The 57671-nt window shown below is 65.6% G+C and carries 51 protein-coding genes, 1 tRNA gene and 1 riboswitch (1 of these 53 running past the window's edge); of the genes, 41 read left to right on the forward strand and 11 right to left on the reverse strand.

The features are described from left to right. Positions 1-829: 829 nt before the first annotated feature. Positions 830-2743: a phosphomethylpyrimidine synthase ThiC gene (thiC, locus tag MHZ91_RS17310; RefSeq protein ID WP_175122088.1), complete on the reverse strand. Its 1914-nt coding sequence runs from the start codon at positions 2741-2743 to the stop codon at positions 830-832. Positions 2744-2806: 63 nt separating this feature from the next. Then, positions 2807-2913, reverse strand: a riboswitch (TPP riboswitch). A 222-nt stretch (positions 2914-3135) separates the two neighbouring features. Here thiC and MHZ91_RS17315 point away from each other — a divergent pair. After that, positions 3136-3699, forward strand: a complete 564-nt coding sequence (locus MHZ91_RS17315) for a preprotein translocase subunit SecD (RefSeq protein WP_175139481.1) — start codon at positions 3136-3138, stop codon at positions 3697-3699. A 146-nt stretch (positions 3700-3845) separates the two neighbouring features. Here MHZ91_RS17315 and MHZ91_RS17320 read toward each other — a convergent pair whose 3' ends face one another. Further along, entirely contained in the window at positions 3846-4295 is a 450-nt protein-coding gene (locus tag MHZ91_RS17320; protein ID WP_239214826.1) for a helix-turn-helix transcriptional regulator, read from the reverse strand. A 104-nt stretch (positions 4296-4399) separates the two neighbouring features. Between MHZ91_RS17320 and MHZ91_RS17325 the strand changes: the two genes are divergently transcribed. Further along, positions 4400-5068, forward strand: a complete 669-nt coding sequence (locus MHZ91_RS17325; protein WP_239214827.1) for a helix-turn-helix domain-containing protein — start codon at positions 4400-4402, stop codon at positions 5066-5068. 1 nt (position 5069) lies between these two features. On the opposite strand, the gene proB is transcribed toward MHZ91_RS17325, so the two are convergent. The 5 genes from proB to MHZ91_RS17350 form a co-directional block, all read right to left on the reverse strand. Next, complete coding sequence (proB, locus tag MHZ91_RS17330; protein ID WP_218342626.1) at positions 5070-6206, reverse strand: glutamate 5-kinase; 1137 nt, start codon at positions 6204-6206, stop codon at positions 5070-5072. Between the two features lie 55 nt (positions 6207-6261). After that, a complete protein-coding gene (gene obgE, locus MHZ91_RS17335) occupies positions 6262-7398 on the reverse strand; it encodes a GTPase ObgE (protein ID WP_175122093.1) in 1137 nt (378 codons plus the stop codon). A gap of 201 nt (positions 7399-7599) precedes the next feature. After that, entirely contained in the window at positions 7600-7860 is a 261-nt protein-coding gene (gene rpmA, locus MHZ91_RS17340; RefSeq protein ID WP_006389959.1) for a 50S ribosomal protein L27, read from the reverse strand. A gap of 34 nt (positions 7861-7894) precedes the next feature. Beyond that, entirely contained in the window at positions 7895-8206 is a 312-nt protein-coding gene (gene rplU / locus MHZ91_RS17345; RefSeq protein WP_006216228.1) for a 50S ribosomal protein L21, read from the reverse strand. Positions 8207-8448: 242 nt separating this feature from the next. After that, on the reverse strand, positions 8449-9207 hold the full coding sequence (locus MHZ91_RS17350; protein WP_218342627.1) for an IclR family transcriptional regulator: 759 nt from the start codon (positions 9205-9207) through the stop codon (positions 8449-8451). A gap of 242 nt (positions 9208-9449) precedes the next feature. Between MHZ91_RS17350 and MHZ91_RS17355 the strand changes: the two genes are divergently transcribed. The 14 genes from MHZ91_RS17355 to MHZ91_RS17420 all read left to right on the forward strand — a co-directional run bounded on the left by MHZ91_RS17355 (position 9450) and on the right by MHZ91_RS17420 (position 27136). Beyond that, positions 9450-10619, forward strand: a complete 1170-nt coding sequence (locus tag MHZ91_RS17355) for a fumarylacetoacetate hydrolase family protein (protein WP_175139485.1) — start codon at positions 9450-9452, stop codon at positions 10617-10619. 181 nt (positions 10620-10800) lie between these two features. After that, entirely contained in the window at positions 10801-11766 is a 966-nt protein-coding gene (gene ispB / locus MHZ91_RS17360; protein WP_063952160.1) for an octaprenyl diphosphate synthase, read from the forward strand. Positions 11767-11906: 140 nt separating this feature from the next. Beyond that, positions 11907-11983 (forward strand) — tRNA-Pro (locus tag MHZ91_RS17365). 26 nt (positions 11984-12009) lie between these two features. Further along, positions 12010-12315 (forward strand): hypothetical protein, encoded by a 306-nt coding sequence (locus MHZ91_RS17370; protein ID WP_239214829.1) that lies wholly within the window; start codon positions 12010-12012, stop codon positions 12313-12315. A 401-nt stretch (positions 12316-12716) separates the two neighbouring features. Next, positions 12717-13976, forward strand: a complete 1260-nt coding sequence (locus MHZ91_RS17375) for a nucleotide sugar dehydrogenase (protein WP_239214831.1) — start codon at positions 12717-12719, stop codon at positions 13974-13976. Positions 13977-14014: 38 nt separating this feature from the next. Further along, positions 14015-16492 carry a hypothetical protein gene (locus tag MHZ91_RS17380; protein ID WP_239214833.1) on the forward strand — a complete coding sequence of 826 codons (2478 nt, stop codon included), beginning with the start codon at positions 14015-14017 and terminating at the stop codon, positions 16490-16492. Then, entirely contained in the window at positions 16489-18546 is a 2058-nt protein-coding gene (locus tag MHZ91_RS17385) for a glycosyltransferase (protein WP_239214836.1), read from the forward strand. The genes MHZ91_RS17380 and MHZ91_RS17385 overlap by 4 nt, the downstream gene beginning before the upstream one ends. A gap of 43 nt (positions 18547-18589) precedes the next feature. Beyond that, positions 18590-19747, forward strand: coding sequence for a polysaccharide biosynthesis/export family protein (locus MHZ91_RS17390; protein WP_175186603.1), 1158 nt, complete (start codon positions 18590-18592; stop codon positions 19745-19747). Positions 19748-19754: 7 nt separating this feature from the next. Continuing rightward, complete coding sequence (locus MHZ91_RS17395; protein WP_175186602.1) at positions 19755-21092, forward strand: ABC transporter permease; 1338 nt, start codon at positions 19755-19757, stop codon at positions 21090-21092. A gap of 9 nt (positions 21093-21101) precedes the next feature. Further along, on the forward strand, positions 21102-21818 hold the full coding sequence (locus MHZ91_RS17400) for a hypothetical protein (protein WP_056559922.1): 717 nt from the start codon (positions 21102-21104) through the stop codon (positions 21816-21818). A 121-nt stretch (positions 21819-21939) separates the two neighbouring features. Continuing rightward, the gene (locus MHZ91_RS17405) at positions 21940-22971 is read left to right on the forward strand and encodes a sugar ABC transporter (RefSeq protein WP_175139529.1); all 1032 of its coding nucleotides are present in this window, start codon (positions 21940-21942) and stop codon (positions 22969-22971) included. Beyond that, complete coding sequence (locus MHZ91_RS17410) at positions 22964-24877, forward strand: tetratricopeptide repeat protein (RefSeq protein WP_239214839.1); 1914 nt, start codon at positions 22964-22966, stop codon at positions 24875-24877. Before MHZ91_RS17405 ends, MHZ91_RS17410 begins: the two co-directional genes overlap by 8 nt. A 20-nt stretch (positions 24878-24897) precedes the next feature. Further along, positions 24898-26106: a polysaccharide lyase family 1 protein gene (locus tag MHZ91_RS17415; RefSeq protein ID WP_239214842.1), complete on the forward strand. Its 1209-nt coding sequence runs from the start codon at positions 24898-24900 to the stop codon at positions 26104-26106. 97 nt (positions 26107-26203) lie between these two features. Further along, positions 26204-27136 (forward strand): glycosyltransferase family 9 protein, encoded by a 933-nt coding sequence (locus tag MHZ91_RS17420; RefSeq protein WP_239214845.1) that lies wholly within the window; start codon positions 26204-26206, stop codon positions 27134-27136. A 99-nt stretch (positions 27137-27235) separates the two neighbouring features. Here MHZ91_RS17420 and MHZ91_RS17425 read toward each other — a convergent pair whose 3' ends face one another. Both MHZ91_RS17425 and MHZ91_RS17430 read right to left on the reverse strand, forming a co-directional pair. Then, positions 27236-29332 carry a PhoX family phosphatase gene (locus MHZ91_RS17425; RefSeq protein WP_239214848.1) on the reverse strand — a complete coding sequence of 699 codons (2097 nt, stop codon included), beginning with the start codon at positions 29330-29332 and terminating at the stop codon, positions 27236-27238. 175 nt (positions 29333-29507) lie between these two features. Further along, positions 29508-29903, reverse strand: coding sequence for a hypothetical protein (locus tag MHZ91_RS17430; protein ID WP_175139495.1), 396 nt, complete (start codon positions 29901-29903; stop codon positions 29508-29510). A gap of 127 nt (positions 29904-30030) precedes the next feature. On the opposite strand from MHZ91_RS17430, the gene MHZ91_RS17435 reads away from it, so the two are divergent. The 13 genes from MHZ91_RS17435 (at position 30031) to otnK (ending at position 41705) form a co-directional block, all read left to right on the forward strand. Next, positions 30031-30477, forward strand: a complete 447-nt coding sequence (locus MHZ91_RS17435) for a hypothetical protein (RefSeq protein WP_239214850.1) — start codon at positions 30031-30033, stop codon at positions 30475-30477. A 147-nt stretch (positions 30478-30624) separates the two neighbouring features. Further along, on the forward strand, positions 30625-31062 hold the full coding sequence (locus tag MHZ91_RS17440) for a carboxymuconolactone decarboxylase family protein (protein ID WP_175139497.1): 438 nt from the start codon (positions 30625-30627) through the stop codon (positions 31060-31062). Positions 31063-31363: 301 nt separating this feature from the next. Then, a complete protein-coding gene (locus tag MHZ91_RS17445) occupies positions 31364-31987 on the forward strand; it encodes an HAD family hydrolase (RefSeq protein WP_239214853.1) in 624 nt (207 codons plus the stop codon). Further along, complete coding sequence (locus MHZ91_RS17450; RefSeq protein ID WP_239214855.1) at positions 31984-32865, forward strand: decaprenyl-phosphate phosphoribosyltransferase; 882 nt, start codon at positions 31984-31986, stop codon at positions 32863-32865. The genes MHZ91_RS17445 and MHZ91_RS17450 overlap by 4 nt, the downstream gene beginning before the upstream one ends. Positions 32866-32867: 2 nt before the next feature. Next, positions 32868-33206, forward strand: coding sequence for a multidrug efflux SMR transporter (locus MHZ91_RS17455; protein WP_175122112.1), 339 nt, complete (start codon positions 32868-32870; stop codon positions 33204-33206). Positions 33207-33214: 8 nt separating this feature from the next. Continuing rightward, on the forward strand, positions 33215-34354 hold the full coding sequence (locus MHZ91_RS17460) for a hypothetical protein (RefSeq protein WP_239214857.1): 1140 nt from the start codon (positions 33215-33217) through the stop codon (positions 34352-34354). Beyond that, the gene (locus MHZ91_RS17465) at positions 34351-35502 is read left to right on the forward strand and encodes a hypothetical protein (protein ID WP_239214860.1); all 1152 of its coding nucleotides are present in this window, start codon (positions 34351-34353) and stop codon (positions 35500-35502) included. The genes MHZ91_RS17460 and MHZ91_RS17465 overlap by 4 nt, the downstream gene beginning before the upstream one ends. A 146-nt stretch (positions 35503-35648) precedes the next feature. Continuing rightward, a complete protein-coding gene (locus tag MHZ91_RS17470; protein WP_239214864.1) occupies positions 35649-36287 on the forward strand; it encodes an aldolase in 639 nt (212 codons plus the stop codon). 83 nt (positions 36288-36370) lie between these two features. Then, positions 36371-37693 (forward strand): MFS transporter, encoded by a 1323-nt coding sequence (locus MHZ91_RS17475; protein ID WP_370633006.1) that lies wholly within the window; start codon positions 36371-36373, stop codon positions 37691-37693. A gap of 39 nt (positions 37694-37732) precedes the next feature. After that, positions 37733-38518 carry a 2-oxo-tetronate isomerase gene (otnI, locus tag MHZ91_RS17480; protein WP_239214891.1) on the forward strand — a complete coding sequence of 262 codons (786 nt, stop codon included), beginning with the start codon at positions 37733-37735 and terminating at the stop codon, positions 38516-38518. A 10-nt stretch (positions 38519-38528) separates the two neighbouring features. Then, positions 38529-39500 (forward strand): D-erythronate dehydrogenase, encoded by a 972-nt coding sequence (gene denD / locus MHZ91_RS17485; protein WP_239214917.1) that lies wholly within the window; start codon positions 38529-38531, stop codon positions 39498-39500. Between the two features lie 46 nt (positions 39501-39546). Beyond that, positions 39547-40455 (forward strand): L-threonate dehydrogenase, encoded by a 909-nt coding sequence (ltnD, locus tag MHZ91_RS17490; protein ID WP_239214919.1) that lies wholly within the window; start codon positions 39547-39549, stop codon positions 40453-40455. After that, positions 40452-41705 (forward strand): 3-oxo-tetronate kinase, encoded by a 1254-nt coding sequence (gene otnK / locus MHZ91_RS17495; RefSeq protein ID WP_239214921.1) that lies wholly within the window; start codon positions 40452-40454, stop codon positions 41703-41705. The genes ltnD and otnK overlap by 4 nt, the downstream gene beginning before the upstream one ends. 66 nt (positions 41706-41771) lie before the next feature. Here the strand turns inward: otnK and MHZ91_RS17500 are convergent, their stop codons facing one another. Continuing rightward, on the reverse strand, positions 41772-42479 hold the full coding sequence (locus MHZ91_RS17500) for a FadR/GntR family transcriptional regulator (protein WP_175122121.1): 708 nt from the start codon (positions 42477-42479) through the stop codon (positions 41772-41774). 92 nt (positions 42480-42571) lie between these two features. Beyond that, entirely contained in the window at positions 42572-43474 is a 903-nt protein-coding gene (locus MHZ91_RS17505; protein WP_175122122.1) for a LysR substrate-binding domain-containing protein, read from the reverse strand. 172 nt (positions 43475-43646) lie between these two features. Between MHZ91_RS17505 and MHZ91_RS17510 the strand changes: the two genes are divergently transcribed. The 12 genes from MHZ91_RS17510 to MHZ91_RS17565 all read left to right on the forward strand — a co-directional run. After that, complete coding sequence (locus MHZ91_RS17510) at positions 43647-44972, forward strand: MFS transporter (RefSeq protein ID WP_175139505.1); 1326 nt, start codon at positions 43647-43649, stop codon at positions 44970-44972. A gap of 1 nt (position 44973) precedes the next feature. Next, positions 44974-46068 (forward strand): M14 family metallopeptidase, encoded by a 1095-nt coding sequence (locus MHZ91_RS17515; RefSeq protein WP_239214923.1) that lies wholly within the window; start codon positions 44974-44976, stop codon positions 46066-46068. Positions 46069-46345: 277 nt separating this feature from the next. Beyond that, positions 46346-47155, forward strand: a complete 810-nt coding sequence (locus MHZ91_RS17520) for an ABC transporter permease (RefSeq protein WP_175122125.1) — start codon at positions 46346-46348, stop codon at positions 47153-47155. Between the two features lie 3 nt (positions 47156-47158). After that, the gene (locus MHZ91_RS17525) at positions 47159-48205 is read left to right on the forward strand and encodes an ABC transporter ATP-binding protein (RefSeq protein WP_218342647.1); all 1047 of its coding nucleotides are present in this window, start codon (positions 47159-47161) and stop codon (positions 48203-48205) included. A gap of 8 nt (positions 48206-48213) precedes the next feature. Next, positions 48214-49095: an ABC transporter permease gene (locus MHZ91_RS17530; protein WP_175139508.1), complete on the forward strand. Its 882-nt coding sequence runs from the start codon at positions 48214-48216 to the stop codon at positions 49093-49095. Between the two features lie 27 nt (positions 49096-49122). Further along, entirely contained in the window at positions 49123-50370 is a 1248-nt protein-coding gene (locus MHZ91_RS17535) for an amidohydrolase family protein (RefSeq protein ID WP_239214925.1), read from the forward strand. 5 nt (positions 50371-50375) lie between these two features. Beyond that, positions 50376-52034, forward strand: a complete 1659-nt coding sequence (locus tag MHZ91_RS17540; protein ID WP_239214927.1) for an amidohydrolase family protein — start codon at positions 50376-50378, stop codon at positions 52032-52034. Next, positions 52034-53017, forward strand: a complete 984-nt coding sequence (locus tag MHZ91_RS17545; RefSeq protein WP_239214929.1) for a GTP-binding protein — start codon at positions 52034-52036, stop codon at positions 53015-53017. Before MHZ91_RS17540 ends, MHZ91_RS17545 begins: the two co-directional genes overlap by 1 nt. A 90-nt stretch (positions 53018-53107) precedes the next feature. Continuing rightward, positions 53108-54157 (forward strand): ABC transporter substrate-binding protein, encoded by a 1050-nt coding sequence (locus tag MHZ91_RS17550; protein ID WP_239214932.1) that lies wholly within the window; start codon positions 53108-53110, stop codon positions 54155-54157. A gap of 190 nt (positions 54158-54347) precedes the next feature. Further along, entirely contained in the window at positions 54348-56450 is a 2103-nt protein-coding gene (locus MHZ91_RS17555; protein ID WP_370647833.1) for a TonB-dependent receptor domain-containing protein, read from the forward strand. Between the two features lie 81 nt (positions 56451-56531). After that, positions 56532-57317, forward strand: a complete 786-nt coding sequence (otnI, locus tag MHZ91_RS17560) for a 2-oxo-tetronate isomerase (protein WP_239214934.1) — start codon at positions 56532-56534, stop codon at positions 57315-57317. Positions 57318-57360: 43 nt separating this feature from the next. Further along, on the forward strand, positions 57361-57671 hold the 5' end (the start) of the coding sequence (locus MHZ91_RS17565; protein ID WP_239214936.1) for a tripartite tricarboxylate transporter substrate binding protein. The gene runs 661 nt beyond the window's last position; 311 of the gene's 972 nt are visible here — the first part of the coding sequence; the start codon lies at positions 57361-57363; its stop codon lies off the right edge, out of view.

Here is a 57671-nt window from a genome sequence, read left to right on the forward strand (position 1 = left end):
GTTCGCCGTGATTTATGCAGAACGCTTCACTGACCCGTATCGCTGAGATAGCATCAATAAGCCTGATAGAACCAACTATCACGCTTCTAACGCCTCAAACACAAAAATACTGACAGTCCCCGACGGTCAGCCACAACCTGCCGACCCGTACGCGCGCCGCCCCTCGGGCACTTGAGTTCAAGTGGCGATTAACGTCGGTACTGGTTGAGTTGGCGAGATCGTCCGCCGCTGCCTGTGTCTGACCTCGTCGCGATGGCGGTGTCTGACACCTCACTTGGTCTTACGAATTCGAGTCCGTGGGTGTCAGACACCTGACTTGGTCTTATGAATCTGGCGGTGTCAGACACCCGACTTGGTCTTCCAAATCCGACGATGTCAGACGGTATCTCAACCAGATGCCGCCACACGCGAAGCGTCATCGCCTCGACGCAAGACGACGCGTAAGCCCCCAAAGGCCGCCCGCGCGGCCGGCCGGGGGCGGGCACCGCAAGACGCTTCTCTTCCACCCCGCGGATGGCAAGAACCTAAAGAACCCGACTCGCCCCAACGCCCCGGAAGATTAAGCAACTCGAGCCCGGTGTGGCGTGGGCCTGGGGTGGGCGGGGCGTTTAGATGCGCCCGACGGAAACCGTAGGGAGCCGAAGGCGGACGAGGTTGAGGACGGGGCAGTCCGGAGCGAAGGCTCCGGACCGCAATCGGAGCCCCGCCCACCCCAGGCCCACGACGCGCCGGGCGTCTAAAGAACCCGATCCGCCGCAAGCCGCAAGCCGCAAGCCGCAAGCCGCAAGCCGCAAGCCGCAAGCCGCAAGCCGCAAGCCACACCCGCAACTCACTGCCGGTGATAAACCTCACTTCCTTTCTTCACAAACTCCACCGACTTCTCCTGCATCCCCTTCGCCAGCGCCTCTTTCTCGCTAACGCCCTGAGCCGCCGCATAATCCCGCACATCCTGCGTGATCTTCATGCTGCAGAAATGCGGCCCGCACATCGAGCAGAAGTGCGCCACCTTCATCGAATCCTTCGGCAGCGTTTCGTCGTGGAATTCCTTCGCCGTATCCGGATCCAGCCCCAGGTTGAACTGATCATCCCAACGGAACTCGAACCGCGCCTTCGATAGCGCGTTGTCGCGGATCGCAGCCCCCGGATGCCCCTTTGCAAGATCAGCCGCATGCGCCGCGATCTTGTACGTGATGATGCCGTCCTTCACGTCCTTCTTGTTCGGCAGTCCCAGGTGTTCCTTCGGCGTCACATAGCAAAGCATCGCCGTGCCGTACCACCCGATCAGTGCCGCACCGATACCCGACGTGATGTGGTCATAGCCAGGCGCGATGTCCGTCGTCAGCGGACCCAGCGTATAGAACGGCGCCTCGTGGCAGTGTTCCAGCTGCAGGTCCATGTTCTCCTTGATCATCTGCATCGGCACATGACCCGGCCCTTCGATCATCACCTGCACATCGTGCTTCCAGGCCACCTGCGTCAGCTCGCCCAGCGTCTTCAGTTCGGCGAACTGCGCCTCGTCATTTGCGTCATAGCCCGAGCCCGGCCGCAGGCCGTCGCCCAGCGAGAAGCTCACGTCGTACGCCTTCATGATCTCGCAGATCTCTTCAAAGCGTTCGTACAGGAAGCTCTCCTTGTGATGCGCCAGGCACCACTTCGCCATGATCGAGCCGCCGCGCGACACGATGCCCGTCATCCGGTCTGCCGTCATCGGAATGAACGGAAGTCGCACGCCCGCATGGATCGTGAAATAGTCCACGCCTTGCTCCGCCTGCTCGATCAGCGTGTCGCGGAAGATCTCCCAGGTCAGGTCCTCGGCCTTGCCGTCCACCTTCTCCAGCGCCTGGTAGATCGGCACCGTGCCGATCGGCACCGGCGAATTGCGGATGATCCACTCGCGGGTTTCGTGGATGTGCTTGCCCGTGGACAGATCCATCACCGTGTCGCCGCCCCAGCGGATCGCCCACGTCATCTTCTCCACTTCCTCGCCGATGCCCGAGCTCACCGCGGAATTGCCGATGTTCGCGTTGATCTTCACCAGGAAATTGCGACCGATGGCCATCGGTTCCACTTCCGGGTGATTGATGTTGGCCGGAATGATCGCCCGGCCGCGTGCCACTTCCGCGCGCACGAATTCCGGCGTGATCGCGGCCGGAATCGAGGCGCCGAATGATTGGCCCGGATGCTGGCGCAGCAGGCGCTTGACCATCTTCTCGCCGTCGGGACCGCTGTCGCGCAGCGTCTGCAGGTAGTGCTCGCGGCGCAGGCTTTCGCGGATCGCCACGTATTCCATTTCCGGCGTGATAATGCCGCGGCGCGCGTAGTGCATCTGCGACACGTTCGCGCCTGACTTTGCGCGGCGCGGCGGGCGCTGCAGGTCAAAGCGCATCGCGGTCAGCTTGGGATCGGTCAGACGCGACTTGCCGTAATCGCTGGTGGGACCGGACAGCAGCTCCGTATCGCCGCGCTCCTCGATCCAGGCGCGGCGTAGTTCCGGCAGGCCGCGGCGGATATCGATCTTGGCCTCGGGGTCCGTGTAGGGGCCGCTACAGTCGTACACCGTCAGCGGCGGGTTCTTCTCGCCGCCGAACATCGTCGGCGTGTCGTCCTGTTCGATTTCCCGGAAGGGTACGCGGATGTCGGGGCGCGAGCCCACTTCATACACGCGGCGGGATTTGGGCAGCGGTGCGACGGCCGCCGCGTCGACTTCGGCGGTAGCGGCCAGGAATTTGGGATTGGCGTTCATGGAAAGCTCCAAGCGAGTGGTTGGAGCCGATCGGGATGGACTCCCGTCCAGGCGTGCGAAGACGCGCGGCGGGAATACGCTCCCAGCATCGGCATTATCCGTACTGGTACGAAGGGACTCTCTCAACACGTCGCCGCCCTGAAGCGGGACGAGTACCCCTGCGTGAACGCGAAGTATAGAGCCAAGCGGACTCGGCGCCTTCATCAATCTGTTGGGAATGCCGCAAGCCGCGTAAATAGGGCTTTTCAAGCAGGCTGGTATTACTGCTTTACATTTGGATTCAGTCTAGGCAGACACCGTCATGCAGGTTCGGTACACTTTTTTCCACCCGCCGCGTGTACAGTCTTAGAGTCTTACCGTTCGGCATCAGCCCACTTAAGAAGGAATCGAGCATGCAACTGAACCTACGCACTTTGGCGCCCGCCCTCGTTGTCGTGACATTGGCGCTAGCGGGTTGCAAGACCGCCCCGACTAAGACGTCCGACGCCGCGACCACGCCTCAAGCGGGCCAGCAAGCCGCCACGCCCGCGACCGCCGCGCGCGTGGATTTCTATCTCGCCAAGCGCGAACCCGGCGCCGGCCTGCGTGAAGTCAGCCTCCCGGACGGCAAGCTCTATCTGCAGGAAACGCCCGTCCTCACGCGCGCCGACCTGACCGATGCCGCCGCACTGGTGGACCGCCAAGGCCAGAACTTTGTTGGCCTGCGTTTCTCTGAAGCCGGCACGCGCAAGCTCACCACCGTCAGCACCGCCAATGTCGGCAGCGTCCTGGCTCTGGTGATCGATCAGGAACTGGTTGCCGCGCCGCTGATCGGCGAACCGCTCAACCGCGGCGTGCTGGCATTCGGCGTGCCTTCGGCTCAAGCCGCTTCCGAGATCGCCGCCCGCATCCGTGGCGACGCCGCGCCTGCGGCAGGTGGCACGGCCCCCGCGCCGGCGCCCGCCGCCAAGCCCTGATTCAGGGCGCGCAAAAAAAACCGGCTCATGTAGCCGGTTTTTTTTGCGCCGCGCTTTTGTCCGGAAGGGGCGGCGCATGCATCGTGGGCGGCCAACAAGCGCGGGATGAATGGTTCCGGGTAAACGACCGCCCGCCTGTATCGCAATCAGCCGATCTTGCGGCCGCGCGGCTTGATGCCGCGGCGAAGCAATGTGGTTTCGATGAAGGTCTGGGTCAACGCTTCGAGCATTGCCCGTTCGTCAGCCGTCAGCGACTCGAATTGCGAGGGCGAAATGTTGGGATAGGGCCAAGGCGCCTGCGGGCGGGGCCGGCCGCCCGGGCGCGGCGCGGCGTCGGACACGCCTGATACTGGCAAGGTATTGCTCAGGTCGTAGGCTTCCAGGGGAAGTTCCATGGGACCCTTGCCGGTCTCCAGCCATTCGACTTCGATCTTCAACGCCTGCGCCAGCTTGCGCGCGGATCGGCTCGAATGCCGCAGACCACTTTCGTAGCTGCCGATAGCACTTTGGGAGATTCGCACCAAACGGGCGAGCGCCTTCTGCGTGTGGCCACGAAGAAGACGCGCATGCTTCAGTCGGTCTGAGAATGTTTTCACAGGGCGATTGAAGCTTGCAGGTCGGTCACGTTGGTGGATATAAGTAACACTAGGGTGATAACTTCTGAGGCGGTCGCATGTGGGAGCGGGGCAGCGTGTTCATCGTGCCATCTGAGAATGTGGCGGGGTGGCGTCTTGCCGCCGTGCTGCGCCAGTTTCAATGGGAGACCCGCGTCTTCGCATCGGTGGACGCGCTGCAGGAACACCTGCCTGACCAGGCGCCGGATCTGCTGGCGCTGCAGGGCCCGCGCGCCGGCATTGCCGATCTTGTCGGCCAATTGCGCCACGCCGCGCCCGGCGCCCGGGTGGTGTGGCAGGACGGCAGCGCCACCGCGGCCGAGCGCGCGGCGGCGCTGGACGCGGGCGTTGACGCCTGTGTGCCGGCCGGCATGGAGCCCCTGGAATGGGATGCGCTCTTGCGCAGCTTGTACCGGCGTTCGCGATGCGGACCGGGCGCGTGGCGGGTCGTGGCGCCGGGGCGGGTGCTGGTGGGCCCTGCGGGGCAACGCCTGCCGCTCACGCTGCGCGAGCGGGCCGTGTTGATGCGGTTGTTCAATGCGCCGGGCTACTGCCTGCATCGCGAGAACTTCTTTCCGGCGGAAACGCGCGACCCCCTGGACGGCGCGCGGCGCGTGGATGTCGTGGTGTCCCGGCTGCGCAGCAAGGCGCGCCGGTTCAATATCGAACTTCCGCTATTGGCGGTGCGGGGGTGGGGGTACATCCTGCTGCCCGAAGGCGCGGGCAGGGCGCCTTCGGTGGCGGACGGCGTCTGACTTACAGCACCACCAGGTTGTCCCGGTGCATGAGCTCGGGTTCGGTCATGCTGCCCAGAATGCGCGCGATCTGCGACGACGGCTGGCGCAGGATGCGGCGCGTGTCGGCAGACGAATAATTGATCAGGCCGCGGGCGCATTCCACGCCCTTGCTGTCCACGCAGGCCACGACGTCGCCGCGGCCGAACTCGCCGTCGACGTCGGTCACACCGATGGGCAAGAGGCTCTTGCCTTCGCGCAGCAACGCTTGCACGGCGCCGTCGTCCAGCACGACGCGGCCGCGCAGCCGCAGGTGATCGGCCAGCCATTGCTTGCGCGCCGACCACACCGGCAGGACGGCCTGCAGTTCGCTGCCGATGCACTCGCCCTGGGCCAGTCGCGTCAGCACGTTGCGTTCGCGGCCCGAGGCGATGACGGTGTGCGCGCCGCTGTGCGCCGCGCGCTTGGCGGCCAGCACCTTGGTCAGCATGCCGCCGGTGCCGATGCCGCTGCCCGCGCCACCCGCCATGGCTTCCAGCGCGGGTTCGCCGGCCTGGGCATGCGAAATGAATTTGGCTTGGGGATTCTTGCGCGGATCCGAGTCGTACAGGCCGCGTTGGTCGGTCAGGATGACCAGCGTATCGGCCTCGATCAGGTTGGTGACCAGCGCGCCCAGCGTGTCGTTATCGCCCAGGCGGATTTCATCGGTCACGACCGTGTCGTTTTCGTTCACGATGGGCACGACGCCCAGACGCAGCAGCGCAAACAGGGTGCTGCGCGCGTTCAGATAGCGGTGACGGTCGGCCAGGTCTTCGTGGGTCAGCAGAATCTGCGCGGTGCGCAGGCCGTGTTCCGCGAAGGCGGCCTCGTAGGCCTGGCACAGTCCCATCTGGCCCACGGCTGCCGCGGCCTGCAGCTCGTGCATGACGGACGGGCGCTTGCGCCAGCCCAGGCGCGCCATGCCTTCGGCGATGGCGCCGCTGGACACCAGCACGATCTGCTTGCCCTGCTTGTGCAGGGCGGCGATCTGCGCGGCCCAGTGCGCGACCGCGGCGCGGTCCAGGCCTCGGCCTTCGTTGGTGACCAGCGATGAGCCGACTTTGGCGACGATGCGCTGGGCGTGGGTGACGACGGAAACGGCGGGTGATTCAGCAGACATGATGGCGGCCGGCTGCGGCGAAAAAAAGCGTAATCGAAAGGACTGCGATTATGGCTTATTCGTTACCGCCGCGCGGCGCCGCCGGCTTGTCCGCGTCGGTGCGCGTGTCGTCAAAGCGCGGGTCCGGCGCCACGTAGGTGCCTTCGGCCTGATCCTGCGCAAGTTGTTCCTTTTCGCGTTCGGCGTCCAGGTAGTCCTGCAGCGCGTAGATCAGGTCTTGCGTGCCCTCGCCCGACAGGCCCGAGATGCCGAATACCGGACCCGTCCAGCCGTAGAGTTCCAGGAAGCGGCGCTTGGTGTCCTCCGGGTCCGGCACCATGTCCAGCTTGTTCAGGATCAGCCAGCGGGGCTTGGCGGCCAGTTCGGCGTCATAGCGGCGCAATTCTTCGACGATGGCGCGGGCGTCCGCGACGGCCTGCTCGACCGGATCGGCGTCCGGGTCCGGCGTGGACACGTCCACCAGGTGCAGCAGCACGCGGGTGCGCGCCAGATGGCGCAGGAACAGGTGGCCAAGGCCGGCTCCTTCGGAGGCGCCTTCGATCAGACCCGGAATGTCGGCCACGACGAAGCTGCGCGACGGCGACGTGCGCACCACGCCCAGATTGGGATGCAGCGTGGTGAACGGATAGTCGGCGATCTTCGGCTTGGCGTTGGAAATGCGGGTGATCAGCGTCGACTTGCCCGCGTTGGGCAGGCCCAGCAGACCCACGTCGGCCAGCACTTTCAGTTCCATGCGCAGGTAGCGGTGCTCGCCTTCCTTGCCCGGCGTCCACTGCTTGGGGGCGCGGTTCACGCTGGATTTGAAATGGATGTTGCCCATGCCGCCCTGGCCGCCGGCTGCCAGCACGACTTTCTGTTCGTGCTTGTTCAGGTCGAACAGGACTTCGCCGGTGTCGGCGTCATGGATGATCGTGCCCACCGGCACGCGCAGGGTGATGTCCGGGGCGGCAGCGCCGTATTGATCCGAGCCGCGGCCGTTTTCGCCGTTCTTGGCGCGGTGAAGGCGCGCGTAGCGGAAGTCGATCAGCGTGTTGATGTTGCGATCGGCCACCGCATAGATGGTGCCGCCGCGGCCACCGTCGCCGCCGTCGGGACCGCCACGGGGAATGAATTTTTCGCGGCGAAAGCTCGCCACGCCATTGCCGCCTTTACCGGCGACCACTTCAATGGTGGCTTCGTCTACGAATTTCATGGTGTCTGCGCGTGTAGTAGGTGAGGGCGGGCGTCCGTACAGGGAGCCGCCGGGAGGCAATCGAGAGCTTACTCGCCAATTGCCTTCAAACAAAAAAGCCCTGCCGCACGCGACAGGGCTTTTGCCGTTCGGGAAACGCGGCGGACCGCGTTCCAGATCGTATGCAACCGCGGACGTGAGGTCCGCGGGCTTGCCAACCGATTACTCGGCAGCGACGATCGAAACGGTCTGCTTGTTCAATGCGCCCTTGAAGCCGAATTGAACCTTGCCGTCGACCAGCGCGAACAGGGTGTGGTCCTTGCCCATGCCGACGTTCACGCCAGCGTGGAAGCGAGTACCGCGCTGACGCACGATGATCGAACCAGCGGGAATGAGTTCGCCGCCGAATGCCTTGACGCCCAGACGCTTCGATTCTGAGTCGCGTCCGTTCCGCGTAGAGCCGCCGCCCTTTTTCTGTGCCATGTTTAGCTCCTGCTAAGTGGTACCGAGTCGCTTCTTAAGCCGTGATGGCTTCGATGCGGATTTCGGTGTAGTTCTGACGGTGGCCCTGACGCTTCTGATAGTGCTTGCGACGGCGCATCTTGAAGATCTTGACCTTGTCGTGGCGGCCTTGCGCAAGAACCGTTGCCTTGACCACGGCGCCGGAGACGAGGGGCGTGCCAACTTTCAGTTGGTCGCCTTCGCCCACGGACAGCACTTGGTCCAGGGTGATTTCTTGCCCAATGTCAGCCGGTATCTGTTCTATCTTGAGTTTTTCGCCAGCGGCAACGCGATACTGCTTGCCACCGGTTTTTACGACCGCGTACATGGGGTGTTCCTTAAATAGGTAAATGGGTTCGTTCGTGTGGCCTGCCCTGCTGGGCTAGGGTGCCTTGCTGAACCGTCCTTGCCAAATGCCCGAAGATTCAGGGCTGACCAGGGCGTCAGGTGGCATACACGAACAACCGACGTAATTCGGCCATTGCTGACCGAATCCGAGATATTAGCCTGGGACTTTTGGAAAGTCAAAAAGCTGTTGCAGGCTAAGGGCTTAGGTGTGGCGTGAAGGCTTCAGACAGCGGGGATCACGCGCAGCGCGATGTCGCGCGCCACCCGGCGGATGCCGTCCATGGCCGCTTGCCGGTGGGCGTCGTCCAGCCGGTCGGTCGGGATGGACGTGCTGACCGCGACCCGCTTGCCCAGCGGCGTCACGCCGACAAAGGCCGCAAAGCATACGAGGCCGGTGGCGACTTCCTCCCGGTCCTGGGCCAGACCCTCCCGGCGCGCCTCTTCAAGCTCTCGGTGCAGGTGTGCGGCGTCCGAGATCGTGCGGTCGGTGACGCGGGGCAGGGTCTTGGGTAGCCGGACCGCCAGCTCCTCGGGCGGCAGGCTGGCAAGCAGCGCCTTGCCCAGCGCGCAGGCGTGTGCGGGCAGCCGCAAGCCCAGGTCCGACACCAGGCGCACGGGCCGGCGCGCATCTTCCCGCGCCAGGTACACCACGTCAAAGCCATCCAGCGCCGCCAATTGCACGACCTCGTTGCAGCGGTCCACGAAGGCGGCGGCCGAGTGGTGAAAGGCCGCTTGCAGACCATCGTGCCGCAGGTAGGCGGCGCCCAGCGCCATCAATTCCAGTCCGATGATGTAGCCGCCGTCCTGGCGTTCGACCCATCGGCGTTGCTCCAGGCAGTCGAGCAGCAGGTACAGCGTGCTCTTGGGCATCTCGCAGGCCCGCGCGAGTTCGGCGGCCTTGACCGGCGTGGGGCGGCCCGACAGCACGCGCAGGATGTCGTGGGTGCGGCGGATGGCGGGGACGTCGTAATCGGCAGCCATGATTCCAATAGGTTGGACGTAAAAGCAAGATGTTGGACATGATAAATGAAGTCTCCTAGACTGGTTCGCCATGCCGATGGGTGTGCCGCGTTGCGGGGATGCCCATGCCGCATGGATTGCGCGTGTCGGGCTGCCATGCCGGCCGGCCATTCATGCGACCGTGCCACCGACGCCCGGGCGGTAATCCGGCGCAAAACAATCACGCGCCCGCCACCCGGACGGGCATCACGCGAGGAGACACCATGAACGACAACACCCTGCTGCCCGCCGACCTGCCCGACGCCCTGTTGGTGGGCCGCGTCTGGCGCCCCGATCCTGCCGGCGGACCGAGCGTGGTCGTTGTCCGTGCGGGCGAGGTGATCGATATCACCGCCACGGCGCCGACCGTATCCGACCTGCTGGACCATCCCGACCGCGTGGCCGTGGCGCGCGAGGCCAAGGGCGAATCCCTGGGCGACGCGCGCGCCCTCATGGCGGCCACGCTGCAAGGCGCCGACGGCCCGCGCCTGCTGGCGCCGTGCGATCTGCAGCCCGTGAAGGCAGCGGGCGTCACCTTTGCCATCAGTCTGCTGGAACGCCTGATCGAGGAAGAGGCGGGCGGCGACGCCGGCCGCGCGGAAGAAATCCGCGTGCGGATGCAGGCGCTGATCGGCTCGGATCTGTCCCGACTGCGCCCGGGATCGCCCGAAGCCATCCGCCTGAAAGCCGAAATGATCGAGCGCGGCCAGTGGTCGCAATATCTGGAAGTGGGCATCGGCCCCGACGCTGAAGTCTTTTCCAAGACACCGCCCATGGCCTCGGTGGGATTCGGCGCGCGGATCGGCGTGCTGCCGGAATCGCAGTGGAACAACCCCGAGCCGGAGATCGTGCTGGCGGTCGACAGCCGTGGCGAAGTGGTGGGCGCCACCTTGGGCAACGACGTGAACCTGCGCGACATCGAAGGCCGCAGCGCGCTGCTCCTGACCAAGGCCAAGGACAACAACGGGTCCTGCGCCATCGGTCCGTTCATCCGGCTGTTCGATGGCGGCTTCACGCTGGACAGCGTGCGCGATGCCGACGTCTCGCTGCGCATCGAAGGCCCCGACGGGTTCGAGCTGGACGGCGTCAGCCACATGCGCGAAATCAGCCGCGACCCGCTGGACCTCGTGCGCCAGACTTTTGGTGCGCACCATCAGTATCCCGACGGCTTCATGTTGTTCCTGGGCACGATGTTTTCGCCGTCCAAGGACCGCAAGGGCCCTGGCACCGGCTTCACCCACGTGACCGGCGACCGGGTCGTCATCGCCTCGGAGCGCCTGGGCGCACTGGTCAATGAAGTGCAACTGGCCACCGAAATCCCGCCCTGGACGTTTGGCGTGCGTGCGCTTTACGCCAACCTGGCCGCGCGGGGGCTGCTGCCGTACGGGCGCTGAGCCCTCCGCTGGATCCGACCCGGGGCAGGGCCCGCGGCGCCGGGCCTTGCCGCTTGCGGCATGCGCGCCCGGAATTCCCGCGCACTCCCCGTATAATCCACGGTCGAATCCCCCGCCGACCGCTGGCGGGCCCAGCGGTAAGAGCCGTCACGCGGCTCGCTTCACACTTGTCGGATACGTCTTGAATCTCCCCGCGCTCATTGCCCCCATAGCTGACGATATGAAAGCCGTCGATGCGGTTATCCGCGAGCGGCTGAATTCCGATGTGGTTCTGATCCGCACGATCGGCGACTACATCATTGGAGCGGGCGGCAAGCGCATGCGCCCGGCCATGGTGCTGATGGTGGCGCGCGCCCTGGGCTACGAAGGCACCCATCACCAACTGCTGGCCGCCGTCGTGGAATTCATCCACACGGCCACGCTGCTGCACGACGATGTGGTGGACGAGTCCGACCTGCGCCGCGGGCGCGAAACCGCCAACGCCGTGTTCGGCAACGCGGCCAGCGTCCTGGTGGGCGACTACCTGTATTCGCGGTCGTTCGAGATGATGGTGGAGGCCGACTCGATGCGCATCATGAGCATCCTGTCCGAAGCCACCACCGTGATCGCCGAGGGCGAGGTGCTGCAGCTTCTGAACGTGCATGACCCGGACGTCTCGCAAGAGCGCTACCTGCAGGTGGTGCGCTACAAGACCGCCAAGCTGTTCGAAGCCGCCGCTCAGGTGGGCGCCGTGCTGGCGGGCGCCACGCCCGAGCAGGAAGCCGCCGCGGCCGCCTATGGCCGCCACGTGGGCACCGCGTTCCAGCTGGTCGACGACGTCCTGGACTACAGCGGCGACGCCGCCGCGCTGGGCAAGAACGTCGGCGACGACCTGCGCGAAGGCAAGCCCACGCTGCCGCTGATCCGTGTCATGGAAGTGGGTACGCCTGAACAACAGCAACTGATCCGCGACGCCATCAAGACGGGCGACGCCGACTTCGCTGCCGTGGCCGCCGCCATCCAGGCCACGGACGCGCTGGAACACGCCCGCCTGGCCGCCGTGGCCGAGGCAGATCGGGCCCGTGAAGCCCTTTCGATCTACCCCATTTCCCCTTTTCAAAATTCTCTGTTAGAATTCTGCGCTTTCGCGGTGAATAGAGATCGCTAGCAAAAAAGGCGGTTGGAAATTCACTGAGGTTGTACCAACCGGTGGTCTGAGTGATCAGGCAGCCTGAAGCGAAAAAGCAGTAAAGAAAGTGCAGTGAAACGTTTAGTGGGTCTGAGCACCGCTAAATGAGTAGTCAAGATCGGGGCGTAGCTCAGCCTGGTAGAGTACTGCGTTCGGGACGCAGGAGTCGGAGGTTCGAATCCTCTCGCCCCGACCACTTCATGTGGTCGAGAATTCAAGAAGGTGTTTCCCGACACCTTTTGGCTGAAAGCCGGTATCGCGCAAGCGCTGCCGGCTTTTTTGCATTTGCGCGGATTGTTTTTACAAGAAGTGCAATGCAAGAGGTGCGCTGCAAGAAGTGCATTGCAGGAAGCGCATTGGCAAGAAGCGCCGCGTATCGCACAACCACCTGTTGTCTGCCATGTTGTCCACCGCCCGGCCATTTATTACCGGCCGATGAAAACCCAGGCATGTCTCGTGCTGATAATGGTGCGTGCTGATCCAGTTTGGTGCATCTTTTTTATATTGCCTGACGCAATTACTAAATAAGCTACTGATCTGGATAATGATTTTTCAGTTTGGTTAAACCAGACCAAGAAAAACGTCTTTTCATATTTGATTACATGAAACGACCGTCTCATGTTGCGGTTTGTGTAATGAATGTAATTTTTCTAGGGATTTCCCGGGTTTATTACGGGTTGTCCTGATTTATTTCCGCAGCAATAAAAATATTTAGAAAAAAGTTTGCTGCGCGACCCCTCTACGATCCCCAGGCTCGCCAACCGGATAGTTAACCGGGTACCGAGCCAAATTCATTTTTAGCAATACGTCCGCCCCTATATGGCAAGGGTATTTCGATTTCATGTCGAAGTGCTCGCTTCGGGGCGTCGATTTCTAGTGTCTGCGACACGACGAAAACAGTGAGGTCCCCCGTGGTAAAGAGAATCGCAGTGTGTGGCCTTGGATATGTCGGCCTGCCCGTGGCAGTGGCATTTTCCAGGCGCTTTGATGTCATCGGCTTTGACGTGGACAAGCGGAGAATCGCACGGCTGAAAGAGGGTGATGACTGGACTGGCGAGATCGAACGCGACGTATTGCTTGCCTCCCCCATGCAGTTCACCGACCAGTTGTCCGAACTGGAAGGCTGCGACTTTTTCGTAGTGGCTGTCCCGACGCCCGTCGACGAAAAAAACAATCCCGACTTTTCCCTGCTGGTTCGGGCGTGCCAGGCCATCGGCCCCGTGCTGCGCCCCGGCTGCATCGTGGTCTTCGAGTCGACCGTCCACCCCGGCGCGACCGAGGAAATCTGCGGCCCGGAACTTGAGAAGGCATCCGGCCTGCGCGCCGGCGTCGACTTCAAGCTGGGCTACAGCCCCGAGCGCATCAACCCGGGCGACCGGGAGCATCCGCTGGAGAAGATCGTCAAGATCGTGTCCGGCCAGGACGAGCAATCGCTGGAAGTGATTGCCGGCGTGTACGAGCAGATCATCGACGCGGGCGTACATCGCGCCTCCTCGATCAAGGTGGCCGAAGCGGCCAAGGTGCTCGAGAACACGCAGCGCGACATCAACATCGCGCTCATGAACGAGATGTCCAAGATCTGCGATCTGGTCGGCATCCGCACCTCGGAGGTCCTGGCGGCCGCCGGCACCAAGTGGAACTTCCTGAAGTTCACGCCCGGACTGGTGGGCGGCCACTGCATTGGTGTCGACCCGTACTACCTCACGTCCAAGGCCCAGGAACTGGGCTATCACCCTGAAGTCATCCTGTCCGGCCGCCGCATCAACGACGGCATGGCCGCGCACGTCGCCTCGCGCCTGGTGCAGCAGCTTGCACGCAACGGCCGCCTGAATGCCAACACCCGCGTCGGCATCCTGGGCATGACCTTCAAGGAAAACGTGCCCGACATCCGCAACTCGAAGATCGTCGATCTGTACCACGCGCTTGGCCAGTACGGCATCACGCCGGTTGCGTGCGATCCGATGGTCGATCCGGAGCAGATGGAGCACGAGTACGGGATCAAGCTCGTCGACCGCGGCGCCTTCCGCGACATGGACGTCCTGATCCTGGCGGTGCCGCACCGCGAAACCATGGAAACCATCTGGGAAGACCTGCCGCAGCTCGTCAAGAACGGCGGCATGGTCTGCGACTTGAAGTCGGTGCTGGATGCCAAGCGCCTCCCGGCCGACCTTTTGTACTGGACTCTCTAGTTCAGGCTCGTAATCCATCAATACAGGAGAGACCCTGAATGACCGCATTTACCATCGCTCCCATCGGAACCTGCCGCATCCACACGCCCCTGCGTGATGCCGTGGGCCGCTACCCGATCAAACTTCAGCTCGGCCGCAACTACGGATTCGTGCACACGGCCGCCGAAGCCCTCCAGCAGGCGCGCTTCATGTTCAGCCAGAGCGACATCCCGGCTGACGTGCAGCGCCTGATCTTCCGTCCGTCCAATGGCGAGCAGGCTCGCCAAGGCACGCACAAGCCGGCTGATCTGTACATGGTCGAGCTGTCCTCGCGCAAGCTGCTGACGATCGACGGCCACCCCATCCAGTCCAACTACCTGGTCCGCTACTTCAGCGAGTTCTTTGCCGACCGCGCCCGCACCCGCGCGTTCTGGTCGATGGCCGTGGCCGACCGCCTGGCCGAGCGTCGCGCGCAGCTGGATCAGGATCCGGTCTTCAAGAGCCTGAACAATGAAGACCGGGACCTGCTCGCCCGCGTCGTCAAGCGCGACCAGACGGACGAGGAGATCGAGCAGGAGATGCGCCAGCTCGTCGAGCTGCTGGGCCGCGACAAGGTCGTGTTCGTCACCCACGTCAACGCCCATACCCCGGACAACGTGCCGATCGAACAGCGTCAGCAGCTGATCGCCGCCATTGCCGCGGCCGCGCAACGCATCGGCGTGCCGTGCTATGACCCGACCCCGCTGATGAACAAGCTGGGCCAGGCCGACGCCATGGAAGACGGCGGGCTGGACCTGACCCACTACACGCCGGCCTTCGCCGAGCGCCTGTACACCGACTGGTACAAGAACTTCATCCGTCCGCGCATGAGCTCCTCGACCCCGCAGGTCTCGGTGCCCAAGCTGGGCGCGGAAGAAAGCGTCGAACGCATCGAGAAGCTGTGGGACTCGGGCGAGCTGCGCGAAGCCTCGCGCCGCGTGCGCGATGTGCTGCGCCGCTACCCCAGCCTGCCGGATCACGTCGTGCTCTTCGCGCGCATTCAGGAAGAACTGGGCGACTACGAGGGGTCGTTGGCCCTTCTGGGCAGCGCCGATGCGCTGTCCTCGGGCAGCAAGGCCGAGCAGATCCTGATGCGCAACCAGTTCAAGCTGGGCCGCTACGACGTGGCGTACTCGCTGGCCGCAGGCCTGCTGGGTGACGAGATCGAAACGCCGGAAATCGTCCGCATCGCGGCGGTGTCCGCCGGCCACCTGGGCTATGTGGACGAAAGCCTGGGCAACTGGAAGCAGCTGTTCCGCATCTCCGAACCGACCGACACGATGGCGGTGGAAGCGGCCGACACGGTGCTGTCCCTGCTGCAGACGGGCGGCGACATGGAAGCGGCGATCCGCTGGGTGCACGAAGTGCGCGCGGCGATCCCGAACTACGGCCGCGGCTTTGCCGTGCTGTGGCGCGACCGCCTGCTGGCAGGCGACCGCGACGCGCTGCGCGACCTGGCGGGCGAACAGCCCAAGCTGGAAGAGGGCGACGCGCTGGAGCTGGTCAAGGAAGCCTCGTGGCGCGGTTGCATCATGGCCGCGGCAACGCTGGCAGCCTCTTGCGGCCTGGCCAAGAGCGAGAACGAAGAGATCAGCGCATGGCTGCAATCGCAGTCCGCGACGTGGGCCGAGGAAGGCAACCGCGCCCTGGAAGAAGGACGTCTGCGCGACGCCGCCGAACGCATCTGCGCGCACCGCCTGCTCAATCCCGACGCGCTGGCCGGCGCCCGTGCACAGCGCGCCTTCGAACGCGCCATGCGCCTGGGCGTGCGTGCCGCGCTGGTGGCCGGCAACCACAAGGAAGTGATCGACCTGACCAACCTGGCCATCGACACCAACGTGGACTTCCCCGAACTGCACGCCATGCGTGGCCGCGCGGCTGACGCGCTGGGCGACAAGAAGACGGCGATGCGTCACCTGGAAGTGGCCGCCTCCGGCGATGCCGCTCCGTTCAGCGCCAAGCTGCACTTTGCCCGCGTTGCCTTCAATGGCGGCTGGTTCGGTGAAGCGATCGACGCGTACAAGGATGTGCTGGGTCATTCGGGCGCCGATCAAAGCGCCAAGGACGAAGCCGAACGCCAACTCGGCCGGCTCGGCCCGCGCGCCATCCGTGGCGCTCGCGAGATCCTGTCGAACGGCGATCATCAGGCCGCTTGGAAGCTGCTGGACCGCGTCGCGCAATCGTGGCCCGGCATGCCGGAAGTGGACCACGAAAAGCGCCGCATCCTGGCCTATCTGTACGCCGAAGCGCGCGCGCTGGAACCGTCCAGCACGACCGAGCGCCTGGCGCTGGGCGAACGCATCGTGTCGCTGGTGCCGGATGATCCCATCGGCCTGCGCCTGGCCGCGGTCGGCGCCATGCGTCTGCACCGCTTCGAACAGGCCCTGCCGTACTGGAAGCAGTTGCAGGAACGTTCCGAGAACCCGGCGCAGTACGACCACTACATCGAGCGCTGCCTTGTCTGGATCGAGAAGATCAACCGGAGAAAGGCAGCATGAATCCCCCTCTGATAACCGAGCGAGTGGACGCCAAGTCCGATCTTCAGCAAGTTCAAGCGCAGTTGGAGGAAATCGTTGCGGCATCGGGGCGGGTTCAAGTCGCTCAGGACAACCTGGCGCGGGCCAAGCAGCTTGCCCGCGATTACATGGAAGACTCGAAGGTCCGCTTCCTCCTGCTCCGCCTGCAGGAGTCGGCGGGCCTGAACGAGGGCATGGCCGAGCAGTGGGCCACGCTGCTCGAGGAGTGCCCGGATGACCTGCAGATCGTGCGCTACTGCGCGACGCGGCTGGTGAAGGAACGGCACCTGGACGAAGCCATGGCGCTGGTCGACCGTCACCTGCCGGCCGAGACGACGAATCCGGACCGCCTGTTTGCGCGGGCGAAGCTGCTGAGCGACATCCGCGCGCACGAGCAGTCGGACGCGCTGTTCCGGCGTCTGATCTCGCAGCACACGGATCGCAACATGCGCGTGGAGTTCGCCAAGCGCCTGCGCAAGCGCGGCCTGCTGGCCGACGCGTGGGACGCGATCGCGCCCGTGGCCAAGCACCTGACGCCCGGCAGCAAGGCGGCCGAACTGGCCGAGGGGCTGGCCAGCGACTACGCGTTCTATCAGCGCTTCGAAACCGAAGAGGGGCTGGTGGGCAAGGATGTGCGCATCGTGTCGATGAAGCACGCGATCCTGCACTTTCGCAACCGCAAGATTGCGGAAAGTACGCCGGACAAGCTCGTGTCGGTGGCGCTGGTCACCGGCAGCCTGGGACCGGGCGGCGCCGAGCGCCAGCTGACCCGTCTGGCGGGCGAGCTGACCCGCCTGGCCGCGTCCCCGGAACTGCAGCCGCCCGACATCCTGATGCGGCCCAAGAAGGTCGAGGTGCTGGTCAAGCAGCACACCGAGCCGTCCGGGTCGCCCAAGAAACAGGACGACTTCTTCCTGCCGGTGCTCATCAAGGCGCAGATTCCGGTCACGGAGATCAACCGCCTGCCGGCCATCTCGGTGGCGCACCAGTCCGTGCCCGAAGGCAACCTGGGCCGCCTGCTGGAACAGCTGCCTCCGCCGGTGCACTACGGCGTGACGCGGCTGGCGCCGGTGCTGCGCGCCAACCGTTTCGACGTGGTCAGCCTGTGGCAGGACGGCACGTGCCTCTTTGGCGCCCTGGCGGCGCTGTTGGCCGGCACGCCGACGATCCACCTGGTGTTCCGCGGCCTGCCTCCGAACATCCGCAAAGACCGTTTCCGCGAAGAGTATCCCGAGCTGTTTCAGGCGCTGGCCCTGGTGCCGGGCGTGGTGTTCGTGAGCAACAGCCGCAAGGCCGCGGAAGCGTACGCCGAGTGGCTGGACCTGCCGCTGGAACGCTTCCACATCCTGTACAACGGCGTGCCGGATCTGGCGACCGACGCCTCGGACGCCGACAAAGCCAAGTGGGAAGCCTTCCACGAGCGCACCAAGGACGCCACCGAAACGATCGGCGGCGTGTTCCGCCTGGAGCCGGACAAGCGTCCGCAGCTCTTCATCAAGTTGGCGGCGCTTTACCTGAAGGAGCGGCCGCAAGCGCGCTTTTTCCTCGTGGGCGACGGACGCCTGCGCGAGAACATCGAGGCGCTGGCGCTGGAGCACGACGTGCTGGAGCGCCTGTTGCTGGTGGGGCTGTCGAATCACGTGGGCTTCTGGTATTCGAAGATGGACGCCAGCGTGCTGTTGTCGCGCTACGAAGGCCTGCCGAATGTGCTGATCGAGGCCCAGTTGCTGGGCGTGCCGGTGATTTCCACGCCGGCCGGCGGCGCGGAAGAGTGCTTTGTCGAGGACGAGACGGGCCACCTGCTCAGCTGCGTGGATCATCCCGACATGCACGAGGCCTGCGAGAAGGTCCTGAACATGGTGGACCAGGTGCGCAGCAATGCGGACATGCGGGCAAATAGCCGCCAGCGGGCGCAGAAGCTGTTCTCGCTGGACGCGATGCTCACGAAGTTCATGAGCATCTGCATGCCCGCCATGACCGAGTCCGAGAACGACGAGCGCATTGACGTTGCGCCCAAGCGCCTGATGCAGGCGTGACGGGTAGTTGCTCTTTTTAAAAGTGCTGAAGTTGAAGGAACCTATGCTAATGAACGTCCCGGCCCTGGGCGCGCGGCGCCATGCGACGCTTGCCATGCTGCTGCTTGCAGCGCTGACACTCACGGGTTGCCAGCTCCCACGGTCCGGCCCGATGCTTAGCGAAATGACAGGGGCTCACGATGACAAGGACGTCATCGTGATGCCCGTGTCGCGCGAACTCGCGCGAAAGAGCCGGGTGCCCGATGTGGCGGACTTTCCGGTGCGCTACCGCGATCTGACGCAGGCAGGTTTCGACAAGCTGGTGCCGGGTGACGGCATCAACGTGAAAGTGTGGGAACGCGGCGGTCTCGGCGTGTTCGCCGCGGACCCGTCCGGCGTCAGTGATCTGGGTAACCAGGACATCGACAGTGCCGGCAACGTTACGTTTCCCATCATCGGAAAGTTCCGCGCCGAGGGCCTGACGCTCGGCCAGTTGCATGACGCCATCGTGGCGCGCCTGAGCAAGCTCGTGGTCGGCGCCGACGTCAGCGTCACGCGCGCGGCCGACGCGCGCGGGCAGATGGTGACGGTGCAGGGCAACCTGACCAAGCCCGGCATGTATCCCATCACGCAGACCGCCCAGCGCCTGAGCAGCGCGCTGGCGCAGGCCGCGCCCGTGCAGACCAACCCCGAACAGCTCATCATCAGCCTGCGCCGCGACAGCCAGGTGGCCTCGGTGCGGCTGGCCGACATCTACCGCAACCAGAACAACGACATCCTGTTGCGCTCGGGCGATGTGATCACCGCCTACGACGCCAAGGAATTCCTGACCGTGCTCGGCGCGGCCGGCCAGCAGGGCCGCGTGGAAATCAGCAAGCGCAATTACAGCGTGCTGGACGCGCTGGCGGACTCGCGCGGCCTGGACGACAAGCTGGCCGATCCGCGTTCAGTGTTCCTGTTCACGCCCGCGCAAGCGGGGGCCGAAGGCAAGCCGGACTTGCTGCCCGTCGTGTACCAGTTCGACCTCACGCGGCCGGAGCAGGTGGCGCTGGCCCGCGAGTTCACGGTGCATGAAGGACAGGCCATCTACATCTCGGATGCGCCGTTCACGCAGGTGCAGAAGGTGCTGTCGGCCTTCCGCGTCACGATGAGCGCCGGCTTCAGCGCCACGCGAGCCATCGACAGCGATTCGGGCGGCGGTTCGACCGGCGTTGCCCAATAACGCGTCCATGAGCAACGAGGATCGGATAAAGGGCTGGCGCTCGCGCCGGAAGGACAACAGCTACACGGTGGGGTCTGGCGTCGCCAACTGGCGGCTGGATCCGGCCGCGCTGTTCGAAGCCAAAGCCCCGCCGGGCGTGCTGTTCAAGCCGCTGCTGGCCCGTCTGCAGGGCGAGCCGCACGACTCCGTCGCGGCGCGGCGGGCGGTGTACGAGGCCGTGCAGGCGGAGCTGGACGCCGAGATCGTGCGCAGCCAGGTCGACGAGACCCTGGCGGACTTCTCCCGGCGGCGCCTGCGCATCATCGTGCGCCTGCTGGAGCAGGACATCCGCGCGGGCGTCGAGGTGTTTGCGCCGGGCTACATGCCGGCCAAGCTGGTGGCCGAGGATGAGCGGCTGGCGGTCGCGCATGCCCGCCGCGTGGAACGTCGCAAGCAGGAAGAGGCGCGTGAAGCGCGCCGCCATGCGTCACGCAACGACATCGCGCTGGAGATCGAGGTTGCGCAGAGCGAAGCGGGTGATCTCGCGATCCTGCGCGACCGGCTGCGCTCCCTGCATAAGGGGCATTCGGAGGACACCGCCGGCCATCGGCCGATCGGCCGCACGCTGATGGCGATGTTCATCTACCAGCTGCGCGTGATGCACGGCGAAAGCCGCATCGCGCTGGTGTGGGCGCTGGTCGGCCCTGTCGTGCTGCTGACCCTGATTTCGTCGCTGTACATCCTGATGGGCACGCACTACATCCTGGGAATGGACGTGCAGACGTTCTCGCTGTTGGGCGCGACGACCTGGATCATGTTCCGTCAGATCGCGTTCCGCAGCAGTACGGCGTATGTCTCGGCACGCGGCCTGCTGAATTTCCAGGGCGTCACGCCGCTGATGTGCGCGCTGGTGCAGGCCATGATCTACGTATCGGTGTATGTGGTGGTGTTTGGGGTGCTGATCACCGCGGGCCATGCGATCGGGCTCATCACGCTGCCCAAGAGCTGGGCCGGCTTCATTCTTTTTGTGGTCCTGATGGGCGTGGCGGGTGCGGCGATGGGGGTGCTGTTCGGATCGATTGCGACCTACTGGCACTTCTTCCTGCGGCTGGCGCCGATCATCGAGCGCTTCCTGCAGATCTTCGCGGCGGTGTTCTTCGTGTCGGAGCAGTTTCCCGAGCAATTGCGGCCGTGGATGCTGTGGTCGCCTCTGGCGCACGGCATGCAGCTGCTGCGCTCGGCGTACTTCCATGCGTACGAGTCGCACGATGCCAGCCTGGGTTACTTCCTGACCTCGCTGGTGTTCATGATGGTGATCGCGCTGGTGGCAGAGCGCCTGGCCCGTCCCAACGTTCAGCCAATGTGAGGGTGAAAGATGATCCATCTCAATGGCGTAACCGACGAACCCTATTCCTTCGGCAGCAGGCAGCCGCTGCTGGCCAACGCTACGCTCGACATCCCGGCGGGGCGCTATGCGCTGCTGTCGCCGGCGCCGGAGATGCACCGCCAGCTGGTGGACGTGCTGTGCTGTCTGCGTCCGCCGCGGCAGGGCTTCGTCAAGCACGACGGCAATGTGTCGTGGGCGATCGGCCGGCAGGGTTTCATCCGCGGCAAGGCCAGCGGGCTGTCCATGATCGATTTCGTCAGCGAAATGTACGAGATCGACCCCGACGCCACGTACGAACTGGTCGCGGACCTGATCAGCGATCCGAAGATGCTGGCCAAGCCCATGGAGCATTGGCCGCTTTATGTGCGGCAGGAGTTTTCGTTCGCGCTGGCGCTGGCGCCCGCGTTCGATGTCTACGTGATCGAAGGGAGCATCCCCTTCGAGCCCTGCCGTTTCACCCGGCTCTGGCTGGCGCTTTTTGAAGAGCGCCTGGTCGGCCGGACACTCATTTTTTCCAGTTATCGCCAGAATCAGTTGGCGGATTATTGCTTCAAAGGCTTGATCTATGAACGAAGCGCGCTCAGCATCGACGACGACCTCGACCAGTGCCTCCGCAGGTATCCCCCGCGACGATCACGGAGCGACTCCGGCACAGGCGACGACGTCCTCGGAGGCGGCTTCGACGAAGGCCAACTCGGGTTCTGAAGGCGGATCCGAGATCGAACGCCGCCGCCGCGAACGGCAGTCGGCCCTGCGCGAGCGCCGCCGCCATCGCTGGATCAACGCGGTGATCGTGCTGGTGCCGGTAGTGCTGGCGGTGATCTACCTGTTGATCGTCGCCACGCCGCGCTATGAGGCGGAATCGCGGTTCTTCGTGCAGTCGGCATCCGGCCAGCAGGGCGGCGGCGGCGCGGCCGCCAGCCTGCTCACGACGGGCAACTCGGGCGGCATGCTGGGCGGATTCGTCGACGGCTGGGCAGTTGCGGACTTTCTGAAGTCGCGCGACAGCATGCAGCAGCTGGACAAGAAGGTCGGCCTGCGCCGCTATCTGATGAACGATGGGCTGGACCCGTTCAACCGCCTGGCCGAGGATTCCAGCGAAGACGATCTGTACCGCGCCTATCAGGCGTCGGTGCACGTGTCGTTCAACGCGCTGGAGCAGATCGACGTGCTGCGCGTCAGCGCGTTCTCGTCGGAAGACGCGGCCACGCTGTCCCGGGAGCTGATCGGCCTGGCCGAGCAGTTCGTCAGTTCGATGAACGAGAAGGGTGTTGCCGACAAGCTGAAGGTGAGCGAAGAGTCGGTCAAGTTTGCCGAGGAAAAGGCGCTGGCGGCGCGCGACGCGTTGACGACGTGGCGCACCAAGCACGGCAACATCGACCCCAGCGCGACGGTGTCGATGCTGCTGAACCTGTCCAGCCAGCTTGAAGGCGAGCTGAGCACCGCGCAGATCAATCTGGACAAGATCCGGGCGCTGGATAACAAGGACCATTTCATGCTGAAGCCTGCGCAGATGCAGGTGGCGGCCCTGAAAAAGCGGCTTGCATCCGTACGCCAGCGCCTGAGCGGCGACGGCAATACGGAAGCCAAGCAACTGAAGGAATACGAGGCGCTGCGCAATGCGCAGGTGTTTGCGGATTCCAACCTGACGCTGGCGCAGCAGTCGTACCAGCAGGCGATGACGGACGCGCTGCGCCTGCAGCGGTATCTGTCGATCATCGCGCAGCCGGTGCCGACGGATCGGCCCAGCAGCCCGCGCACCGGCATCCTGCTGTTGCAGGCGCTGGCACTGGGATTTGTGCTCATGTTCATCGCACGCGTCGCGATGGCTTTGTTGAGGGGGCTGCGTCATGGTTGATACGGTCATTGAAAGCCGTCGGCCGGACGCCGGCGCCGAACCGCAGGACGCCACGGCGCGCCTGCGCGAGGTCATCGGACAGATCCGCGCGTCGGCAGACCCGGCGAGCGGCATGGCCGCGCTGGAACCGGCGCTGCGCCCGGCCAAGGACGGCTGGCGCGAGGTCCGGCGGCTGCTGGTCTCGCCCGACGTGAAAGAGGGCAAGCTGGCCTCTGCCATCGCGGCGCTGGAAACGCTTGTCGCGGTGTATCCCGCGCGGGTGGACGACAGGCGCCTGCTCGCCAGTCTGCTTGGCCGCCTGGAGCAGTGGGACAGGGCGATCGCCGAAGCCGATGCCGCCGCCGGCATCGAGCCCGGCAATGCGTCGCTGCATGCCGCGCGCATCCAGATGCGTGTGCAGGCGGGACGCGTGCCCGAGGCGGCGGAAGTCGCCCGCACGACCCTGCCGCTGGCGCAGAGCGCGCCCGAAGACGCTTATGCGTGGATGATGGCCTTCGTGCGTAATGGGGACATCGCCGAAGCCTCTGGCATCGCGGCGTCGCTGGATCCAGACAAGCTGCCCAATGAACGCGTGGCGACAATGGCGGTGCGCGCATTGCTGGCCGACGGCCGCACTGCGGCTGCAATCCGTCTGGGCGACGGCGCGCTGCGCGCGGGCCAGGATTGCGCGGCGCTGCGATCGTCGCTGGGGCTGGCGCATCTGCGGCGCGGCACCGAAGACGATCGCAAGACCCATGCGCTGACGCACTTCGAGGCCGGCCTGCAGGCCGCGCCCGACGATGTGCGGCTGCTGACGCTGCACGGCGAAACCCTGCTGCGCGCCGGACGCTACAAGGATTCCGTGGCGCCCTTGGCGCGCGCCATCGAACTGGCGCCGGATCTTGAGCAGACGCGGGGCCTGTACGCCCGCGCACTGCGCTACACCTTGCAGTACGACGCGGCGGCCGAGCAGATGATGTTCCTGCTGAAGAAGTCGCCGGACAACTTGCTGTGGCAGCGGTCCGCCATTGGCGCGCTGTCGCAGGCCGGGCGCAAGGAAGAGGCCGAGGCGCTGTTCGAGCAATACGTCGCCAAGCGTGGCGCGCGGCTGCCGGAGACCTTCCAGGAAGCGTTGGCGCGCATGGAAGACCAGCTCGACACCGCGCCGATTCCGCAGGCGCGGCTGGACTGGGCCTGGTCGATGCGCGGCGACACCAGCATCGATCGCGCCACGTGGGAACGCCGCGCGCGTTGGGGCCACATGATCGACCATCTGTTGTTCGACTGGCTCGAATGCCGCGAGGAGCGCGTCGAAGAAGCGATGGCCATGCTGGGTGAGCTCGATACCGGCGAGCGCTTCTTCGCGCCGCTGCTTGCCGCCGGCCGCGGCGTCGTGGTCGCCACCGCCCACGTCGGGCCGATGTATGCGGGCCTGATGGCGCTGGAACTGGTCGGCATTCCGTCGCGCTGGCTGGCGTCGGCGCCCAGCATCGCCCGCAGCAGTTACGCCGAGGCGCTGATCTCGACGGCCGACCAGACCGAGGCGCAGGTCGCCAAGGCCTGCATGCGCGCGATCAACTCGGGCTTTGTGCTGTGCCTGGCCATCGACGGCGCGGCGAATCCCGCCGCGCCGCGCACGACCTTCGAAGGCCAGGACGTCACGTATTCCGGATTCGCGGCGCATCTGGCGCACCGGATGGGTGTGCCGTCGGTGTTCTACGCGCCCCGCTGGGAGAACGGGCAGGTGGCCTACACGCTGGAAATGCTGCCGGCCGCCAATCCCGGCGAGGACGCGGACGCGTACGCGCTGCGCTGGCAAAAGGCGTACTTTGAACGGCTGCGCGAGCATCTTGCCGGCCCGCCGGAGAACCTGCGGTTAAGCGGCGGCATCTGGCGCCATGTGACGGCGGCGGATCCGTCCGCGTGAAATTTGAGGGAGCGGTTGCGATGCGACTTCGAAAGACAGTGATGGTGTGGCTGCTGACGCTGACCGGCTTGTATGGCGGGGCAGCGGCAGCAAGCGGGCAATGCGCGGCGCCCGATGAACACTGCCCGTTCGTAGCCAGCTTGCTGGCGCAGCGCGAAGGATATGGCGCCAAAGCCACGGGCGGTCTGGGCGGCAAGTTCATCGAGGTGACTTCGGACCAGGACGCCGGACCCGGTACGCTGCGCGCCGCGCTGGCGCAGGCCCGCAAGGGACCGGCATGGATACGCTTCGCGTCCGACATGACGATCGTGCTGAAGTCGCAGTTGCGCGTGCCGTCCAACACGACCATTGACGGCCGCGGCAAGCGTGTCGCCCTGATCGACGACGGCCTGGGCGTGTATGGCGCGAAGAACGTCATCCTGACGCATCTGACGATCGACGGGCGGCTCACGCGGCTTACGCAGGCCGTGAATGTGGCCAACGACAGCCGCGATGTGTGGGTCGACCACATGGACCTGTCGCGGATGTCGGACCGCCTGCTGAACGTGAAGAACGGCTCGACCGACGTGACGATCTCTTGGACGAAGTTCCACAACTCGAACAAGGTCATGCTGCTGAACAACATCACGTCCAAGAATCTGTTCCAGAACTACGAGCGCGATTCGATTGCGCGCGTGACGCTGCATCACAACTATTTCTTCAACACCGTGCAGCGCAATCCGCGCGCGCAGTTCGGCACCTTCCACCTGTTCAACAACCTGCTCGAAAACTGGGACTTCTACGGCATGAGTTTCAGCCTGGAGGCCAAGGCGCTGGTCGAAGGCAACATCTTCAACAACGACGCGCAGCGCAAGTGCGTCGAGCCCGAGTTCTACCCCACGGTGGAAGGCATCAACGTCAACTACTGCCGCTACATCCCGATTGCGCCGGCACGCAGCGCACTGGACAACGGCGACTCCGATCGCGGCGCCTATGAAAAGCGCAAGGCGGATCACGGCTACACCCGCGATTTCAAGGCCTTTCTGCGGTTGAAGGACAACCTGTATCTGGGCGATGCCAAGCCGGTGCTCAAGGACTATCGCCCCGAGTCGGCGCCGACGCCGTCTTACTGCTACGGCTACGAGAAAGCGACGCCCGAGCTGGCCGAGAAGATTCGCAAATTTGCCGGTAATACGTCGGGCGATACACCCTTGCCGGCAACGCGCACCGGCGCGGGTTGCCCGGGCTGAGGTATGCTCGTCCCCGCGCTGATTTTGTAGTTTTCTGATTGTGCGCATTTCCACAAGAAATCAGGATTTCTTGCGTGATTTCATCAGGTGAGGAACCATGTCCGACATCGTCGTATTCGTTCGTAACAAAGCACGCTTTGGCGACCAGATTGTGGCGTTTCCTGCGCTGTACCAGGTCAAGAATCTGTGGCCGGACAAGCGTGTCCGCGTTGTCTCGCGGTTTGACGTGGAGGCCTTCTATACGCAGCTGCCATGGGTGGATCAGTTCGTCCGCGCAGAAGCATTCGGCGATCAGGTCAAGGCGCTGCCCCCACGCGCCAGCGCGTCGTTGACGCTGCATCATTCCAGCGAGCGCTTTGCGCTCATCAACCTGCTGCGCCGGCCCAAGTTGCGGCTGGGCTTCAGCAACCGCCGGCTCGGCGACTGCGTCTGGACGCACTCCCACACCAAGGACATCCGCGAATACATCGGCCTGGCAAACCTGCGGTTGCTGTCCACGCTGCAGGAACACGATCCCGAAGCGATTGCGCGCCAGTGCTTCGTCGAAATCGGCCGACCCTGTGCGGGCAAGGTGCAGCCGGCCGACATCGTCCTGATTCCGGGCGGCGGCGCCGGGCAGTTCAAGCGGTGGTCGCTGGATCATTATGTTGCGCTGGCCGACCTGCTGCAGGCGCGGCTGGGCGGTACCGCCAATTTCACGTTTGTCCTGGGTCCGGCCGAAGCGGCCGAGCGCCAGCGCCTGAAAGACATGAATCGGCCGGACTTCCGCCTGGAATGCTCCCGCTCCGTGGCCGAGCTGGTCGCACTGATGCAGGACGCGCGGCTGATCGTCTCCAACGACTGCGGCCCTTCGCATATCGCGCAGGGGCTTTGCGTGCCCTACGTGGGCGTGTTCAACGAATCGAATCCCGAATGGTTCTGGGCGCGCGATTACACCCGCGACGTCGTGCCGGAAGCAGGATCGAAAGCGATCAATTCGATTCATCCGGGGCGCGTGTTCGAGGCGTGCATGGCGGTGCTGGCCCGGTAGCGGTCTGACGCGGCCCGCCAATGAAAAGCAGCCACCCGATCCGGGTGGCTGTTGTCTTTCGGCGTTCAGGGTGAGCGGGTCACCCCGGACGTCATGTCATCACACCCCGATCGGACCGCCGTCGGCACGACGGATCACCACCGTCGACGAACGCGGGCGGACGACGCCCGTGGTGGCGGTGGTTGCATCTTCCGTGTCGTAGGCCGGCCAGTTCACCGGGTGCTGGATGTTCAGGAAGATGCTGGTGTAGTCCGGCGTGAAGGCAAAGCCCGTGACTTCGGCTTCGTTCGGGCCGACAAAGAAGCGGCGCAGGTCGGCCTGGTTGGTCGCGTTGATGGCGGGGCCCGTGCCGGTGCTGTCGGCCAGCGCGCCGGGGATCACGGCCAGCATCTGGTCGTTGGTCGCCTTGGCCACGTTGTTGTTGCGGCCGCCGTCGATGCCGTTGTCGGTCTGGATCCACAGGATGCCGCGCGGGTCGATGCCGATGCCGTCCGGGCTGGCCAGCTGGTTCAGCGTGGTCAGGCCGGAACGGTTGGTGTCGGCGTCGGCGCCGGCGTCGGAGCCAAACACGAAGATGTCCCACTTGAACTTGGTCGAGCCCGGCTCGTCGTGCCAGCGCACGATGTGACCGTTGACGTTGTTCAGGCGCGGGTTGGCCGGGTTGGTGCCGCGGCTGGCGTTGCGGCTGGAGTTGTTCGTCAGCGTCAGGTAGATGTCGCCGTTGGTCGGGTGCGTGGCCGTCCATTCCGGGCGGTCCATCGGCGTGGCGCCGACGAAGTCCGCGGCGCCGCGGGTGTTGATGATGATGTTTTCGAGGCTGCCGAACTCATCGGCCAGCGTGCGGCCGCCGGCGCCCACGGTCGTGCCGGTGAGCGCGATCCATTGGCCCGTGCCATCGGCGTCAAAGCGCGCGACGTACAGCGTGCCCTTGTCCAGGTACTTCGCGCCCACCGCGAGACGGTCGGTGCGCTCGGCGTCCTTCGGATCCCACACGGCTTCCGACACGAAGCGATAGATGTATTCAAAGCGCGAATCGTCGCCGCTGTAGAAGGCGAGCGGCTTGCCGGCTTCGGGCAGGCTGTAGGCGCAGCCTTCGTGCGCGAAGCGGCCCAGCGCGGTGCGCTTGGTGGCAATGCTGTTCTCGTTGTAGGGATCGATTTCGACCAGGTAGCCGAAGCCGTTGACCTCGTTGCGATAGTCCTGCGTGAAGTCGGCGCCGGTCTCGGTGATGTTGAAGCGCGCGAATTCGCCCTGGACTTCCAGCGGGTCGTTGGCGCCCGTTTCCCATTCGTAGCGGCCCTTGTCGTCAGGCACGCCGACGCGCTGCTGGTGCGCGGGACGCGTGCCGGTGTTCACGAAGCAGGCGGCCCAGTTTTCTTCGGCCGTGATGTACGTGCCCCACGGGGTGTAGCCGTTGCCGCAGTTGTTGTTGGTGCCGCGCACCATCGTGCCGTTGGGCGAGTACGGGGTCTTGACCCAGTCCGTGCCGCCGACGGGGCCGGCCAGTTTCATCGGCGTGGCCGACGTGAAGCGGCGGTTGTAGCGCGAGTTGTGAACGATGGTCCAGCGGCCGTTCTCAAGGCGCACGTGCAGGATTGCGACGCCGTGCGCGTTGATTTCCTTGCGGATTTCCTCGATGGGGCGCTTGCCGGCGACGGTGGTCGCGCCGTTCGGGTGCAGCGCCTTCTGGTCGATGTATTCGTGGTTGACCGCCAGCAGGCCCTCGGTGGAGCTGCCGTTGATCGGGAAGAAGTGCATGCCGTCGTGGTGCATGCCGGTGGAGTTCAGCAAGTCAGTCGAGCTGTTGTTGCCGTTGCGGTCCCACGGATTCGCGTTGTCGTTGAACGGCGTGCCCCACGGTGCGAACACATGGGCGATGTAGCCGGCCGGCACGACACAGGCGTCGGTCATGGAGGTGGGCAGCGACTCGAAGCCCAGCTTGACCGGGGCCGGCGCCGGAGGCGTCTCCGTGCCGGGCTGTTCCGGCGCGGGGTTCTGGCCACCGTTGCCGGCATCGTCGTCATCGTCGTCGCTGCCATTACAGCCGGCAAGACCGAGGCTGGTCATCGTCGCGAACGCAGCGGCGATACCGCCGCGCATCACCATGCGGCGGGACATGTTCTTTTCGAGAATCTCGCTGAACGGGGTGCTCTTGCTGGGATTGCGGACGGTCTTGTCGGAGATGGACTTGCTCATTTGAACTCCTGGCTTTGGGTCTGATGCCCGATGGGGACGAGCAATACTAGAAGTCCGAAATGAAAGGTTAATGACAGATGACTGAAACCTGTTGCGCCTGCGCCATCTTGTCCAAAACAAAAGGCTGACGCCGCGTGCGCGGGCGTCAGCCTGTGGATGCAAGGGGCGGGCGTGCTTACCGGTTTTCGTCGTCCATCGTCAGCGCGCCGTCCTTCATGATGCCTTGCGCGATTTCCTCGGCGGACTTGCCCGCAAAGCCATGCTCGCCTGCGGTGATGCGCAGGCTATCGCCGTCCAGCGGGCTCATCAGCGTGGCCGAGGACAGCAGAATGCCGTTTGCGCGAAACTGCACGCGTTGGCCCACGCGCTCGCGCGTGAAATTCGCCAGCGTCTTGACGCTGTCAGGCTTGAGCTTGATGTCGACGACGCGCGCGTTCGTGTGCGGATCGGCGCCGGGCGTGACCTGCTCGACCTGCAGCGTGACGGACTCGGCGTGGGCGGCGAAGGGCAGGGCGGCGGCGAGCGCCGCGGCCAGTGCGCTGGCCAGAACAGGATGTCGCATTGATGGCATGGGGACGCTCCTTCTGATGGACGACGCTCCATCCTATACGGATCGCGGCAGACGGGGATGACCGTCTGATATATTCCTGACGAAATTTTGCCGGCGTGCGCCACGCTGGCGCCGGTGAGGAGTGACCATGATTGCACGCGCCACCTGTCTGTTGTCCATCGCCCTGCTGGCCGGTACTGCGCAGGCCGGCTCCGCGCCCGCATCGCTGTCGTGCATATCAGAGAGCGGCAAGGTGGCGTTGAAGGGCGACATTCCTTCGCCGTCTTCCGATGAACTGGCGCTGACGCTGACCTATGCGACGGCCACGCTGTCGTTCACGTCGGATGAGGCGCCCGGTTATGTCGTCGCCAATTTCCCGCAGTCGGTGTTCACGCTGGTCGCGCCGGCGGATGGACAGGCGCTGACGCTGTATGCGCTGCCGTCCACCGTGGCTGTGAAAAAGACGGCTGATGGCGACATGGCCGGCACGTTCCAGGCCCGGCTGCTGGGTCCGCGTCCCGGCGGCAAGGCGGCCAGCGGTTATCCGGCGCCCCTGCAAGCCACGTTGAACTGCGACTACCGGTATTCGCTGTAAACCGCGCGCCGGCGTCATCAACCCTTCCTCGTTTTGCGTGAAGCTGCCGGATTTGACGGGCGGGATGCCGCACGCCCACAATCGGCCGAACGACCACCCGCTGGCGGATCTTCGATTTCCGCCGCCACCATCTCGGAGGAACATCCCATGGCAGACGCTGACCCCAAAACCCAGACACCAACCCAGGCGGAAACCCAGGCGCTGTTTGACCAAGGTCTGGAACTGCGCCGTGAAGTGCTCGGCGCCGATTACGTCGATGGCTCGATCGCGCGCGCCAACGATTTCATGATGGCGTTCCAGCACATCACGACCGAATGGTGCTGGGGCTACACCTGGGGCCGCCCCGGGCTCGAGAAGAAGACGCGCAGCATGCTCAACCTGGCCATGCTGACGGCCCTGAACCGGCCCGCCGAGATCAAGCTGCACGTCAAGGGTGCGCTGAACAACGGTGTGACGGTCGAGGAAATCAAGGAGATCCTGCTGCAGGCCACGGTCTATTGCGGCATTCCCGCGGGCCTGGACGCTTTCAAGGTGGCCAACCAGGTGCTGGAAGAGGAAGGCGCGTTCAAGGCGCAGCAGGGATGACTCGCCCCGGCACTGGGTCGGCGCGCCCTTGAAGCCGGGGGAAAACTGAAAGCGGCGGGAAGAGCGGCGGATTTCGTGCGGTTCTTTCCTGCTTGCCCGCATCGGGAGCGGGCTATGATGACTTGTAATCCGATGTGTTACAACTACAAAAATTTTGAAATAAACGGCACATGTTTCGCTGCGGGCTTGCGCGCACGGCGAGACTGCGTCTGACATCACGCGTTTGCGCCTTGGGCGCTGACGCATTTTCCGGCATAGTTTGTGACGGCAAGGCCCGGCCGGGTTCCGTCGCGATAGCAGTATGGCTACACAAACGCAGTTTCCCGCTCCCACGCGCGTGATCGCTGCCTTCGACTTCGACGGCACGCTCACTCAGCGCGACACATTCATTCCCTTCCTGGCCCATCTGTCGTGGGTCGGCTTGCTGGCGGCGTTCGTGCGGACCGCGCCGGCGCTGACGGCGTTCGCGCTGCGTCTGCGCAGCAACGAAGAGGCCAAGCAGTCGCTCTGCCGCGCCGCGCTGCGCGGGCGCTCGCGCACCGAGCTGGCCCGCATCGCCCGCGCGTGGGTGCACACCATTCCGCTGCGGCCCGCGCTCATCGAGCGGCTGCGCTGGCACCAGCAGCGCGGCGACCGCTGCGTGCTGGTCAGCGCCTCGCCCGACATCTACCTCGACGACGTGGCCCGCTACCTCGGGTTCGACGACCTCATCTGCACGCGCATGGCGGTCGATGCGCAGGGCCGTCTGACCGGCGACTTTGACGGACACAACTGCTGGGGCCCTGAAAAGTTGCGGCGCCTGACCGAGCGCTACGGCGGTCCGGACCAATATGAACTGCACGCCTACGGCGACAGCCGTGGCGACCAGTGGCTCATCGACGCGGCCCAACATGCCTGGTACCGCGGGCAGGCGGTCAAGCCATGAGGGCGCTGATTTCCCTGCTGCGTCCGCAGCAATGGCTGAAAAACGGCTTCGTGCTGATCGGCCTGATCTTCAGCCACGGATGGACGAACCCCGCGCTGGTGTTTGCCGTGGGCGTGGGCTTTGTCGCGTTCTGCCTCGCGTCCAGTGCGGTCTATGTCCTGAACGACTATCACGACCGCGCCGCCGATGCGGCGCATCCCAAGAAGCGGCTGCGCGGCATTGCCAGCGGACGGGTCGGCCTGCCCGCGGCCCGCGCGCTGATCGTCGTGCTGTTTGGCTCGGCGCTCGGCCTGCCGCTCGTGTGCGGGCTCTGGCCCGTGGCGCTGGCCGTGGCCAGCTATCTGACCCTGAACATTGCCTACACCCTGAGCCTGAAGCACAAGGTGCTGGTCGATGTGTTCTGTATTGCTGCGGGCTTCATGATCCGCCTGGCTTGCGGCACCTTTGCGGTGGGCATCATCCCGTCGCGCTGGATGCTGCTGTGCAGTTTCATGCTGACCCTGTTCCTGGGTTTTGCCAAACGCCGTGCCGAGATCGCGTCGGCGCCTCTCGATGCCCCGGCATCGCAAGGCAGCACACGCACCGTGCTGCGCCACTATTCGCCGCAGCTGCTGGACATCCTGGTGGGCATTACCGCCAGCACGACGCTGCTGGCGTATGGCCTCTATACGGTGGACGACATCACCGCCGCGTTGCACGGCACGCAGCATCTGATCGTCACGCTGCCCATCGTCACCTTCGGCGTCTTCCGGTATATCTACTTGCTGTACAAGGGCGGATCGGGCGAAGAGCCGGGCCGCGATCTGCTCGCCGACAACCAGATCCGCCTTGCGGTGCTGGCCTGGGTGGCGGTGGTGGTTTTGCTGGTAAGGACGTAGACATGGCATATCTTTGGCTGATCCTCAGCGGGGCCTGCAGCGTGGTGGCCAGCGTGGCGCTCAAGGCGGCGGGGTCCGCCGCAGCCCACGGGCCCACACCGTCCTTGCTGACGCAGGCGCTGCCCTATGCGGGCGCCATCGGCGCGTACGGCCTGGGCTTTGGTTTCTACGCGCTGGCGCTGCGCCAGCTCGATCTGACGCTGGCGTATCCGCTGATGGTGGCCTGCGCGATTGCGGGCGTGTTCGTCTACGGCCTGCTGTCCGGCACGGAGACCATCACGGCCATGCGGATGGCCGGCGCGGCGTTCATCGCCGTCGGCGTCTTCCTGGTCTCGAAGTAGGCGCAGCCATGCAACGCCTGTTTCAAAGCGCGTGGTATCGCGGGTTCCTGCTGTGCTGCGCCTACGTCGTCGTGGCGGCCGCCGTGATGAACGGGTTCTACACCAAGTGGCGGCTCAACGACGGCCATGCGGCGCTCGGGCTGTCGCAGATGGTCGAGGGCACGGCCCACCGTCCGTATGTGTATCGGCAGTTCGTGCCCGCGCTGGCCAACGGCATCCAGGCGTTGCTGCCGCCGGCCACCGTGGCGCGCCTGTCCGAGCGTCTGGCCGAACCTCGGCGCGTGAACAGCCGTTCGGGTCTGGCGATGCGCTATCCGGCGTCCGAGGCCCTGCTGCCGGCGGTCACCTTGCGCTACCACCTCGTCTACTACCTGACGTTTGCCGCGCTGTTGGCTTCGCTGTTCGTCATGCGCCGCGTGGCGCAGCAGGCGGGGGCGGGTGCGGTGGCCGCGACGGCAGCGCCTGCGGTCCTGGCGATGATGGTGCCGTTCTTTTTGACCGAGGGCGGCTACTTCTACGATTTCGTCGAACTGCTGTTCATCATGAGCGCCGTGCTGCTGGCGCTGGGCGCGTCGCGCCAGACGCCGGTCCGGCTTTGCGCGCTGGCGGCGCTGGCGGGGCTGGCGACGTGGAACAAGGAAGCCTTCTTCTTTTTCACGCCCGCCCTGTACCCGCTCTTGCGGCGCAACCTGCCGCGCCTGCCGGCGGCGGGCGTCGTGACGGTGCTGCTGCTGGTGAGCGGCTGCGTCTATCTGGCGCTGCGCATGCGTTACGCGGGCAATCCCGGCTCCACCGTGGATTTCCAGCTGTGGGACAACCTGCGCTACTACGTTGACCCCCGTAACTGGCTGCTTACCGAGAACACCTATGGCGTTCTGCTGCCGCGCGGCTTCAGTCTCTTCAGCATCCTGGCGTTCGCGGGCATCGCCATCAATGGCTGGCCGCGGCTGCCAGATGCCCTGCGCGGGCACGCGAAGCTGGCGCTGGCCATCAACGTGCCGCTGTTCCTGTTGTTTTGTTCGCCCGGCGAAATGCGCAATCTGAGCATGCTGTATCCGGCGCTGCTGTGCCTGCTGGCGCTGGCGCTGGCAAAGTGGCTGGGGCCGCAGACCGCGCCCCAACCGGCCGTCTCCCTGGAAGTCCGATGATCCGTTTTTTCAATAGCGTGGGCTACCGCCGATTCCTGTTGGCGATGCTCTATGTCATGGTCGCTGCGGCGGCCTTCAATGGTTTCTATACCAAGTGGCGCCTGAACGACGGGCACGGCCCGCATTCGCTGGCGTCCATGGTCGACGGCACCGCGTACCGGCCTTACGTGTACCGCCAGTTCGCGCCGGCCATCGCCAATGGCATTCAAGACCTGATGCCGGCCGCGACCGTCGAGCGCCTGTCCGAGCGGCTGACCGACCCGCGCCGCGTGAACAGCCGGTCAGGACTGGCCATGCGTTTTCCCGCGTCGGAAGCGATGCAGGCGCCTGTGACGCTGCGCTATCACATCGTCTATTACCTGACCTTCCTGGCGCTGCTCGGCTCGCTGTTCGCCATGCGGTCGGTGTGCCTGCGGGCGGGCGCCAGCGCAACCGCCGCCACCGCGGCGCCGCTCGTCATTGCGTTGCTGCTGCCGTTCTTTCTGACCGAAGGCGGCTTCTTCTACGACTTCTTCGAAGTGCTGTTCATGGCATGCGCGATTCTGCTTGCCTGGCGCATCCCGGTCGAACGCCCCGTGCGCGCGGCAGGGCGGCTGGGCCTGCTGGCCGTTGTTGCCGCAATGGCCACCTGGAACAAGGAGGCGTTCTTCTTCTATGTCGTCACGCTGTATCCCATTCTTCGGCTCAGCCTGCCGCGCCTCAAGGCTGCAACCGTCGTTGCGGGGCTGGTGTTCGTCTGCGGCTGCGTGTATCTGGCGCTGCGCGTGCGCTACGCGGGCAACCCGGGCGGTGCGGTGAGTTTCCAGCCGGGCGCGAATTTCTTCTACTTCCTGGACCCCGGCAACTGGTTCCGCACCGAAAGCACCTACGGCGTCGCGCTGCCCAAAGGGCTGAGCGCCGTGATGGTGTTGATGATCGCGGGCGTGGCCGTCACCGGCTGGCGCCTGCTGCCCGCGCCGTTCCGGTTGCACGTGCTGATGGCGCTGGCGGTCAATGTGCCGCTCTTTCTGCTGTTCGCCGCCGAGGGCGAGGCGCGCAACTTGAGCATGCTGTATCCATCGTTGCTGGCGCTGATGGCGATGGCCTTGACGGCCTGGATGAACACTGCCGCGCCGACCGCGGCGGGCGTTGATCGCGCGCAAGCGTAATCGGCGGTGCGCGGGTTTACCCCATACCCGCTCATCGCCAAAATTTGTATGATGACCCGATAACTTCTATTCAAGAGACATCGTCGTCATGCCTGCTTCGCCGCGTCTGCTGTTCGTTGCCCGTCCCTGCCGCCCGGGGACATTCCATGACTGAAGAAGCCCGCATCCGCGAAGAAATCTGTACCATCGGCGCAAGCCTCTATGCGCGTGGCTATACCGTCGGCGCGGCCGGAAACATCAGCGCCCGGCTGGACGACGGATGGCTCATTACCCCCACCGACGCCTGCCTGGGCCGGCTGGATCCTGCCGAGCTTTCCAAGGTCGATCTGGACGGCAACTGGGTCGCCGGCGGCAAGCCGTCCAAGACCTTGCTGCTGCATCAGGGCATCTACCGCGCCAGCCCGGATTCCCGCGGCATCGTGCATACGCACTCCACCCATCTGGTCGCGCTGACGCTCGCGGGCGTGTGGCGTCCGGACGAGGTATTGCCGCCGATCACGCCCTATCAAGTCATGAAGGTGGGTCGCATCCCGTTGATCGGCTATCGCCGTCCGGGCGACCCGCAGGCGGCAGCCGAAGTCGCCGCCGTGGCGGGGCAGGTGCGCGGCGCCTTGTTCGAGCGGCTGGGCCCGGTGGTCTGGGAAAAGTCGGTGCCCCACGCGTCATTTGCGCTCGAGGAACTGGAAGAAACCGCCCGCCTGTGGCTGATGACTCAGCCGCGTCCCGAGCCGCTGACGGACGAGGCCATCGAGACCCTGCGCGCCACGTTCGGCGCCCGCTACTGATCCGCTTTTTCGTACAAAGCCTGCCGGCCGCGACAGCGCGGATCAAGGCGGCGCATTCTTGATGGAGACTGGTAATGCCCCCGATGGAACTGGCGTCCCACGCCGCGCCTGCGGCTTCGTCGCCGCCCGAGTCCCGCGAAACCGCTCGCGCGTATGCCAAGGTGTTCTGGCGGCTGGTGCCGTTCCTGATGCTTTGCTATGTCATCGCCTACCTGGACCGCGTCAACGTCGGCTTCGCCAAGCTGCAGATGTCGCAGGACCTGGGCTTCAGTGAAACCGTCTTTGGCCTGGGCGCCGGTGTCTTCTTCATTGGCTACTTCCTGTTCGAAGTGCCCAGCAATCTGCTGATGCACCGGCTGGGGGCGCGCATCTGGATCGCGCGCATCATGATCACCTGGGGCATTCTGTCGGGCATGTTCATGTTCGTCGAAACCCCGACGGGTTTCTACATCCTGCGCTTCCTGTTGGGGCTGGCCGAAGCCGGGTTCTATCCCGGCGTGATCCTGTACCTGACCTACTGGTACCCGGCCCACCGCCGCGCAAAGATCATCGCGCTGTTCATGTCGGCCATTCCCGTGGCGGGCATCTTCGGCAATCCGCTGTCCGGCTGGATCATGGAGGCCTTCCATGGCATGCACGGCTTGCAGGGCTGGCAATGGATGTTCCTGATCGAGGCCGTGCCGGCGCTGGTGATCGGCGTGGTCACGGTGATGTATCTGGACAATGGCATCGCCAGCGCCAAATGGCTGAGCGACGACGAAAAGAAGCTGCTGACGCGCGAGATCGAACAGGACCAGAAGGAGACAGGCACGCAGAAGCATTCGCTGCGCGCGGTGTTCGCCGACAAGCGCGTGTGGTGGATGTGCCTGATCTACTTTGCCTTCGTCGCCGGCCAGTATGGCTTGACGTTCTGGATGCCCACGCTGATCAAGTCCACGGGCGTGACTGGGGCGTTCAACATCGGCCTGCTCAGCGCCATCCCCTTCCTGTGCGCCATCGTCGTGATGAATCTGCTGGGCCATTCCGCGGACCGCCGGCGCGAGCGCCGCTGGCACCTGATCGTGCCGGCGCTGGCGGGCGCCGTAGGCTTCTCGGCGGCGGCTTCTTTCGCCGACAACACCGTGGTGTCGCTGGTGTTCCTGTCCATGGCGGCCGCGGGCGTGCTGACCTGCGCACCGCTGTTCTGGTCGCTGCCGACCGCGTTCCTGTCCGGCACGGCCGCCGCCGCCGGCATCGCCATCGTCAACTCCGTGGGCAACCTGGCCGGCTTTGCCAGCCCCTACATGATCGGCTACCTGAAGGACCTGACCAGTTCCACTGCGTCCGGCATGTACGTGCTGGCGGGCGTGCTGGTCATTGGCGCCATCGCGGTCTGGTTCACGCCGGCCAAGCTGGTCAACCGCTAGCGCGGCGTCCGCAATCACCTCAGCATCAAAGGAACCGACATGCCGCGCCTGGCCGCAAACCTCAGCATGATGTACACGGAACATCCCTTCCTGGAGCGCTTCGCCGCCGCGGCGCATGACGGGTTCACGGGGGTGGAATTCCTGTTTCCCTACGATTTCACGGCGGCCGAGATCCGATCGCGCCTGGATGCGCACGGCCTGACGCAGGCCCTGTTCAATGCGCCGCCGGGTGACTGGGCGGCGGGGGAGCGCGGCATCGCATCGCTGCCTGGACGCGAAGACGAGTTCAAGCGCGGACTGGACCAGGCGCTGGAATACGCCGCGGTGCTGGGCAACCGCCATCTGCACGTGATGGCAGGCCTGATCCGTCCCGGCCAGGACCGCGCGGCGCACCGGGATGTCTTCGTCAGGAACCTGGCGCTTGCCGCGCGCACGGCCGCCACTGCTGGCGTGACCGTGGTGATCGAACCCATCAACACGCGCGATATTCCCGGCTTTTTCCTGAACCGGCAGGACGACGCGCAGGCCATTCGTCATGACGTGGGCGCGGACAACCTGAAGGTGCAGTTCGACATCTACCACTGCCAGATCGTCGAAGGCGACATCGCCGTGAAGCTCGAACGCGATATGGCCGGCGTTGGCCACATCCAGATTGCGGGCGTGCCAGACCGTCACGAACCCGATCTGGGCGAACTGAACTACCCCTACCTGTTCCAGCGTATCGACGCGTTGGGCTATCAAGGCTGGATCGGCTGCGAATATCGCCCGCGCGCCGGAACGTCCGAAGGCCTGGGCTGGGCCCAACCCTATCTCACCCATCGTTGAGCATCCCATCATGAAGATACTGATCACCGGCGGCGCCGGATTCCTGGGTCAGCGGCTGGCGCACAAACTGCTCGAGCGCGGCACGCTGTCGCTGGAAGGCGGCAAGTCCCAGACCATTACGCAAATCGATCTGCTGGACGTCGTGAAGGCGGATCTGCAGGACCCGCGCGTACGGTCGCTGGAAGGCGACATTGCCGACCCGGCGGTGCTGCGGCAAGCCATCGATACCGAGACGCGCGCCATTTTTCATCTGGCCGCCATTGTCAGCGGACAGGCGGAGGCGGACTTCGATCTGGGCATGCGCATCAATCTGGACGCCTCGCGCGCGTTGCTGGAAACCTGCCGCGCGCTGGGCCACAAGCCGCGCGTCATTTTCACCAGCTCCGTGGCGGTGTATGGCGGCAATCTGCCCGACACGGTGCGAGACGACACCGCGCTCAATCCTCAGTCGTCCTACGGCACGCAGAAGGCCATCGCCGAACTGCTGCTGGCCGACTACACGCGGCGCGGGTTCGTCGATGGCCGTGTGCTGCGCCTGCCGACCATCAGCGTGCGTCCCGGCCGCCCGAACGCCGCGGCGTCGTCGTTCGCCAGCGGCATCATCCGCGAACCCCTGAACGGCGAACCAGCCGTGTGCCCGGTTGGCGCGGACACGCGGCTGTGGCTGCTGTCGCCGCGTGGCGCGATCGCTGCCTTGATCGCGGGCTGCGAGCTGGATGCCGACGCGATGGCGGACCGGACGCCGATCAACCTGCCTGGCGTGTCAGTCACGGCGGCCGAGATGGCGCAGGCCTTGCGCGAGGTCGCGGGCGACGAGGTTGCCGACCGCATCAGCTGGCAGGCGGACGCGCGTGTCGAGCGCATCGTCGGCAGTTGGCCGGGGCGTTGGGACACGTCGCGCGCCACCCGTCTGGGCCTGACGGGCGATGGCAGTTTTGCCGACATCGTCCGCGCCTACATGGCCGACGACCTGAAGCGTTGAGTCGCCGCCTTTCCCTTTTGCATCCCGCTCCCGGACAACGAACGATATGAGCAATTCCACAGAAACACCGCGCCGCGTTGGCGTCATCGGCCTGGGCGCGATGGGCGCGGGCATTGCCCAGAGCCTGCGCCGCGCCGGGCACGCGGTCCACGTTTACGACATCCGCGCCGACGCCGCGGCGGCCTTCGCGGCGCAGGGCGGCGTGGCCTGCGCCAGCCTGGCGGACGTGGCGCAGGCCTGCGAGATCGTGGTCAGCGTGGTCGTCAACGCGCAGCAGACCGAGTCGGTGCTGTTTGGCGACGACGGCCTTGCCGCCGCGCTGCGGCCCGGATCGGTATTCGTCATGTGCTCTACCGTGGACCCCAACTGGTCCGTGGCATTGGAAGGGCGCCTGGCCGAGCAGAGCATCCTGTATCTGGACGCGCCCATCTCCGGCGGCGCGGCCAAGGCGGCTGCCGGCCAGATGACCATGATGACCGCCGGCAGCGCGGCCGCCTACGAGGCTTGCGGGTCAGTGCTGGAGTCGATGGCGGGAAAGGTCTATCGGCTGGGCGACCGCGCGGGCGCGGGAAGCAAGGTCAAGATCATCAACCAGTTGCTGGCCGGCGTGCACATCGCGGCCGCCGCCGAGGCCATGGCCCTGGGCCTGCGCGAAGGCGTGGACGCCGATGCGTTGTATGAGGTCATCACGCACAGCGCGGGCAACAGCTGGATGTTCGAGAACCGCATGCCCCACGTGCTGGCGGGCGACTACACGCCGTTGTCCGCAGTGGACATCTTCGTGAAGGACCTGGGGCTGGTGCTGGATACCGCAAGACATACCCGGTTCCCGCTGCCGCTGGCATCCACCGCGCACCAGATGTTCATGCAGGCGTCGTCGGCCGGCCATGGCCGGGAAGACGACAGCGCGGTGATCAAGATTTTCCCGGGCATTTCCCTACCGGAGGCCAAATGACGATCAAGCTGGGCTGCATCGCCGACGATTTCACGGGCGCCACCGATCTGGCGAACAATCTGGTCCGCGCGGGCATGCGCACGGTGCAGACCATCGGTACGCCGGGCGAGCCGCTGCGGGACGACGCGGACGCTGTGGTGGTCGCGTTGAAGACCCGCACGCTGCCGCCCGACGAGGCCATCGCGCAATCGCTCGCAGCGCTGCAGTGGCTGCGTGCGCAAGGGGCCGAACAGATCTACTTCAAGTACTGCTCCACGTTCGACAGCACACCGCAGGGCAATATCGGGCCGGTCACAGATGCGCTGATGACGAACCTGGATACCGCTTTCACCATCGCGACGCCGGCGTTTCCCGACAACAAGCGCACCGTGTTCAAGGGCTATCTGTTCGCGGGCGACGTGCTGCTCAACGAATCCGGCATGCAGCATCACCCGCTCACGCCGATGACCGACCCCAACCTCGTGCGGGTGCTGGCGGCGCAAACGTCGCGCAAGGTGGGCTTGATCGATTACAGCGTGGTCGCGCGCGGCACCGCCGCCATTCGTGAACGCATCCAGGAATTGATGTCGCAGGGCATCGAGATCGCCATCGTCGACGCCGTATCCAACGACGACCTGCTGGCACTGGGCCCGGCGCTGCACGGCATGCCGCTGGTGACGGCCGGTTCCGGTGTGGCCATCGGATTGCCCGGCAACTGGGGGCTGTCGGCCACGGGTTCCGCCGGCGTGGTGCGCGCACAAGGCTTGCAGGCCGTCGTGGCGGGCAGTTGCTCCGCCGCGACGAACGCGCAGGTGGCGGCCTTCATTGAAAGCGGCCGGCCCGCGCTGGCGCTGGATCCCATGAAGCTGGCCGCCGGCGAGGACGTGGCGGGGCAGGCGCTGGCCTGGGCCGAGCCGCGCATGCAGGACGGCCCGGTGCTCATCTATTCCACGGCGCAGCCTGACGCCGTCAGGCAAACCCAGGGCGCGCTCGGCGCGAGCCAGGCGGGCGCCATGATCGAAGCGGCAATCGCGCGCATCGCAGCCGGATTGGTGGAGCGCGGTGTGCGGCAATTGATCGTGGCCGGCGGCGAGACCTCGGGCGCGGTGGTGCAGGCGCTGGGCCTGGAGCAGATCACGATCGGCGACCAGATCGATCCGGGCGTGCCGTGGTGCGCCGGTTATGCGCCGGTGGCGCAGGCCGACATCAGCATCGCGCTGAAGTCCGGCAACTTCGGCAGCCGGGATTTTTTCACGAAGGCGTTTCGCTAGCGGCCTGTGCAGGCCGGGGCGGTGCAGTCCGGGGCGGTGCAGTCCGATATAGCGCTTCAGTCCGGCTCAGCGGTGCGCCTGGCTCAACCGCTTGGCGGCATTGACCATGTGAATGCGGGCGGCTTCCCGGGCGCCGTCCACATCCTTGCGCCGGATGGCTTCGACGATGGCGATGTGTTCCTGCAATACGTCGCGCATCAGATTTGCATGGCGCGCCTCGTTGCCGCGGGTGACGCGTGTGGCGGCTTCCAGGAACTGGCTGACGAACGCAAGGGTGGTCAGAAAGTACGGGTTGCCGGTGGCGCGCGCAATGCTGCGGTGAAAGGCCACATCTTCCTTCACGCCATCTCCGCCGTTGTCCACGGCCTGCGAGATCGCAGCCAGCGCCGCGTCGATCTCCACCATGTCCTGCTTCTTGCGGCTGGCGGCGGCTTGCGCCGCCACTTCGGTTTCCAGGGCGCGGCGCAGATCCACGATATGCAGCACGGCCTCCAGCGACGAGAGCTCGGCCGCGTCGATCCGCAGCGCCCGGTTGCCAGAGTGCCCGGTGACGAAGACGCCGCTGCCTTGCCGCGCTTCAACCACGCCATCCTGGCGCAGCCGCGACACGGCTTCGCGGATCACCGTGCGGCTGACGCCAAACTGTTCGGCCAGCGCGGATTCCGTGGGCAGCTTTTCACCGGGCAGCACGCGTCCTTCGTCGATCTCGGCGAGCAGACGTTTGGCGACCGTGTCGGTCAGGGTGGGAACAGCGGGAAGTCGGGGAAACGCCATGGACGGGGAGTGGGGGGAGAAACAAAAAGGCCCGTCTCGACGTCATCGGCGGGGCCATCGGCAATAGTAACCCGGTCTATCGGCGGGTTCGCTTAGGTGCCGTCGGCATGGGCTGCCTGCGCGTCCAGGAGGCAATGCATGAAGCATTGCGCGGCCGGTGTTGGGGGCGAGTCGGCACGCGTCAGGACCGACACGCGCGCCGCGGGCAGCGGATGATCCAGACGGACCATGCGTAACCCGCGCGGCAGCAACTGATGATCGAAAAGATTGCGCACGAAGATGCCCAGCGCGTCGCTCTCCGCAATGATAGCCAGCGCCACCGCGATGGACTGGCAGGGAATCACGTCGCGCGGGGGCGGCAACCCATGGGCGTCGAACGCCAGCCGCAGCAGGTTCGCGGGGGCTTGAATATTGCCCGGCAGCAGCCATAGCGCATCGTGCAGCTCGGCCAGCGTGCGCGCACCGCGCAGCGGATGGCCCGCGCGCGCGCCCACCGCCAGCGGCAGCGTGAACAGCGTGGTCCGCGCAAACCCGTCGTCGATGTCGCCGTCGTATTCGGTCTGCACCAGGAAGTCGTAGCGGCCGGATTCCAGCTGCTCGTGGCTGTAGGGCGGCGCGACCTCGTTGAAGGCCACCGAGACGCGCGGCATGCGTGCGCGAAACGCGGCCAGCGCGGCGGGCAGGACCGTCAGCGCCGCGGAACTGATGGCCAGGTTCAGCGTTCCGCCTTCGCCGTCGCGCATCTGGCCGATCTCCTCTTGCGCCTTGCGGGCTTCCTGCAGGATCAGCACGGCGCGCTTGTATAACGCTTCCCCGTAAGTGGTCAGTTCCACGCCCTTGACGCTGCGGCGCACCAGCTCCGCGCCCACGCTCTGCTCCAGCTCCCGCAGGCTGCGGGTGGCGGCGGGCTGGGTGACAAAGAGCGCCCGCGCCGCGGCACGGATGCTGCGATGCTCGGCAATCAGCACAAAGGCGCGGAGTTGGCGCAGGTTCATGGGCAAGTCGTTCCGGATTGGGCGGGCAGGGCTATAAGCAAAAGTGCTCATCGCGACAAAAATACTGTCTTTTGCTTATCGTGCGCCATCCGTATATTCACGGCGGTGGGGCGCGCAAAGCGATCCGGACGCACGGACCGGCGGCCCCGCACCGGACATCAAGGGGAAAACAATGTCTATTGCCATCGCCGCAGGCGGCCCGGGGTTGTACACGCCGTCGATGCGCCGCCGCGTCATTGCCGGCACCACCATCGGCAACGCGCTCGAGTTCTTCGACTTCACCGTCTTCACGTTCCTGATGCTGGTCATCGGGCCGCTCTTCTTTCCCGCGGCATCCGGCTACGGCCAGTTGCTGCTGACCACCGCCACCTTCGGCGTGGGCTTTCTGATGCGGCCCGTGGGCGGCATGCTGATCGGCTCGTACGCGGACCGGCACGGCCGCCGCGCGGCCATGACGCTGACGCTGTGGCTGATGGGCCTGGGCTGTGCGCTCATCGCCGTGGCGCCGACCCATGCGCAGATGGGCGTGCTGGGGCCCGTGCTGATGGTGCTGGCGCGGCTGATCCAGGGCTTCGCGGCGGGCGGCGAGGTCGGCGCCTCGACCACGCTGCTGGTGGAACACGCGCCGCCCGGCAAGCGCGGCTTCTATTCGAGCTGGCAGTTCGGCAGCCAGTCGCTCGGCGTGATGCTGGGCGCGCTGACCGTGGCGATCCTGACGGCGGCGCTGACTAAGGAAGAAATGCAGGCCTGGGGCTGGCGGGTGCCGTTCGTGATCGGCATTCTGACGGTGCCGGTGGGCGCCTACATCCGCCGCAATCTGGAGGAAACGCTGGAACCCGCGCCTGCCGCCGGCGCCAGAACCACCGCCGCCGGCCACCAGCCGCTGCGGCGCGTCTTTGCCGACCACAAGCTCACGATCGTCAAGGGCATCCTGCTCGTGATCGGCGGCATGGTGTGCGCGCAGATCATCGGCTTCTACATGCCGGCTTACGCCACCAAGGAACTCGGCCTGCCTGCCACGTCCACGCTGTTTGCCAGTGTCGTGCTGGGCGCGATCGGTTTCGCGCTGGCGCCGTTCGTCGGCATGCTGGCGGACCGCGTGGGGCGCAAGCGGGTGATCTTCTGGTCGCGCGCCGTGACGGTCTGCGTGCTGCTGCCGTGCTTCCAATGGCTGGTGTCGGCGCCCAGCACCGGGCGGCTGATGACGGTCATCGCCTTGCTGGCCGTGCTGCTGGCGCTGCAGACCGCGCCCGTCATCACGATGCTGCCCGAACTGTTTCCGAAGGCCGTGCGCACCACGGGCATGTCCGTGGTGTACGGTCTGGGCATCTCGGTCTTTGGCGGCTTTGCGCAATTCTTCGTGACCTGGCTGCTGCACGTGACCGGCAATCCGATGGCGCCCGCGTGGTACTTGATGGTCACCGTGACGCTTTCCACCGTGGTGCTGTTCTGGATTCAGGACCGTACCGGCCATGACATCGACAGCCAGGAGCCCTGACATGCAATCCGTTGACCGCTACTTTTCCAGCAGCTACGCCCAGGCGCGCGAACGCTTCCTGGCGGCCGCCGCGCCGCTGGCTACGCAGGTTGCGTCGTACGGCATCGCGGCCGTGGGCAGCCAGGGCGAGCCGCTGGCCACCGACGTGGCGCTGATCGGCGATGCCGACGCGCAGCGGCTCCTGATCGTGACGTCGGCCACGCACGGCGTGGAGGGCTTCTGCGGATCAGGTTGCCAGCTTGCGCTGCTGGATGACGCGCCGATCCTGGAACGCGCGCGGCAGGCGGGCGTGGCGCTGCTGCTGGTGCACGCCGTGAACCCGTACGGTTTCTCGTGGATTGCGCGCACGGACGAAGGCAACGTCGACCTGAACCGCAATGCCCAGCCCTTCGACGGCCGCGCGCTCCCGGCCAATCCGGGCTATGGCGAGATCCACGAGCTGCTGTTGCCGCAGGAATGGCCGCCCACGGAGCAGAACCGCCAGGCCATCGCCCGCCATATCGAAACGCACGGCCTGGCCGCCACGACGCAGGCGGTGTCGCGCGGCCAGTACACGCATCCGGATGGCCTGTTCTATGGCGGCGCGGGGCATTCGCCGTCGCTACTGACGCTGCGCGAGATCCTGCGAACCCACGCCAGCCGCCACGCGCACATCGGCTGGATCGACGTGCACACGGGCCTGGGGCCGCGCGGTCACGGCGAGAAGATCTACGCCGGCCGGCGTGACGACACGGAAGTGGCGCGCGCCCGGCAGTGGTGGGGCAGCGATATCGCCGTGCCGTATCAAGGCAGCTCGGCCTCGGTGGACATCACGGGCCATCTCGCGGGTCTCATCTACGACGCCTGCCCCGCGTCGGAACCGACATTGATGGCGCTGGAGTTCGGCACCAAGCCTTGGGACGAGGTGGTGCACGCGCTGCGGGGACGCAATTGGCTGCGCGCGCATCCCGACGCCAGCGATGCCTTGCAACAGGACATCCTGCAGGCCACACGCGACGCGTTTTACTGCGGCCAGGAAGATTGGCAAGGCATGGTGCTGGGCCAGAGCCGCGTGGCGGTGCTGCAAGCGGTGTGCGGCCTGCAGGCTGCCGGGTAGCAGCGCGCCGGGTTACGGGTAGCACCTGCGGCGGCGTTGCGCCGCAGTGGGTTGCGCCGTCATCGGAGCTACCGCAGGGACAACCCGCGAGTTCTGGCGCGACGTGGGTTATCCCTACTTGAGCGGTGCAGCAACCCGTCGATATGCTTTGGTTAACCGTAGGGACCGCAGAGTCTTCGGAGGAGTTTCAAACCAAGCCGGCAGTTGCTGAAAGGAACCGGATTTGCATAGTGCGCCTCCTTTGGACTCAGCCGTCGCAGCCTCGCGGGAAAAGCCATTGCGCGTGATCCCGTGGGCCACGTGGCTGCACCGCGTTTTCGTGGTTCTCATGTATGCGTTCATGCTCAGCCCCATCGTGCTGGTGGTCTGGCTGAGCTTCTTCAAGGACGCCATCCTCTATTTCCCGCCATCGGGCTACACGCTCTCCTGGTACGTCAAGGCGTGGGAAAACCCCGCGTTCGCCAACGGCTTCATCTTCAGCCTGCAAGTGTCGCTGGTGGCTGCGTTCATCGGCGTGACGATGGGCGTGCTGGCGGCGGTGGCCATTGCGCGTTACCGCTTCAGTGGCAGCAAGGGCGTCAACACGCTGCTGCTGTCGCCGCTGCTGATCCCCGGCATTGTCGCGGGCGTGGCCGTCTATCTCTTTTACCTGCGCGCTGAAAACGTGCTGGATCAGGATCTGGTCGGCACGTTCGGCGGCCTGGTCATTGCGCACGTGTGCCTCACCATCCCGTGGACCGTGCGGCTTGTGACGGCGGGCATGGCCGGGCTGGACGGCTCCATCGAGGAAGCCGCGCGCAACCTGGGCGCAAGCGCGCCCAAGGCCTTCATGCGGGTGACACTGCCGATGCTGCGGCCGTCCATCGTCGCCGCGGCGCTGTTCAGTTTTGTCGTGTCATTCGAGAACCTGGAGCTGTCCCTGTCGCTTGTCGGCCCGGGGCGCACCACGCTGCCGATCGCGATCATGCAGTACCTCGAATTCAACCTGGACCCGACGATCGCGTCGGTGGCCTCGGTGCAAATCCTGCTGTTGGGCATCATCATGCTTGTGACCGACCGCTATGTGAAACTCAGTCAGGTGGTGTAAGAAATGGCGAAGGTCTCAATCGAAAACATCCGCAAGCAGTTCGGCGCGGCGGTCGCGGTGTCGGATTTTTCCCTGGAGATTGCCGAAGGCGAACTGGTCACCTTTCTGGGACCCAGCGGCTGCGGCAAGACGACCACGCTGCGCATGATTGCCGGCTTCATCACGCCCACGGCAGGGCGCATCCGCATCGGTGAAACCGACGTCACGCGGCTGCCGGTGCACAAGCGCGACACCGGCATGGTGTTCCAGCGCTACGCGCTGTTTCCGCACATGACGGTGGCCGAGAACGTGGCGTTCGGCCTGGAAATGCACAAGGTGCCCAAGGCTGATCGCGATGCAAAGATCCGGCGCGTGCTGGACATGGTTCGCATGACGGAACTGCGCGACCGCTATCCGCGCCAGTTGTCCGGCGGCCAGCAGCAGCGCGTGGCGATTGCGCGGGCGTTGGCGATCGAACCCAAGGTGTTCCTGCTGGACGAACCGTTGTCGAATCTGGACGCCAAGCTGCGCCTGGAAGTGCGCGAGGAAATCCGCGCGTTGCAACGGCGCCTGGGCCTGACCACCGTGTTCGTGACCCACGATCAGGAAGAAGCGCTGGCGATTGCCGACCGCATGGCCATCATGCACGACGGCATCGTGCAGCAGGTGGGCGCGCCCGACACGTTGTACGAGCGGCCGGCCAATCTGTTCGTGGCGGACTTCTTGGGCAAGATGAACGTCTTCACGGGACGCGGCCAGGCCAACGACCAGTTCGAAACCAAGGCCGGCCAGCGCATCGCCGCGCCGGGCGGCGGCAATGCCACGCATGTGGGCGTGCGGCCGGAACGTGTACGCCTGCAAGCGCAACCGTCTGGCGGCAATGCGTTGCCCGGCGTCATCGAATCGTCGTTGTACCTGGGATCGGTGCTGGAGGTGCGGGTGCAGCTCGATGGCGGCGACCGCCTGATCAGCCAGATCGTCAATGCCGGCACGCGCGCCGCGCCGCCCGCCGCCGGCGAGCGCGTGTATGCGTGCTTCGAACCCGACGACTGCGTCGCCTTCACGCAATAGGAGGCGCGATGACGACCGCAACGCAGGACGGACGCCCCAGCCGCTGGCTGGGCCCAGGGCTGGCCTTTCCGGCCTCGCTGGTGGTGCTGGTGATCATCATGATCCCCATCCTTCAGCTGGCGCGCTATAGCTTCAATCATTTCGACCCGGTCGAGATGATGCAGACCGCCTTCACGTTCGAGAACTACGCCAAGTTCTTTGGCGACCCGTACTACCGCGACATCTTCTTCACCACGCTGGGCATCGCGGCGCTGTGCACGGTCCTGGCGCTGGTGCTGGGCTTTCCGGTGGCGTACTTCCTGGCGCGCACGCAAAGCCGCTACAAGAGCCTGTTCGTGATCCTGCTGGTGTTTCCGCTGATGGTGGGCAACGTGGTGCGCGCGGCCGGCTGGATGGTGGCGCTGGGCAATGCGGGCGTGGTCAACGCCGTGTTGCAGGGGCTGGGCATCATCGATAAGCCGCTGACGCTGATGTACACGCCAACGGCGGTGGTGATCGGCACCACTGCGGTGGTCATGCCGTATCTGATCCTGACGCTGCAAAGCGTGCTGGAAGGCATGGACCTGTCGGTGGAAGAGGCCGCGCGCAATGTGGGCGCCAGCTTCTTCACCACCTTCCGCCGCATCGTGCTGCCGATCGCCGCGCCAGGCGTGGCCGCGGGAACGATGCTGGTGTTCATCCTGTGCATGAATGCGTACGCCACGCCGGTGCTGCTGGGCGGTTCCGGGCTGACCATGATGGCGCCGGCGCTGTATGACCAGATCACCAAGGCCTCGAACTGGCCGTTCGGCGCGGCGCTCGCAGTCATATTGGTGTGCGGCACGCTTGTCATTGCCCTCTTTTCGAACTGGCTGATTCACCGGCGCTATATCAAGACGATGGCGTCCTGACCTGGATACCCCGATAAGGAAATTCTCATGTCTGCTGTGCTGTTCAAGAATGCGAACCTGCTCGATCCCCTGCAGTCCGACCTGCTGGAGGGGTACCACGTGCTGGTCGAGGATGGCGTCATCAAGGAAGTGTCGGACAAGCCGATCAGCGCGTCCTCGGCGCGCGTGATCGACGCCGCGGGCCGCACGCTGATGCCGGGTCTGATCGACCTGCACGTGCACGTCCTGGCCACGCAGTTGAACCTGAGTACGCAGGGCGTCCTGCCGGACGCGCTGGTGATGATGCGCGCGGTGCCCATCATGGCCGCCATGCTGCGCCGGGGCTTCACCACCGTGCGCGACGCGGGCGGCGCGGGCTGGGGCCTGAAGTACGCGGTCAACGAAGGCACGGTCAAGGGACCGCGCCTGTTCATTTCGGGCCGTGCCATCAGCCAGACCGGCGGCCACGGCGATCCGCGTCCGCGCTCGGATCACCTGCGTCCCATGAGCTTCTGCGGCTGCTGCTTCCGTGCGGGCGATATCGGTCGCGTCGCCGATGGCATCGACGACGTGCGCAAGGCCGTGCGCCAGGAACTGCAGATGGGTGCGGACCAGATCAAGATGATGGCTTCGGGCGGCGTGGCCTCGCCCACCGATCCCATCGCCTCCTTTGGCTATTCGGAAGAAGAGATCCGCGTCATCGTCGACGAGGCGGCCAGCCGCCAGACCTACGTGATGGCGCATTCCTATACCGCCGACGCCATCGAGCGCGCCATCCGCAACGGCGTGCGCACCATCGAGCACGGCAATCTGGTCGACGAACGCGTGGCGCGCTTCATGGCCGAGAAGGGCGCGTTCGTGGTGCCGACGCTGGTGACCTACGAGGCGCTTGCCAATGAAGGCGCCGATTACGGCCTGCCGGCGGACTCTGTCGCGAAGATCGCGACGGTGCGCACCGCGGGCCTGCATTCGCTTGAGATCTACAAGAAGGCGGGCGTGAAGATCGGCTACGGGTCGGATCTGCTGGGCCCGTCCCAGCGCCTGCAGAGCGACGAATTCCGCATCCGCCGCGAGGTGCTGTCCGCGCAGGAGGTCATCCAGTGCGCCACCACGACCGCCGCCGAAGTGCTGAACCAGGTCGGCCAGCTGGGCCGCATCCAGGAAGGGGCACTGGCGGACGTGCTGCTGGTGGACGGCAATCCGTACCGGGACCTGTCGTGCCTGCTGGGACAGGGCGAGCAGATCGGCCTGATCATGAAGGGCGGCGTCATCGAACACAACGAGCTGGGAGTCTAGGAGCCATGAGCGATCCCACGTTTTCGCAGTCGGACGTCGGCGAAGAGTCGCGTGACGTCAATGCGGCCAAGGGCTGGCATCCGCCTTCGGCGCCCGCGCCGCGCGACCGCGGCCTGGGACCGTTTCCGCGGCTGATCCTGCGCGGGGCCACGATCATCGACGGCACCGGCGCGCCGCCTTGGGGGCCGGTGGACATCGTGATCGAGAACGATCGCATCACGGCGCTGGTCAATGTGGGCACGCCGCACAAGGCCATCGATCCCAAGCGCCGGCCCGGTCCGGGCGACCACGAGATCGACTGCCACGGCAAGTTCGTCACGCCAGGCTTTGTGGACGCGCACGCGCACATCGGCACGCCGTATCACGCCATGAGCGGCATCGTGCCGCCCGCCGACTACATCTACAAGCTGTGGCTGGCGCACGGCGTCACCACCGTGCGCGAAATGGGCGCGATGGGCGGCCTGGGCTGGACGATGGAGCAGCGCGAGCTGTCCGCCGCGAACCAGATCGCCGCGCCGCGCATGATCGTGCATTCCGTGTTCCCGGCGGTGAACGATCGCGTCAAGACCATCCACACGCCCGAGCAGGGCCGCGAATGGGTGCGCAAGCTGGCCGCGCGCGGCGCGGACGGCATCAAGTTCTTCGGCGCCCCGCCCGCCATCATGGAAGCGGCGCTGGACGAGGCGGCCAAGGTGGGCCTGCGCTCGGGCTGCCATCACGCGCAGATGGCGGTGACGCGCGTGAACGCGATGAAGTCCGCGCGCTGGGGGCTGACCAGTTCCGAACACTATTACGGCCTGCCCGAGGCGCTGTTCGAAGACCGCGTCGTGCAGTCGTTTCCGACGGACTACAACTACAGCGACGAGTATTACCGCTTTGCGGTGGCCGGCCAGACCTTCATGCAGGCCGCGCAGCCGGGGTCGGCCAAGTGGCGCCAGGTCATGGACGAGTTCCTGGAACTGGGCCACACCTTCGTGCCCACCTTCAACATCTACGACGCCAACCGCGACCTGATGCGCGCGCGCCGCGCGGACTGGCACGACGAGTACACGTGGAAGGCGGTGTGGCGATACTTCCAGCCGCAGCGCGGCGGCCACGGCGCCTACTGGTATCGCTGGAGCACCACCAACGAGATCGAGTGGAAGCAGAACTACCGGCTGTGGATGCAGTTCATCAACGAATACAAGAACCTGGGCGGACGCGTCTGCGCGGGCAGCGATTCGGGCTTCATCTACCAGATCTATGGATTCGGCTTCGTCCGCGAACTTGAGCTGCTGCAGGAAGCGGGCTTTCATCCCATCGAGGTCTTGCGCGCGGCCACGTCGCACAGCGCGGCGCTGCTGGGCATCGATGACGACACCGGCTCCATCGACGTGCAGAAGCGCGCCGACCTGCTGATCCACGACCAGAATCCGCTGACCGACTTCAAGCTGCTGTTCGGCACGGGCGCCATGCGGCTGAACGACGACACCGCCAAGGTCGAATGGCAGCGCTGCCTGCAGACCACCATCAAGTCGGGCGTGGTGTACGACACCGCCGAGCTGCTGGCCGACGTGCGCGCGATGGTCCGCGACAGCTGGGCCGACGATCCGGATGGCGAGCGTCCGCCGACCGGCGGCGCACCGTCGGGATCGCCGTGCGATACGGGCGAGGACGCACCCTGATGGCCATCGACCTGTTCCTGTTGTGTGGGTTTCTAGGCAGCGGCAAGACCACGCTGCTGGTGGACTACCTGCGCGATCCGGAATCGCGTGACACCGGCGTGATCGTCAACGAGGCCGGCGAGGTTGGCGTGGACGGGGCCATCGTGGCCAACGACAGCGACAACGTGCCGATGACCTTGATGGCCAACGGCTGCGTGTGCTGCTCGCTGCGCAGCGACCTGGTCTACACGCTGAGCGCGCTGCTGGACGCGCCCCGCCCCGAAGGCGAAGGCCCCTTGCAACGCGTCATCCTGGAATGCAGCGGGCTGTCGCGGCCCGGCCCGATCATCGCGTCGCTCGCGGATCCGGAACTGGCCAGCCGCGGCCTGCGGCTGACGGTGGTCTGCACCGACGATTGCGCGCGTCATCCCGACGCGCTGGCCGAGATGGATGAGGCGATGGCGCAGTTCGGGGCGGCGCATCGCATCGTGCTGACCAAGACCGATCTGCTGCCGGCCGTGCCCGGTGCGCTGGGCGCTCGCGCCGCGCGTGCCGAGGCCCTGAATCCGCTGGCCGCCGTTGTCGCGGAACCGGATCGCACCCGCGCCGTGCGGGCCGCGTTCGCGCCGTCGCAAGGCACGTCCGACCTGGCGGGGCTGGCGGCGCGGATGCTGTCGGCAGGCGGGCAGGGCGCGGCGCATCCGCGCATCCGCGTGATGGCGGCGCGCGCGCAGCCCGGCATCAGCTGGACCGATTTTTCCGAATGGCTGGACAACCTGGCCGGGCTCTGCGGCGACCGCCTGCTGCGCGTCAAAGCCGTGGTGCGCGTCAGCGATTGCGAGGAACCCATCTTGATCCAGTCCGTCGGCTCGACCTTCAGCCTGCCGCAGCGGCTGACGCGGCAGCCGGATGCGCGCGACGCGATCATCGTGATTGCGCGCGACATCGAGGCCGAGGAAATCCGTGCCTCCGCGCCGCATGCGCCGGTCGACATGCTGGTCTGAATATCGTTGAATCCAAGGCCGCGCGGCCAGACTGGCGTGTCGCGCGGTGCTTCGTAGCTAGTCGTCAGTTCTTTTCGATACGAGGTTGTCATGCAAGAGAAAAACCTGAATCGCCGTGGCTTCATCAAGACCGCCTCCGGCCTGGCGCTTGCGCCCGCCCTGGGCTGGCTGCCCGGCATGGCCCACGCCGCCGAAAAGGAAATCGTGGTCGGCACCTGGGGCGGCGACTACCAGAACCTGCTGCAGCAGATCATCAATCCCATCGTCGCCAAGCAGGACGTGAAGGTGGTCTACGACACGGGCAACGCCGTGGGCCGCGTCACCAAGCTGCGCGCCGAAAAGAACTCGCGCCGCGGGAGCATGGACGTGGCGCTGCTGGGTGAAGTCGACATGTATGACGCCGAGCGCTCCGGCACGCTGGAGCCCCTGGACGTCAAGAAGCTGCCCAACCTGGCCAACGCGATCGACACGCTGAAGACGCCGTACTCGATTCCGCACATCTTCAGCGCGATGACGCTGGTCTACAACACCGAGAAATTCCCGACGCCGCCCGATTCGCTGCAGGTGCTGCTGGATCCCAAGTGGAAGGGCCAGGTCGGCTTCTCCGACATTCTTTATCTCTACAACTCGGTCTTCGTGGGACTGGGCGCGGGCGGCACCACCAAGGACTACGAGGGCGGCAAGCGGTTCCTGGCCAAGCTCAAGCCGAACGCGCCGCGCATCTACCCGTCCAATGAAGCCGTCGCGGCCGCCTTCAAGTCCGGCGAAATCGCGATCGCCGTCATGTGGAAGGCGCGTGCGCTGCAATGGAAGGACAGCGGACTGCCACTGGGCTTCGTGATTCCGAAGGAAGGATCGGTGCCGGTGTCGTTTGAAGCCGCCGTCGCCAAGAACAGCCGCAACAAGGACGCGGCGTGGGCGTACCTGAACGCCATGCTCGATCCCCAGGGCCAGATCGGCTTTGCGGAAAAGATGGGCTACGCGCCCACCGTCACCAACGCGTCGCTGCCCGAGGCATTGAAGCGCGTGGGCTTCTCGGATGCCGAGGTCAAGCTGCTGCACGCGTACGACCTGAAGGGATTGACCGAGAAGAAGGCGGAGATGCTGGAGTTCTGGAACAAGGAGTTCAAGGCGGGTTGATAGGGCGCGGGGCGTCATTCCCCGCGTTTGCGCCACTGACCGCGACATCGAGGCGCGATTCCTGCAGGGGAATCGCGCTTTTTCGTTTCCGGACGGTGCTGCATGCGTAGTGAAATGTTATATCATCCGCCTGCTGGTTTGTAATGATATAACATCCGAGAGAGTAAAGATGAACGGTAAGAAGCTGGGGATGGGGAAAGCGCGCGGCAAAGCATCGCGCGTTCGAGCGGTTGGCCGGGCGCCCTTGAAGCCGCTGGTGTGCTCGCTGATGCTGATGGCGCCCGTCGCCCAGGCGCAGACCGAAGGCGAGACCCGCACGCAGACCGTGGCGCCGATCACGGTCTCCGCGAATCCGCTGGGGCTGGACCTGAACAGCACCACGCTGCCGGCCTCGGTGCTGGAAGGCGATGCGTTGATCGAGCAGCGCAACGGCACGCTGGGCGAAACGCTCAAGAACCTGCCGGGCGTCAACAGCGACACGTTCGGCGGCGGCGCCAGCCGTCCGGTGATCCGCGGACAGACCGCGCCGCGCGTGAAGGTGCTGTCCGATGGGTCCGAAGTGATGGATGCCTCGGCCATCTCGCCCGACCATGCGGTGACCGTCGAGCCGCTGCTGGCCGACCGCATCGAAGTGCTGCGCGGCCCGGCCACGCTGCTGTACGGCGGCGGCGCGATCGGCGGCGTGGTGAACGTGATCGACAAGAAGATTCCGACCGAAGTGCCGGAAAAGGGCATCGCGGCCGAAGCGGAACTGCGCGGCGCCACCGGCACCAAGGAACGCGCCGGCGCGGTGGGCATCACGGCGGGCGAGGGCCAGTTCGCGGTGCGCGTCGAAGGCATGAAGCGCCGCACCAGGGACTACGACGAGCCGGACTGGCCCGGCGGCAAGCTGGAAGGCTCGTACAGCGAGTCCACGCAGGGCTCGGTCGGCATGTCGTGGATCACGCCGCGCGGCTACGTGGGCGTGGCGTTCACGCACCTGCAAAGCGAATACGGCCTGCCCGGCCACAACCACGAATACGAAGGCTGCCATCCGCACGGCACGCATCTGCATTGCGGCGGCCATGACCACGACCATGGGGACGAAGGCGAGGAAGGCCACGACCACGACCACGACCACGATCACGAACATGGCGGCGTGCCCTACGTGAAGCTGCGCAGCAACCGGATGGACCTGCGCGCCGAATACCAGGATCCGTTCGCAGGCTTCGAGAAGATCCGATTCCGCGGTGGCCTGACGGATTACCAGCACGACGAGATCGAGGGCGGCGAGGTCGGCACGCGTTTCAAGAACAAGGGCTACGACATGCGGGTGGAACTGCAGCACAAGCCCATCGCCGGCTGGCGCGGCGTGATCGGCCTGCAGAACGCATACAGCGATTTCAGCGCCGAAGGCGAAGAGGCATTCCTGCCGCCGAGCAAGACGCGTTCGAACGGCGTGTTCCTGCTGGAGGAATACCAGTTGAACGACTGGCGCTTCGAGCTGGGCGCGCGTCAGGACTGGCAGCGCGTGTCGCCGTCGGGCGGCGCGCCGCGCAGCAGTCTGTCGGGCACGTCGCTGTCGGCCGCCGCGATCTGGGACTTTGCGCCGCAGTATTCCGTGGCGCTGTCGCTGTCGCGCTCGCAGCGCCTGCCCAACGCGCAGGAGCTGTATGCGGACGGCATCCACATCGCCACCAATACGTATGAACTGGGTAATCCAGACCTGACGCGCGAAACCTCGCACAACATCGACCTGACGCTGCGCAAGCATTCGGGCGACACGACGTTCTCTGCCAGCGTGTTCCACAACCGCGTGAAGAACTACATCTACGCTAACACGCTGGATCGCTACGAGGACTTCCGCCTGATCGAATACACGCAGCAGGATGCGGAATTCACGGGCGTGGAAGGCGAGTTGCGGCACCAGTTCACGCCGATCTTCTCGGCGGCGGTGTTCGGCGACTACGTGCGCGGCAAGCTCACGGGCGGCGACGGCAATCTGCCGCGCATTCCGGCCGGACGTGCGGGCGTGCGCGGCAACTTCAAGTGGCAAGAGTGGTCGGGCGGCGTCGAATACGCACGCGTGTTCGCGCAGAAGGACATTGCGGCCTATGAAGACACCACGCCGGGCTACAACATGGTCAACGCGGTGGTGGCCTATCGCGGCCAGTACGGCGCCACGGGCTACGAGGTCTTCCTGCGCGGCACCAACCTGCTGAACAAGCTGGCTTACAACCACGCCTCGTTCATCTCGACGGTTGCGCCGCTGCCCGGCCGCAGCGTGCTGCTGGGCGTGCGCATGACGTACTGACCCGGTTGGGTGCGGCGGCGGGCTGTGCTATTTTCGGCGGGTGCCGCTGTCCGCGGCGGCATCCCGCGCCAGGAGCCCGCCATGCTGAAGTTCGCCGCCAATCTGTCGATGATGTACACGGAACATGCGTTCCTGGACCGCTATGCGGCGGCCGCGGCCGACGGCTACGCGGGCGTGGAGTGCATGTTTCCCTATGAAGCGCCCGCCGCGTTCGTGCGCGAGCGCATGGACGCCGCCGGGGTGGCGCAGGTGCTGTTCAATGCGCCGCCCGGCATCAGCGCGCAAGGCGATCGCGGGCTGGCGGCCCTGCCGGGCCGGCAGGCCGAGTTCCAGGCCGGCATCGAGCAGGCCCTCTGTTATGCCACCGCGTTGTCTTGTTCCAACGTGCATGTGATGGCGGGCGTGGCGCCGCCTGATGCCTCGCGCGAGGCGATGCTGGACTACTATCACGCCAATCTCGACTGGGCCGCGCGCGAGGCGCGCTCGGCCGGCGTCACGCTGCTGATCGAGCCGATCAACACGCGCGACATCCCCGGCTATTTCCTGAACCGCCAGGAGGACGCGCACGCCGTCGTGCAGGCGGTCAATGCGCCCAACCTGAAAGTGCAGATGGACCTGTACCACTGCCAGATCGTCGAGGGCGATGTCACCGCCAAGCTGCGCGAGTACCTGCCCACGGGGCGCGTGGGCCACCTGCAGATCGCCGGCGTGCCGCTGCGCCAGGAGCCGGACCGGGGCGAACTCGATTACGGCTGGGTTTTCGGCGTGCTGCGCGAGTTGCAGTACACCGGCTGGATCGGCTGCGAGTACCGTCCTGCAGGTTCCACGTCGGCCGGCCTGCGCTGGCTGAGCGCCGCGCGCGCCTGATCGGCCACAATCCCGCATTTGAAGTTCAAAAGGAGTGAGCGTCATGTTCCAGGGCGTGCTGCGCATGCTGTTTTCGGCGGCGCTGGCCGCGGCCATGCCGGCTGCGTCGTGGGCGGCCGACTATCCCGATCGGCCCATCCGGTGGTTGGTGCCGTTCAGCGCGGGAGGCGGCAGCGATCTGGCGACCCGCATCGTGGCCCGGCATGTCGGCCAGTCGCTGGGGCAGCCGGTGGTGGTGGAGAACCGCCCGGGCGCCGCCACCATCGTCGCCGCGCAGGAGGCCGCGCGCGCCCAGCCGGACGGCTACACGGTGCTGACCGCGGGCATGAGCACGCTGGCGCTCAACCCGTGGCT

The organism is Achromobacter sp. ACRQX (assembly GCF_022346505.1).
Classification (GTDB): Bacteria; Pseudomonadota; Gammaproteobacteria; order Burkholderiales; family Burkholderiaceae_B; genus Achromobacter; species Achromobacter animicus.

Excerpts from the sequence above, each read along its gene's own strand:
- MHZ91_RS17545 (WP_239214929.1), top strand. The coding sequence starts at position 52,034 with ATGGCCATCGACCTGTTCCTGTTGTGTGGGTTTCTAGGCAGCGGCAAG.
- proB (WP_218342626.1), bottom strand. The coding sequence starts at position 6,206 with ATGTCTGCTGAATCACCCGCCGTTTCCGTCGTCACCCACGCCCAGCGC.
- MHZ91_RS17470 (WP_239214864.1), top strand. The coding sequence starts at position 35,649 with ATGACTGAAGAAGCCCGCATCCGCGAAGAAATCTGTACCATCGGCGCA.
- otnI (WP_239214891.1), top strand. The coding sequence starts at position 37,733 with ATGCCGCGCCTGGCCGCAAACCTCAGCATGATGTACACGGAACATCCC.
- MHZ91_RS17415 (WP_239214842.1), top strand. The coding sequence starts at position 24,898 with ATGCGACTTCGAAAGACAGTGATGGTGTGGCTGCTGACGCTGACCGGC.
- MHZ91_RS17435 (WP_239214850.1), top strand. The coding sequence starts at position 30,031 with ATGATTGCACGCGCCACCTGTCTGTTGTCCATCGCCCTGCTGGCCGGT.
- MHZ91_RS17350 (WP_218342627.1), bottom strand. The coding sequence starts at position 9,207 with ATGGCTGCCGATTACGACGTCCCCGCCATCCGCCGCACCCACGACATC.
- MHZ91_RS17410 (WP_239214839.1), top strand. The coding sequence starts at position 22,964 with ATGGTTGATACGGTCATTGAAAGCCGTCGGCCGGACGCCGGCGCCGAA.
- otnI (WP_239214934.1), top strand. The coding sequence starts at position 56,532 with ATGCTGAAGTTCGCCGCCAATCTGTCGATGATGTACACGGAACATGCG.
- MHZ91_RS17425 (WP_239214848.1), bottom strand. The coding sequence starts at position 29,332 with ATGAGCAAGTCCATCTCCGACAAGACCGTCCGCAATCCCAGCAAGAGC.
- MHZ91_RS17525 (WP_218342647.1), top strand. The coding sequence starts at position 47,159 with ATGGCGAAGGTCTCAATCGAAAACATCCGCAAGCAGTTCGGCGCGGCG.
- MHZ91_RS17400 (WP_056559922.1), top strand. The coding sequence starts at position 21,102 with ATGATCCATCTCAATGGCGTAACCGACGAACCCTATTCCTTCGGCAGC.
- MHZ91_RS17440 (WP_175139497.1), top strand. The coding sequence starts at position 30,625 with ATGGCAGACGCTGACCCCAAAACCCAGACACCAACCCAGGCGGAAACC.
- MHZ91_RS17510 (WP_175139505.1), top strand. The coding sequence starts at position 43,647 with ATGTCTATTGCCATCGCCGCAGGCGGCCCGGGGTTGTACACGCCGTCG.
- MHZ91_RS17535 (WP_239214925.1), top strand. The coding sequence starts at position 49,123 with ATGTCTGCTGTGCTGTTCAAGAATGCGAACCTGCTCGATCCCCTGCAG.
- MHZ91_RS17420 (WP_239214845.1), top strand. The coding sequence starts at position 26,204 with ATGTCCGACATCGTCGTATTCGTTCGTAACAAAGCACGCTTTGGCGAC.
- MHZ91_RS17500 (WP_175122121.1), bottom strand. The coding sequence starts at position 42,479 with ATGGCGTTTCCCCGACTTCCCGCTGTTCCCACCCTGACCGACACGGTC.
- MHZ91_RS17455 (WP_175122112.1), top strand. The coding sequence starts at position 32,868 with ATGGCATATCTTTGGCTGATCCTCAGCGGGGCCTGCAGCGTGGTGGCC.
- MHZ91_RS17390 (WP_175186603.1), top strand. The coding sequence starts at position 18,590 with ATGCTAATGAACGTCCCGGCCCTGGGCGCGCGGCGCCATGCGACGCTT.
- rplU (WP_006216228.1), bottom strand. The coding sequence starts at position 8,206 with ATGTACGCGGTCGTAAAAACCGGTGGCAAGCAGTATCGCGTTGCCGCT.
- MHZ91_RS17460 (WP_239214857.1), top strand. The coding sequence starts at position 33,215 with ATGCAACGCCTGTTTCAAAGCGCGTGGTATCGCGGGTTCCTGCTGTGC.
- MHZ91_RS17550 (WP_239214932.1), top strand. The coding sequence starts at position 53,108 with ATGCAAGAGAAAAACCTGAATCGCCGTGGCTTCATCAAGACCGCCTCC.
- otnK (WP_239214921.1), top strand. The coding sequence starts at position 40,452 with ATGACGATCAAGCTGGGCTGCATCGCCGACGATTTCACGGGCGCCACC.
- MHZ91_RS17380 (WP_239214833.1), top strand. The coding sequence starts at position 14,015 with ATGACCGCATTTACCATCGCTCCCATCGGAACCTGCCGCATCCACACG.
- MHZ91_RS17505 (WP_175122122.1), bottom strand. The coding sequence starts at position 43,474 with ATGAACCTGCGCCAACTCCGCGCCTTTGTGCTGATTGCCGAGCATCGC.
- MHZ91_RS17515 (WP_239214923.1), top strand. The coding sequence starts at position 44,974 with ATGCAATCCGTTGACCGCTACTTTTCCAGCAGCTACGCCCAGGCGCGC.
- MHZ91_RS17530 (WP_175139508.1), top strand. The coding sequence starts at position 48,214 with ATGACGACCGCAACGCAGGACGGACGCCCCAGCCGCTGGCTGGGCCCA.
- MHZ91_RS17315 (WP_175139481.1), top strand. The coding sequence starts at position 3,136 with ATGCAACTGAACCTACGCACTTTGGCGCCCGCCCTCGTTGTCGTGACA.
- denD (WP_239214917.1), top strand. The coding sequence starts at position 38,529 with ATGAAGATACTGATCACCGGCGGCGCCGGATTCCTGGGTCAGCGGCTG.
- rpmA (WP_006389959.1), bottom strand. The coding sequence starts at position 7,860 with ATGGCACAGAAAAAGGGCGGCGGCTCTACGCGGAACGGACGCGACTCA.
- MHZ91_RS17395 (WP_175186602.1), top strand. The coding sequence starts at position 19,755 with ATGAGCAACGAGGATCGGATAAAGGGCTGGCGCTCGCGCCGGAAGGAC.
- thiC (WP_175122088.1), bottom strand. The coding sequence starts at position 2,743 with ATGAACGCCAATCCCAAATTCCTGGCCGCTACCGCCGAAGTCGACGCG.
- MHZ91_RS17475 (WP_370633006.1), top strand. The coding sequence starts at position 36,371 with ATGGAACTGGCGTCCCACGCCGCGCCTGCGGCTTCGTCGCCGCCCGAG.
- ltnD (WP_239214919.1), top strand. The coding sequence starts at position 39,547 with ATGAGCAATTCCACAGAAACACCGCGCCGCGTTGGCGTCATCGGCCTG.
- MHZ91_RS17555 (WP_370647833.1), top strand. The coding sequence starts at position 54,348 with ATGGGGAAAGCGCGCGGCAAAGCATCGCGCGTTCGAGCGGTTGGCCGG.
- MHZ91_RS17430 (WP_175139495.1), bottom strand. The coding sequence starts at position 29,903 with ATGCCATCAATGCGACATCCTGTTCTGGCCAGCGCACTGGCCGCGGCG.
- obgE (WP_175122093.1), bottom strand. The coding sequence starts at position 7,398 with ATGAAATTCGTAGACGAAGCCACCATTGAAGTGGTCGCCGGTAAAGGC.
- MHZ91_RS17450 (WP_239214855.1), top strand. The coding sequence starts at position 31,984 with ATGAGGGCGCTGATTTCCCTGCTGCGTCCGCAGCAATGGCTGAAAAAC.
- MHZ91_RS17355 (WP_175139485.1), top strand. The coding sequence starts at position 9,450 with ATGAACGACAACACCCTGCTGCCCGCCGACCTGCCCGACGCCCTGTTG.
- MHZ91_RS17385 (WP_239214836.1), top strand. The coding sequence starts at position 16,489 with ATGAATCCCCCTCTGATAACCGAGCGAGTGGACGCCAAGTCCGATCTT.
- MHZ91_RS17540 (WP_239214927.1), top strand. The coding sequence starts at position 50,376 with ATGAGCGATCCCACGTTTTCGCAGTCGGACGTCGGCGAAGAGTCGCGT.
- MHZ91_RS17445 (WP_239214853.1), top strand. The coding sequence starts at position 31,364 with ATGGCTACACAAACGCAGTTTCCCGCTCCCACGCGCGTGATCGCTGCC.
- MHZ91_RS17465 (WP_239214860.1), top strand. The coding sequence starts at position 34,351 with ATGATCCGTTTTTTCAATAGCGTGGGCTACCGCCGATTCCTGTTGGCG.